This window comes from Agrobacterium sp. CG674, from assembly GCF_053521645.1.
This window is the reverse complement of the sequence record NZ_JBNWDZ010000005.1, coordinates 287,738-345,408: the sequence shown is the minus strand read 5'-3', so window position 1 is coordinate 345,408 and position 57,671 is coordinate 287,738. Positions and strand designations below refer to the sequence as shown.

The 57,671-nt window shown below is 57.3% G+C and carries 47 protein-coding genes and 1 riboswitch (2 of these 48 running past the window's edge); of the genes, 33 read left to right on the top strand and 14 right to left on the bottom strand.

The genetic code is table 11. The annotated features are described in order from the left end of the window. From ACQZ51_RS16410 to ACQZ51_RS16400, 3 genes are all read left to right on the top strand, one after another. A protein-coding gene (locus ACQZ51_RS16410) for an efflux RND transporter periplasmic adaptor subunit (RefSeq protein WP_448778751.1) crosses the window boundary here: on the top strand, nt 1-630 show its 3' portion. 591 nt of this gene lie to the left of the window's left edge; the window shows 630 of its 1,221 coding nt (coding positions 592-1,221); the start codon falls outside the window, past its left edge; it ends in the stop codon at nt 628-630. A gap of 43 nt (nt 631-673) precedes the next feature. Further along, the gene (locus tag ACQZ51_RS16405; RefSeq protein WP_448778749.1) at nt 674-3,763 is read left to right on the top strand and encodes an efflux RND transporter permease subunit; all 3,090 of its coding nucleotides are present in this window, start codon (nt 674-676) and stop codon (nt 3,761-3,763) included. 141 nt (nt 3,764-3,904) lie between these two features. Next, nucleotides 3,905-5,356 carry an efflux transporter outer membrane subunit gene (locus tag ACQZ51_RS16400; RefSeq protein ID WP_448778748.1) on the top strand — a complete coding sequence of 484 codons (1,452 nt, stop codon included), beginning with the start codon at nt 3,905-3,907 and terminating at the stop codon, nt 5,354-5,356. 128 nt (nt 5,357-5,484) lie between these two features. On the opposite strand, the gene efp is transcribed toward ACQZ51_RS16400, so the two are convergent. Next, entirely contained in the window at nt 5,485-6,054 is a 570-nt protein-coding gene (gene efp / locus ACQZ51_RS16395; protein ID WP_042620118.1) for an elongation factor P, read from the bottom strand. 227 nt (nt 6,055-6,281) lie between these two features. Here efp and epmA point away from each other — a divergent pair, with 227 nt between their 5' ends. The 3 genes from epmA to ACQZ51_RS16380 all read left to right on the top strand — a co-directional run bounded on the left by epmA (nt 6,282) and on the right by ACQZ51_RS16380 (nt 8,967). Then, the gene (gene epmA, locus ACQZ51_RS16390) at nt 6,282-7,346 is read left to right on the top strand and encodes an EF-P lysine aminoacylase EpmA (RefSeq protein WP_448778746.1); all 1,065 of its coding nucleotides are present in this window, start codon (nt 6,282-6,284) and stop codon (nt 7,344-7,346) included. Continuing rightward, complete coding sequence (locus ACQZ51_RS16385; RefSeq protein ID WP_448778744.1) at nt 7,343-8,395, top strand: lysine-2,3-aminomutase-like protein; 1,053 nt, start codon at nt 7,343-7,345, stop codon at nt 8,393-8,395. The genes epmA and ACQZ51_RS16385 overlap by 4 nt, the downstream gene beginning before the upstream one ends. A 380-nt stretch (nt 8,396-8,775) precedes the next feature. Continuing rightward, nucleotides 8,776-8,967: a hypothetical protein gene (locus ACQZ51_RS16380; RefSeq protein WP_042620115.1), complete on the top strand. Its 192-nt coding sequence runs from the start codon at nt 8,776-8,778 to the stop codon at nt 8,965-8,967. Nucleotides 8,968-9,045: 78 nt separating this feature from the next. On the opposite strand, the gene ACQZ51_RS16375 is transcribed toward ACQZ51_RS16380, so the two are convergent. Further along, entirely contained in the window at nt 9,046-9,282 is a 237-nt protein-coding gene (locus ACQZ51_RS16375) for an Lrp/AsnC ligand binding domain-containing protein (RefSeq protein WP_448778742.1), read from the bottom strand. A gap of 238 nt (nt 9,283-9,520) precedes the next feature. Here ACQZ51_RS16375 and ACQZ51_RS16370 point away from each other — a divergent pair, with 238 nt between their 5' ends. From ACQZ51_RS16370 to modC, 4 genes are all read left to right on the top strand, one after another. Then, nucleotides 9,521-10,804 carry an NAD(P)/FAD-dependent oxidoreductase gene (locus ACQZ51_RS16370; RefSeq protein WP_448778740.1) on the top strand — a complete coding sequence of 428 codons (1,284 nt, stop codon included), beginning with the start codon at nt 9,521-9,523 and terminating at the stop codon, nt 10,802-10,804. A gap of 128 nt (nt 10,805-10,932) precedes the next feature. Then, nucleotides 10,933-11,721 (top strand): molybdate ABC transporter substrate-binding protein, encoded by a 789-nt coding sequence (gene modA / locus ACQZ51_RS16365; RefSeq protein WP_448778799.1) that lies wholly within the window; start codon nt 10,933-10,935, stop codon nt 11,719-11,721. Nucleotides 11,722-11,775: 54 nt separating this feature from the next. Next, nucleotides 11,776-12,477 (top strand): molybdate ABC transporter permease subunit, encoded by a 702-nt coding sequence (gene modB / locus ACQZ51_RS16360; protein WP_448778738.1) that lies wholly within the window; start codon nt 11,776-11,778, stop codon nt 12,475-12,477. After that, a complete protein-coding gene (gene modC, locus ACQZ51_RS16355; protein ID WP_448778736.1) occupies nt 12,474-13,550 on the top strand; it encodes a molybdenum ABC transporter ATP-binding protein in 1,077 nt (358 codons plus the stop codon). Before modB ends, modC begins: the two co-directional genes overlap by 4 nt. Here modC and ACQZ51_RS16350 read toward each other — a convergent pair. The 6 genes from ACQZ51_RS16350 to thiC are packed head-to-tail and all read right to left on the bottom strand — an operon-like array spanning nt 13,544 to nt 18,733. Continuing rightward, nucleotides 13,544-13,915 (bottom strand): winged helix-turn-helix domain-containing protein, encoded by a 372-nt coding sequence (locus tag ACQZ51_RS16350; RefSeq protein ID WP_448778734.1) that lies wholly within the window; start codon nt 13,913-13,915, stop codon nt 13,544-13,546. The genes modC and ACQZ51_RS16350 overlap by 7 nt on opposite strands. Next, nucleotides 13,912-14,910, bottom strand: a complete 999-nt coding sequence (locus ACQZ51_RS16345) for a P1 family peptidase (RefSeq protein ID WP_448778732.1) — start codon at nt 14,908-14,910, stop codon at nt 13,912-13,914. The genes ACQZ51_RS16350 and ACQZ51_RS16345 overlap by 4 nt, the downstream gene beginning before the upstream one ends. 59 nt (nt 14,911-14,969) lie before the next feature. Continuing rightward, nucleotides 14,970-15,743 carry a thiazole synthase gene (locus ACQZ51_RS16340; protein ID WP_448778730.1) on the bottom strand — a complete coding sequence of 258 codons (774 nt, stop codon included), beginning with the start codon at nt 15,741-15,743 and terminating at the stop codon, nt 14,970-14,972. 3 nt (nt 15,744-15,746) lie between these two features. Further along, on the bottom strand, nt 15,747-15,944 hold the full coding sequence (gene thiS, locus ACQZ51_RS16335) for a sulfur carrier protein ThiS (protein ID WP_311273111.1): 198 nt from the start codon (nt 15,942-15,944) through the stop codon (nt 15,747-15,749). Next, nucleotides 15,913-16,908: a glycine oxidase ThiO gene (thiO, locus tag ACQZ51_RS16330; protein ID WP_448778728.1), complete on the bottom strand. Its 996-nt coding sequence runs from the start codon at nt 16,906-16,908 to the stop codon at nt 15,913-15,915. The genes thiS and thiO overlap by 32 nt, the downstream gene beginning before the upstream one ends. Nucleotide 16,909: 1 nt before the next feature. Further along, nucleotides 16,910-18,733, bottom strand: a complete 1,824-nt coding sequence (gene thiC / locus ACQZ51_RS16325; protein ID WP_448778727.1) for a phosphomethylpyrimidine synthase ThiC — start codon at nt 18,731-18,733, stop codon at nt 16,910-16,912. Nucleotides 18,734-18,837: 104 nt separating this feature from the next. Continuing rightward, a riboswitch (TPP riboswitch) is annotated at nt 18,838-18,949 on the bottom strand. A 167-nt stretch (nt 18,950-19,116) separates the two neighbouring features. On the opposite strand from thiC, the gene ACQZ51_RS16320 reads away from it, so the two are divergent. The 9 genes from ACQZ51_RS16320 to ACQZ51_RS16280 all read left to right on the top strand — a co-directional run bounded on the left by ACQZ51_RS16320 (nt 19,117) and on the right by ACQZ51_RS16280 (nt 31,215). After that, complete coding sequence (locus ACQZ51_RS16320; protein ID WP_448778725.1) at nt 19,117-19,368, top strand: acyl carrier protein; 252 nt, start codon at nt 19,117-19,119, stop codon at nt 19,366-19,368. Then, the gene (locus ACQZ51_RS16315) at nt 19,368-20,549 is read left to right on the top strand and encodes an acyl-CoA dehydrogenase family protein (protein ID WP_448778724.1); all 1,182 of its coding nucleotides are present in this window, start codon (nt 19,368-19,370) and stop codon (nt 20,547-20,549) included. Before ACQZ51_RS16320 ends, ACQZ51_RS16315 begins: the two co-directional genes overlap by 1 nt. A gap of 4 nt (nt 20,550-20,553) precedes the next feature. Continuing rightward, on the top strand, nt 20,554-21,462 hold the full coding sequence (locus tag ACQZ51_RS16310; protein ID WP_243257995.1) for an amino acid--[acyl-carrier-protein] ligase: 909 nt from the start codon (nt 20,554-20,556) through the stop codon (nt 21,460-21,462). A gap of 7 nt (nt 21,463-21,469) precedes the next feature. Beyond that, nucleotides 21,470-22,456: a DUF1839 family protein gene (locus ACQZ51_RS16305; protein ID WP_448778722.1), complete on the top strand. Its 987-nt coding sequence runs from the start codon at nt 21,470-21,472 to the stop codon at nt 22,454-22,456. Between the two features lie 14 nt (nt 22,457-22,470). Then, nucleotides 22,471-24,918 carry a glycoside hydrolase family 2 protein gene (locus tag ACQZ51_RS16300; RefSeq protein ID WP_448778797.1) on the top strand — a complete coding sequence of 816 codons (2,448 nt, stop codon included), beginning with the start codon at nt 22,471-22,473 and terminating at the stop codon, nt 24,916-24,918. A gap of 199 nt (nt 24,919-25,117) precedes the next feature. Next, on the top strand, nt 25,118-27,835 hold the full coding sequence (locus ACQZ51_RS16295) for an ABC transporter transmembrane domain-containing protein (protein ID WP_448778720.1): 2,718 nt from the start codon (nt 25,118-25,120) through the stop codon (nt 27,833-27,835). Between the two features lie 42 nt (nt 27,836-27,877). Continuing rightward, nucleotides 27,878-28,333: a cyclic nucleotide-binding domain-containing protein gene (locus ACQZ51_RS16290; RefSeq protein ID WP_448778718.1), complete on the top strand. Its 456-nt coding sequence runs from the start codon at nt 27,878-27,880 to the stop codon at nt 28,331-28,333. A gap of 189 nt (nt 28,334-28,522) precedes the next feature. Beyond that, a complete protein-coding gene (locus ACQZ51_RS16285; protein ID WP_448778716.1) occupies nt 28,523-29,383 on the top strand; it encodes an MBL fold metallo-hydrolase in 861 nt (286 codons plus the stop codon). 173 nt (nt 29,384-29,556) lie between these two features. Then, nucleotides 29,557-31,215, top strand: coding sequence for an adenylate/guanylate cyclase domain-containing protein (locus tag ACQZ51_RS16280; RefSeq protein WP_448778714.1), 1,659 nt, complete (start codon nt 29,557-29,559; stop codon nt 31,213-31,215). Nucleotides 31,216-31,218: 3 nt separating this feature from the next. Here the strand turns inward: ACQZ51_RS16280 and ACQZ51_RS16275 are convergent, their stop codons facing one another. Then, the gene (locus ACQZ51_RS16275) at nt 31,219-31,698 is read right to left on the bottom strand and encodes a class I SAM-dependent methyltransferase (RefSeq protein WP_448778712.1); all 480 of its coding nucleotides are present in this window, start codon (nt 31,696-31,698) and stop codon (nt 31,219-31,221) included. Between the two features lie 13 nt (nt 31,699-31,711). Continuing rightward, nucleotides 31,712-33,073: a nucleotide sugar dehydrogenase gene (locus ACQZ51_RS16270; RefSeq protein ID WP_448778710.1), complete on the bottom strand. Its 1,362-nt coding sequence runs from the start codon at nt 33,071-33,073 to the stop codon at nt 31,712-31,714. 106 nt (nt 33,074-33,179) lie between these two features. Between ACQZ51_RS16270 and ACQZ51_RS16265 the strand changes: the two genes are divergently transcribed. Together ACQZ51_RS16265 and ACQZ51_RS16260 are read left to right on the top strand one after the other, a co-directional pair. Then, a complete protein-coding gene (locus ACQZ51_RS16265) occupies nt 33,180-34,274 on the top strand; it encodes a glycosyltransferase family 4 protein (RefSeq protein ID WP_448778708.1) in 1,095 nt (364 codons plus the stop codon). After that, nucleotides 34,271-35,011, top strand: coding sequence for a polysaccharide deacetylase family protein (locus ACQZ51_RS16260; protein ID WP_448778706.1), 741 nt, complete (start codon nt 34,271-34,273; stop codon nt 35,009-35,011). The genes ACQZ51_RS16265 and ACQZ51_RS16260 overlap by 4 nt, the downstream gene beginning before the upstream one ends. Here the strand turns inward: ACQZ51_RS16260 and ACQZ51_RS16255 are convergent. Beyond that, nucleotides 35,003-35,965, bottom strand: a complete 963-nt coding sequence (locus ACQZ51_RS16255) for a glycosyltransferase family 32 protein (RefSeq protein WP_448778704.1) — start codon at nt 35,963-35,965, stop codon at nt 35,003-35,005. The genes ACQZ51_RS16260 and ACQZ51_RS16255 overlap by 9 nt on opposite strands. Nucleotides 35,966-36,152: 187 nt before the next feature. Between ACQZ51_RS16255 and ACQZ51_RS16250 the strand changes: the two genes are divergently transcribed. The 7 genes from ACQZ51_RS16250 to ACQZ51_RS16220 all read left to right on the top strand — a co-directional run bounded on the left by ACQZ51_RS16250 (nt 36,153) and on the right by ACQZ51_RS16220 (nt 45,840). Further along, the gene (locus tag ACQZ51_RS16250) at nt 36,153-38,045 is read left to right on the top strand and encodes an ABC transporter ATP-binding protein (RefSeq protein ID WP_448778702.1); all 1,893 of its coding nucleotides are present in this window, start codon (nt 36,153-36,155) and stop codon (nt 38,043-38,045) included. Further along, nucleotides 38,042-39,943 carry an ABC transporter substrate-binding protein gene (locus ACQZ51_RS16245; protein WP_448778700.1) on the top strand — a complete coding sequence of 634 codons (1,902 nt, stop codon included), beginning with the start codon at nt 38,042-38,044 and terminating at the stop codon, nt 39,941-39,943. Before ACQZ51_RS16250 ends, ACQZ51_RS16245 begins: the two co-directional genes overlap by 4 nt. A 1-nt stretch (nt 39,944) precedes the next feature. Next, a complete protein-coding gene (locus ACQZ51_RS16240; protein ID WP_448778698.1) occupies nt 39,945-40,943 on the top strand; it encodes an ABC transporter permease in 999 nt (332 codons plus the stop codon). After that, nucleotides 40,940-42,115: an ABC transporter permease gene (locus tag ACQZ51_RS16235; RefSeq protein WP_448778696.1), complete on the top strand. Its 1,176-nt coding sequence runs from the start codon at nt 40,940-40,942 to the stop codon at nt 42,113-42,115. Before ACQZ51_RS16240 ends, ACQZ51_RS16235 begins: the two co-directional genes overlap by 4 nt. Before the next feature lie 70 nt (nt 42,116-42,185). After that, nucleotides 42,186-43,388, top strand: a complete 1,203-nt coding sequence (locus tag ACQZ51_RS16230) for a glycosyltransferase family protein (protein WP_448778694.1) — start codon at nt 42,186-42,188, stop codon at nt 43,386-43,388. A 56-nt stretch (nt 43,389-43,444) separates the two neighbouring features. Continuing rightward, entirely contained in the window at nt 43,445-44,671 is a 1,227-nt protein-coding gene (locus tag ACQZ51_RS16225; RefSeq protein ID WP_448778795.1) for a glycosyltransferase, read from the top strand. Next, complete coding sequence (locus ACQZ51_RS16220; protein WP_448778692.1) at nt 44,653-45,840, top strand: glycosyltransferase family protein; 1,188 nt, start codon at nt 44,653-44,655, stop codon at nt 45,838-45,840. The genes ACQZ51_RS16225 and ACQZ51_RS16220 overlap by 19 nt, the downstream gene beginning before the upstream one ends. Here ACQZ51_RS16220 and ACQZ51_RS16215 read toward each other — a convergent pair. Both ACQZ51_RS16215 and ACQZ51_RS16210 read right to left on the bottom strand, forming a co-directional pair. Then, nucleotides 45,830-47,062, bottom strand: a complete 1,233-nt coding sequence (locus tag ACQZ51_RS16215; RefSeq protein WP_448778690.1) for an FAD-dependent oxidoreductase — start codon at nt 47,060-47,062, stop codon at nt 45,830-45,832. The genes ACQZ51_RS16220 and ACQZ51_RS16215 overlap by 11 nt on opposite strands. Before the next feature lie 18 nt (nt 47,063-47,080). Next, nucleotides 47,081-47,773 carry a phosphatase PAP2 family protein gene (locus tag ACQZ51_RS16210; protein WP_448778689.1) on the bottom strand — a complete coding sequence of 231 codons (693 nt, stop codon included), beginning with the start codon at nt 47,771-47,773 and terminating at the stop codon, nt 47,081-47,083. Nucleotides 47,774-47,907: 134 nt separating this feature from the next. Between ACQZ51_RS16210 and dxr the strand changes: the two genes are divergently transcribed. Further along, nucleotides 47,908-49,107, top strand: a complete 1,200-nt coding sequence (gene dxr / locus ACQZ51_RS16205; protein ID WP_448778687.1) for a 1-deoxy-D-xylulose-5-phosphate reductoisomerase — start codon at nt 47,908-47,910, stop codon at nt 49,105-49,107. Nucleotides 49,108-49,189: 82 nt separating this feature from the next. On the opposite strand, the gene hemA is transcribed toward dxr, so the two are convergent. Next, nucleotides 49,190-50,407 (bottom strand): 5-aminolevulinate synthase, encoded by a 1,218-nt coding sequence (gene hemA / locus ACQZ51_RS16200; RefSeq protein WP_448778685.1) that lies wholly within the window; start codon nt 50,405-50,407, stop codon nt 49,190-49,192. 375 nt (nt 50,408-50,782) lie between these two features. Here hemA and ACQZ51_RS16195 point away from each other — a divergent pair, with 375 nt between their 5' ends. The 4 genes from ACQZ51_RS16195 to ACQZ51_RS16180 form a co-directional block, all read left to right on the top strand. After that, nucleotides 50,783-51,034 (top strand): YMGG-like glycine zipper-containing protein, encoded by a 252-nt coding sequence (locus ACQZ51_RS16195; RefSeq protein WP_042620082.1) that lies wholly within the window; start codon nt 50,783-50,785, stop codon nt 51,032-51,034. A 172-nt stretch (nt 51,035-51,206) separates the two neighbouring features. Continuing rightward, the gene (locus ACQZ51_RS16190; protein ID WP_448778684.1) at nt 51,207-53,132 is read left to right on the top strand and encodes an autotransporter assembly complex protein TamA; all 1,926 of its coding nucleotides are present in this window, start codon (nt 51,207-51,209) and stop codon (nt 53,130-53,132) included. Between the two features lie 39 nt (nt 53,133-53,171). Then, nucleotides 53,172-57,332 (top strand): translocation/assembly module TamB domain-containing protein, encoded by a 4,161-nt coding sequence (locus ACQZ51_RS16185; RefSeq protein WP_448778682.1) that lies wholly within the window; start codon nt 53,172-53,174, stop codon nt 57,330-57,332. Nucleotides 57,333-57,551: 219 nt separating this feature from the next. Beyond that, nucleotides 57,552-57,671, top strand: partial view of a chemotaxis protein CheW gene (locus tag ACQZ51_RS16180; RefSeq protein ID WP_042620080.1) — the 5' end (the start) only. 357 nt of this gene lie beyond the right edge of the window; the window shows 120 of its 477 coding nt (coding positions 1-120); its start codon is at nt 57,552-57,554; the stop codon falls past the right edge of the window.

The following is a 57,671-nucleotide window of genomic DNA, read 5'->3' as shown; positions in this document are numbered from 1 at the left end:
GCCAGTCAGGCCGATTCGCTCGTCACCCTGCGCCAGATCAACCCTGTTTACATCCAGTTGAACGAATCCAGCGTGAACCTTCTGCGTCTGCAGTCTGCGATCAAGGCTGGCAAACTGGAGCGCAGCGACAATAGCGGAACGACGGATATTCGCCTAACACTGGAAGACGGATCCGACTATCCGGGCGTGGGTAAACTCGACATGTCGGAAATGGCCGTCAGCACAACGACAGGCACTGTTTCCATCCGCACTCTGTTCGACAATCCTGACAACGTCATTCTTCCGGGCATGTATGTGCGTGCCACAATTACGGTCGGGAAGGAAATCGGCTACCTTATTCCCCAGCGCGCGGCCGGTCGCAACGCCAATGGCGAGCTGACAGCAAAGTTCGTTACCGGTGATAACAAGGTTGAGACCCGGACATTCACCACAAGCCAACTCTCTGGAAACAACTGGCTTGTGACAGACAACGTTGCGGACGGCGACAAGCTGATCGCAGACGGTTTTCAATGGATAACGGACAACGCCGTGGTCAATCCCATACCGGTCGAGATCGATGAAAAGGGCTCCATCATAGAAAAGCAGGCGGCACAGCCTGCCCCGGCTCCAGCTCCGGCGCCGAAATCATGATGTCTGAAGACATGCTCGGCAACATCGTGATCAGGAACTAGATATGTCAAAATTTTTCATTCGGCGGCCGATCTTCGCTTGGGTCATCTCCATTGTCATCATGCTGGGTGGCGCGCTGGCCATCAGCACCTTGTCGATCTCGCAATATCCGGAGATTGCGCCGCCAACGATCCGGATCAGCGCAACCTACACCGGCGCCAGCGCCGATACGGTCCGCAAGACCGTCACGCAGATCATCGAAGACGGGATGACCGGTCTTGACGGTCTGACCTATATGAACTCGTCATCCACCACAGGATCGGCGAGCATCACCCTGACATTCGACAACAGCGTCAATGGTGACATTGCCCAGGTTCAGGTCCAGAACAAGCTCCAGCTTGTGACCTCACAGCTGCCGGCAGTGGTACAAAATCTGGGTATTCAGGTCACCAAGTCGACCTCAAGTATCCTGCTCGTTGGTGCTCTTGTGTCTACGGATGGCAAGCGCTCGTCGGCTGATCTTGGCGACATTTTTTCAACGCAGATATCAGATCAGGTGAAGCGCCTGGAAGGCGTCGGCAATATCAACGCCTTCGGCTCCGCTTATGCGATGCGCATCTGGCTCGACCCTTTCAAGCTGAAGAAATTCCAGCTCACACCAGCTGATGTCACCTCGGCCATTCAATCGCAAAACACGCAGGTCTCCGTTGGCTCGGTTGGCGGACTGCCTTCCGTGGAAGATCAGCAGATCAACGTGACGATGACGGCCCAAAGCCAGTTAACGACCGTTTCCGATTTCGAGCGAATCATTCTCAAGGTCGATAACACCGCTGCCAATGTTCGCCTGAGTGATGTTGCCCGCGTTGAAATCGGCCAGGAAAGCTACTCGTCAACCTCGCGCTCGAACCGCCAGCCTGCGTCCGGCTTCGCGGTCAACCTGGCCACCGGCGCAAATGCGCTGGATACCGCCGCTCTTGTCAAAGCCAGGCTGGAGCAAATCGGGTCAGCCCTGCCGGAAAACGTCAAGATCATCTACCCTTACGACACCACACCTTTCGTTTCGCTCTCCATCGAGAAAGTCGTTCACACGCTGATCGAAGCCATCGTGCTGGTCTTCGTTGTGCTTCTGGTCTTCCTTCAGAATCTGCGCGCCACATTCATTCCAATGATTGCGGTCCCTGTGGTGCTTCTCGGAACCTTTGGCATTCTTGCGCTCACCGGGTACTCGATCAATACGCTGACGATGTTTGCCATGGTTCTTGCAATCGGCCTGCTTGTCGATGATGCGATCGTGGTTGTCGAAAACGTCGAGCGCATCATGACCGAGGAGGGCTTGAGCCCGCTGGAAGCCACGGAGAAATCCATGGGCGAAATCACCGGCGCCATTGTCGGTATCGCGCTCGTGTTGACGGCTGTGTTTATTCCCATGGCGTTCTTCGGCGGCTCGACAGGCATCATCTACCGTCAGTTCTCCGTCACCATCGTGTCTGCCATGCTGCTCTCTGCCGTCGTTGCCATCGTGCTGACACCAGCGCTCTGCGCCACGATGTTGAAGCCGGTTGATCATCACAAGAAGACCCGTGGTCCCGGCGCGTGGTTCAACCGTAACTTCGACCGTACAACTACTGGATATGTGAATTCCGTGGGCTATCTGCTGAAGCGGCCATTGCGCGTGCTTCTGATGTTCGCGATTATTATCGGTGGTTGCGCATGGTTCTTCACACGGCTGCCATCGTCCTTCCTTCCTCAGGAAGACCAAGGCGTTCTGATGACCATCATCCAGCTGCCCAACGGCTCGACGAGCGCGCAGACGGCGAAGGTCATCGAGAAGGTCGAGAACTTTTATCTCGACAAAGAAAAAGACACCATCGACAGCATTTTTGCGGTGAACGGCTTCAGCTTTACCGGTAGCGGACAAAGCTATGCTCTCGTCTTTGCCAAGCTGAAGGACTTCGATCAGCGAACAGAGCCTAGTATGGCGGCCTCGGCCATTGTCCAACGCGCAATGGGCACCTTCATGACAATCCGCGAAGCGCAGGTCTTCCCGATCCTGCCTCCCGCCATTCAGGGTCTGGGCAATTCCAGCGGCTTCTCCATGTATCTGGTTGATAGTGGAAACCGCGGTAGCGAAGCACTGGTCAACGCATCGAAACAATTGATCCAGACTGCAAATGCCAGCGGCAAGGTCACGGCGATGCGCGCCAATGACCGTGATCAGGAAAGCCAGGTGAAGCTTGAGCTGGATCAGGAGAAGCTGGGCTCAATGGGCCTCAACGTCTCCGAAGTTAACACCATGCTGACGACGATCTTTGCGGGCAGCCGGGTCAATGACTTCACACTCAACAACAAGATCAAGAAGGTCTATGTCCAGTCGGACGCGCCATACCGCATGCAGGCCGAAGACCTTAAATACTGGAATGCGCGCAATTCAGGCAATGAGATGGTGCCGTTCACCGCATTCACCACCGCAAAATGGGTCAACGGGCTGCCATCCGTTTCCGCTTACAACGCGGCCAGCGCATTCTCGCTGGAAGGTGCTGCCCCTCCAGGCCTCAGCTCTGGCGATGCCTTGAACGAGGTGGAGCGAATCGTGTCTGAAATGGACGGCGGCTATTCGGTGGCCTGGACGGGTCTTTCCTATCAGGAACGGCTGTCGGGATCGCAAGCGCCGCTGCTTTATGCCCTTTCTGTTCTGATCGTCTTCCTGTGCCTTTCAGCACTTTATGAAAGCTGGTCGATCCCCTTCTCGGTTATCATGGCCGTGCCCGTCGGCGTACTCGGCGCCTTGCTGGCGGCACATTTCTTCGGTCAATCGAACGATGTCTACTTCAAGGTGGGCCTGTTGACGACCATCGGTCTTGCCGCGAAAAACGCGATCCTGATCGTGGAGTTCGCCAAGGAGCGCCAGGAGCACGGACTATCCCTGCTCGATGCAACACTAGAGGCCGCAAAGCTCAGATTGCGTCCCATCATCATGACCTCGCTTGCCTTCATTCTGGGTGTCGTGCCGCTTGCGATCGCGAGTGGTGCGGGCTCCGCAGCGCAGAATGCGATCGGTATCGGCGTGCTGGGTGGTATGCTTTCTGCAACAGTGCTGGGAATTTTCTTCATTCCGTCGTTCTTCGTCATCATCAGGCGAATATCTAATCGTTAACAAACCAAAAATAGGCTAGCAAAGCAGGAATAGGCTGTTAGGAATATTGCTTATTATAAGCCGCATTTTCAATGCCGATAACTGCGCTACGCTCGTTTCGACTAAGGTGCTGTGTGCGCCGAAATAAATTGGGATCACTCCATGCTGTCCATTCGCGCTACCCTTCCTCTGACCTTGCTCCTTCTGTCCGGCTGTGTCGTCGGGCCAGACCACAAGGCACCAGAGGTTCAGCTTCCTGCCAAGTTCGCCGAGGGCGGAAAAGCCAGCAATGGCGATGTCGCAACCGTGGCATGGTGGAATGCATTCAACGACAGCCGTCTCAATGGATATGTCGAAACAGGCATGGCGCAGAACCTAACCGTTCTCCAGGCCATCGAACGAATCAATCAGGCACAGTCCCAGATTACCGTCGCCGGTGCTGGCGCGCTTCCAAGCCTGACAGGCTCCGCCAACCACATCACGTCGCAGACCAAGGGTAGCTTGCCTTCGACCAGTTCGAATGTACGCAACAGCACGGCTGGTGGGCTTGACGCATCCTGGCTGCTGGATCTTTTCGGCCAGTACCGTCGTTCCAAGGAAAGCGCGAGTGCTTCTCTGGACGCAGCCTATTCAACGGCTGACGTTCAGCGCCTGACGCTGATCTCCTCGGTTGTCGCAGCCTATATCGATGTTCGCTATTATCAGGAACGTCTGGCCATTGCCCGCGCCAACTTGAAATCCCGCCGCGAAACGCTTGACCTGACGAAGCTTCAGCTTGAAGCCGGTGCTGCGTCGCGCCTCGACGTCGTGCAGTCAGAAGGCCTGGTCAACTCGACAATCGCAGACATGCCGGGTCTGGAAACCAGCTTCCGACAGGCGGCACACCGCATTGCCACCCTGCTCGGCATGCCAGCATCCTCGCTGGTTGTCGAACTGCAGCGTGGCGCTCGTCAGCCTGTCGCTCGCAAGGCACCACTCACCGGCATTCCGGCTGACCTGATCCGCAACCGTCCAGACATCCGTGTGGCGGAGCGCAATCTAGCCGCTGCTGTCGCGGAAATCGGCGTTGCCGAATCGCGTCTCTATCCAAGCATCACGCTGAGCGGCTCCATTTCTCCGAGTTTCGTGAATATTGCCAACAATCGCGGAAGCGGAACATCGAACTCGTGGTCCTTCGGACCAAGCCTCAACCTGCCGATCTTCGATGGCGGCAGCCTGCGCGCAAATGTCGATATCGCCAATTCGTCTGCCCGCGAGCAGTATCTCGTATGGAAGGCGACTGTGCTGAACGGTATCGAGGAAGTTGAAAACGCCCTTGCTGCCGTAACCCGCGACAAGCAGACGGAAGATGCGCTGCGCAAGACCGTCAACTCCTATCAGGAAGCTCTGTCGCTCGCGACGGCCAGCTACCGCGATGGCGCCTCGTCTCTGCTCGACGTTCTCGATGCGCAGCGTCAGGTTTCGACAGCTCAGGCAAACCTTGCAACAGCCGTTCAGAAAACCGCTCAGGACTATGTATCGCTCAGCGTTGCATTGGGCGGTGGTTATGCGGTCGGCGCGCCAACCACATCGTCAAACGCACGCATTGCAGCCAACACTCCCAAGGGAATGTAAAGGCCGCAAACTGCGTCTGGTCACCATCAATCCCGCAACGAAAGTTGCGGGATTTTTGTGCGCCATACAACAACAAAAAGCCCCGGATTGCTCCGGGGCTTTTTAGAAAAAAACGACTGCTGCGAAGATCAGTTCTTCGCGCGCTCGACGTAGGAATTGTCTTCAGTCGCGATGACAACGCGAATGCCAGCGTCGATATGCGGCGGCACCATGGTGCGGATACCGTTAGACAGCATCGCAGGCTTGTAGGACGACGAAGCCGTCTGGCCCTTGACGACCGGCTCGGTTTCCATGATTTCAAGCGTCACGTGGCGTGGCAAGATGACGGCCAGCGGAATGCCTTCATGAATGGACAGAACGCAGGTCATGCCTTCCTGAAGATAGGCCTTCTGCTCGCCCATTGTCTCGGTATCCACGACGACCTGGTCGTAGTTTTCAGGATTCATGAAGTGGAAGCCTTCGCCATCTTCATAAAGGAACTGGAAGTTCAGGTCTTCGACGAAAGCGCGCTCGACCTGCTCGGTGGTGCGCCAGCGTTCGGCAACCTTCACACCGTCGGAGATGCGGCGCATATCGACCTGCGTCACCGGTGTGCCCTTGCCAGGGTGGAAGTTATTGGCGTTGAGAACGACGTAAAGCTTGCCATCAACGTCGATGACATTGCCCTTGCGCACGGATGAGGCGATAACCTTGACCATAGGATTTCCTTGTAACTCAATGAAATGCGTCGTAAAGGACCGCGCGGCTGCATCGACCCGATGGACGTTTTGTGTGTTTTATGGGGCGCAACTACCCTAAATTCGGGACAAAGGCCAGCCTTCTAGAGCATTCAAGCAAAACTGCGTTGCGGTTTTCCGATGATTGAAGAGAACCGAGCGCATTTTCCTCTGCTCCGCGAAAGAAACAACCGTGAAGAAGACCGCGAATGGGTAACAGCCTCGACACGACCTCTCCCTGGTGGACACCTGACGTCCATAGGGATCGCCGGCCGTTCCTGCTTGGCCGCAACGCCATTCAGGCTGCATTTCGCGGTTTCTTCGCTGCCCATGATTTTATCGAGGTCGATACGGCCACGTTGCAGATTTCGCCCGGAAACGAGGCGCACCTTCATGCTTTCGCCACAACCGGGATCACGACCAGCGCCGAACACGTCCCTCTTTATCTCCATACATCGCCTGAATTTGCCTGCAAGAAACTGCTGGCAGCGGGCGAACAGCGCATCGCCTGCTTTGCCCATGTTTACCGCAACCGGGAACGTGGTCCCCTCCACCACCCGGAATTCACCATGCTGGAATGGTATCGTGTGGGCGAAACCTACGAAACATTGATGCGGGATAGCGCTCAGCTTCTGGGCCTTGCCGCCGAGACCGCAAAAACGAAAACATTCCGCTACCGCAATGGCGAGGTCGATCCTTTCCTCGAGCCCGAACGCATCAGTGTTGCCGAGGCGTTTTCGCGCTATGCGCAGATCGATCTCCTGGCGACGGTCGCGGCAACGGGCGAAACCGACCGTGATCATCTCGCGGCACTTGCGGTATCCTCCGGCATCCGGATTTCCCATGATGATAGCTGGGCGGACATCTTCAGCCGGGTGATTGTTGAGCGGGTCGAGCCGCAGCTTGGCTTTGGCCGAGCGACAATTCTTGACGAATACCCAACCAGCGAAGCAGCCCTGGCGCGTCGCTCTCCCGGCGATAGCCGCGTTGCAGAGCGATTCGAGCTCTACGCCTGCGGCGTGGAACTGGCGAATGCCTTTGGTGAATTGACCGACGCTGCCGAACAAAGGCTGCGCTTTGAAGCAGAGATGCGCGAAAAACAACGCATCTATGGTGAAACATACCCGATAGACGAAGACTTTCTGGCCGCCCTGGCCGTGATGCCGCAGGCAAGCGGCATCGCGCTTGGTTTCGACCGGCTGGTCATGCTGGCCACGGGCGCGCCACGCATCGATCTCGTCATGTGGGCACCCGTTGCGGCCTACGGCTCATGACGGTGCGCAGCCTCAAATCGTCAGCGGACCTACTGGCCGCCGGTCTGGTGGACGAGGTGGAGCTTGAACGCATTCGCCCGGTCGCGGAACGTTACGCCATAGCGGTCACGCCCGACATGGCTGCGCTGATTGACAAGACGGACAAGCTTGATCCGATCGGACTGCAATTCCTTCCAAGCGAAAAAGAGCTTCTCAGCACCCCGGAAGAGCGCGCCGACCCGATTGGTGATGAAGCCCACAGCCCCGTCCACGGCATTGTGCATCGTTACCCGGACCGCGTGCTGTTGAAGGCCGTCCATATCTGCCCGGTCTATTGCCGCTTCTGCTTCCGCCGCGAAATGGTGGGGCCGCAGGGCAATGGCACCATGACGAGCGATGAGCTGGACGCGGCGCTGTCCTACATTGCAGCGCATGAGGAAATCTGGGAGGTGATTCTCACAGGTGGCGACCCGCTGGTGCTCTCACCCCGCAGGCTTGCCACCATCATGGAGGGTCTCAAAGCGATCAGCCATGTCAAAATCGTGCGTTTTCACACACGTGTTCCCGTGGTCGATCCTAACCGTGTAGATGCGGAACTGGTCGAAGCGCTGAAATCCAGTGGCAAGACGACATATGTCGCGCTTCACGCCAACCATGCCCGTGAATTCACCGCAGATGCACGGGCGGCATGCGCACGGCTGGTGGATGCTGGCATTGCCATGATCAGCCAAACCGTTCTGCTCAAAGGCATCAATGACGACCCTGCTGTTCTGGCAGATCTCATGCGCGCCTTCGTAGAAACGCGCGTCAAACCCTATTATCTCCACCATCCCGATCTTGCACCGGGCACTAGCCACTTCCGGCTGGATATGGAAGAGGGGCAGAGAATCGTAGCTGCGCTGCGCGGACGCATATCAGGCCTGTGCCAGCCAACCTATGTACTGGATATTCCCGGCGGCCACGGAAAAACCGTCATCAGTCAGACCGCGGTCGCGAAACATGCTGATGGTTGCTACACGGTTTCCGATTTCAACGGAAACGATCATGCCTATCCGCCGCACGACGCGTGATGACATCCGAAAATCGCGGTTTTCCGGGGCCTTGACCAAATGGGCCAAAAGAAACAAAAATTTCACAATTCCGCCCCTGTCCTGTCATCATAAAGAAAAATATTCTACCTATATTGATCTTCATTGATTACGCCACTGATCTGGAGTATCAGTTCTTTCTGTTGGAGAGTGATTCTCCACCATGTCCAGATCAGCATCAGAGCAGGGAGAGTGTCATGTCTAACTTGAAACGCATCGCCGCAATCCTTGGCCTAGGGTTTGCCTGGTCCGGCCGCACAGTGATGTGTTCCCGCTGCTGTCGAATGTGACCTAACAGTCATCCACTCTTAAAAATTCGATTCGACGAAATGCTGTGACGAGCCACGGCGGGAGTATGTATTATGCAAAGACAAGTTATTGAATTCGCAGGCGAGCCGGTTGGCATTGTTGTGCCGGACGAAAACCGCTTGAAGTTTATCGCTGTAAAATTCCACGTGCACGACCTTGACGACCAGCGCTTCGACAGCGCCGATGACGTTCGTGTTGCCATCCGCAACCTCGTGCGCAACCGCACAGTCGCGGCAATGGTCTGAAACAGCCACCTCGGTCGATGTGAAAAGATGGCGTTGATCCCCAGGGGAACAACGCCTTTTTTCGTCTTCAGAACCGCATCAGAACGCGGTGAATGTCAGCGTCGTAAGCGAGCGCACAATGCCGGGAATGCTGACGATGTTTTCATTGATGAACTTGCCGGGATCCTGTTCCGGCGACAGATAAATCTTCAACAGAAGGTCATACTCCCCACTGGTGGAGTACAGCTCGGAAACCAGTTCCGTCTTGTAGATGGCATCGGCAACGTCGTAAGTCTTGCCGGGTGTGCACTGAAGCTGAACGAAAATGGGCTTCATGATTTCTTTCCCGTCGTCAGTTGATGTGAGCGCTTAAGCGCATTCCTTCACGTAGGTGCACTATTGGCCGAGCCGGACGCAGGTTTCAAGCCTGACCGTCATTCCCATTGCAATCTCGCCTTCATATTCGTGCCCGGCATGACATGATGACGAGATGTCGGTTTTCACACTGTCACAGCGCCTGTAAGCTGGCTGTTGCGACATGCGCTTAAACCATCTGCTTCCGTGGGGCACTTCAATGTACAACGATCCTCGCTCTCATGGCCTTTGGGAAAAGACAGCGCCTGAGCCACCGATGACTAGCCCGCTTGAGACGCGCGAGACAGCCGATGTCGTCGTGGTGGGCGCAGGCTTTACCGGCCTCTCCGCTGCCCTGCATCTGGCAGAACGCGGCATCCGCGTCATCGTTGTCGAAGCCAAGTCCATCGGCTTTGGCGGTGCGGGCCGCAATGTCGGCCTGATCAATGGCGGAATGTGGGTCATGCCCAAGGAGCTGCCGGATGTGCTGGGCCCCGTTTATGGCGAGCGGTTGCTCGACCTTCTGGGCAACGCGCCCTTTGTTGTCCGAGACGTCATCGGCAGACACGACATTGCCTGCGAACTGGAGACAAATGGAACGCTGCACTGCGCCGTTGGCGAAAAGGGGCTGGCGGAGGTCCGCGAACGTTGCGCCCAGTGGGCGGCAAGAGGTGCTCCCGTAAGAGTTCTGGATGCGCAGGAAACAGCGGCCCGTGTTGGCTCAAACGCCTATAGCGGCGCGCTGCTGGATGAGCGCGCCGGAACGTTGCAACCGCTTGCCTATGTGCGCGGACTGGCACGGGCTGCGCAGAACGCCGGGGTAACGATTTACACGGAAAGCCCTGTTATCGATTGTGAAGCAGATGGCGACGGTTGGGTGGTCAAGACGACGCAAGGCAGCGTGCGGGCGGATTGGGTCATCGTGGCGACCGAGGCTTACAGCACGGGACCGTGGAACATCATCCGCGAGGAACAAGTCTATCTGCCCTATTTCAATTTCGCCACACGGCCCCTTGGCGATAACGTGCGAAAGACCATTCTGCCAGGCCGTGAAGGCTGCTGGGATACCAAAGAGATCCTGTCATCCTTCCGCATGGATCAGGCAGGACGCCTTGTCTTTGGCAGCGTTGGATCCCTTCGCAACACCGGCACCACCGTGCACCGCGCCTGGGCCAAACGGTCTCTCGCAAGACTTTTTCCGCAACTGGGCGATATTGATTTCGAATGCGAATGGTATGGCCAGATCGGCATGACCGACAATGCCGTGCCACGCTTCCACAAATTCGCAAAAAACATCGTCGGCTTCTGTGGCTACAATGGGCGCGGAATTGCTCCCGGCACTGTTTTCGGCAAGACGCTGGCGGCTCATGTCGCGGGTGACATCCGCGAAGATGATCTTCCGCTGCCAATCACCGCACCGAAAGCGCAGAGCCTGCGGACGTTGAAAGAAGCCTATTACGAAGCCGGCGCTCAGATTGCCCATTTTACCGGAGAGCGGTTCTAGAGACTGCTTTACAGCACAAAGTGATCCTATTCTTTCCCGATGATCGATATATCCTTGAAAACATAACGGATGACGCTTAAGTGGGCTTATTCCAGCGTTTCTCGAAAACAGGGTGTATGGCCATGGGAATGTCCCGGCGTGTTCTCGCCAGAAAAACACTTGCGACCCTTTTTAGCGCGTGGCTCATCGCTGCTGGGCTTTCAGGCACGGCGATGGCTCAGGAAAAGCTCACTGTCTTTGCCGCCGCCAGCATGAAGAATGCGCTGGATGCCGCCAATGCGGAATGGTCGAGCAAAACCGGCATCGCGGTAACGGCCTCCTATGCCGCAAGCTCAGCGCTGGCAAAGCAGATTGAAGCGGGCGCCCCTGCCGATCTTTTCATATCCGCTGATCTGGCGTGGATGGATTATGTGGAAGGCAAAAAGCTTATCCGTGCGGACAGCCGGACCAATCTTTTCGGCAACCAGCTGGTGCTGATCGCACCATCCGATCAGGCGACACAGGTGAAGATCGAACCGGGTTTCGATCTTGGCCAGCGTCTGGGTGAAAACAAGCTGGCCATGGGGGCGGTTGAAACCGTTCCCGCCGGAAAATATGGCAAAGCTGCGCTTGAAAAGCTCGGCATATGGCCTTCCGTCGAGAACAAAGTCGCAGGCGCCGAAAGCGTCCGCGCCGCCCTCCTCCTCGTTTCACGCGGCGAAGCACCTTATGGCATTGTCTATCAGACCGATGCCGCCGCCGATCCCGGCGTTGCAATCGTCGGCACGTTCCCAAACGATAGCCACGATCCTATCATTTATCCCGCAGCCATTCTGGCAGACTCGAAAAAACCCGCCACACAGGGCTACCTCGATTTTCTGAAATCCTCAGCAGCCGCTCCCTTCTTTGAAAAGCAGGGCTTTACGATTGTGAAGTAAGGTCTGATATCAGGGTCGTTTGAGCGGGACCGTGGAACCAGCAGGAATGGCAGAGTGGACTTGATATCGCTGACTCCGGAAGAATGGACGGCCATTCGTTTGAGCCTCTGGGTCTCAACCATTGCCATGCTGGCCAGCCTTCCATTCGGGATTGCGACAGCCTATGCGCTGGCGCGCGGACGGTTCTGGGGAAAATCCATTCTGAACGGCATTGTCCACCTACCGCTTATCCTGCCGCCTGTCGTCACAGGCTTTGTGCTTCTCATTCTGTTCGGGCGCAGGGGCGTTATCGGCCAGTTTCTCGACCAACATTTTGGCATCGTGTTTTCCTTTCGCTGGACCGGTGCGGCATTGGCCTGCTCCGTCATGGCGTTTCCGCTGATGGTCCGCTCGATCCGCCTCTCGATTGAAGCCGTGGACCGCAAGCTGGAGGAAGCTGCGGGCACGCTCGGAGCGAGCCCGCTCTGGGTGTTTCTGACGGTGACTTTGCCGCTGACGCTGCCCGGCATCATTGCGGGAATGATCCTGGCCTTTGCCAAGGCGATGGGAGAATTCGGCGCGACCATTACCTTCGTGTCCAACATCCCCGGTGAAACACAGACATTGTCTGCTGCCATCTACACTTTCACGCAGGTACCCGGCGGTGATGCAGGCGCGCTTCGGCTGACATTCGTTGCCATAGCTATATCCATGCTTGCTTTGCTAGCCTCTGAATTTCTGGCCCGATGGATTGGCAAAAAGGTCAGTGCGGAATGAGCCTCCATCTCGACATAGAACACAGGCTTGGCACCTTTACCTTGGCAGCAAAGCTGAACGCTGGACCCGGCGTCACCGCCCTGTTTGGCCGGTCCGGGTCTGGCAAGACCTCTCTTGTCAGGATCATAGCGGGTTTGACCAAGCCGCAACGGGGCGTGCTGGAGCTGGATGGCGAAGTGCTGGCCGATAGCGCGCGACACATATGCATTCCCTGCCATAAACGCCGCTTCGGCTATGTCTTTCAGGAAGCGCGTCTTTTTCCGCATCTGACCGTCGAGCAAAACCTGCATTATGGCCGCTGGTTTTCACATGCGTCGACAAAGCCTGCTGAAAGTGCAGACATCATAGAGATGCTGGGCATCGGCAGCCTGTTGAAACGGAGGCCGGAAAATCTCTCAGGTGGCGAAAAGCAGCGGGTCTCCATTGGCCGCGCACTTCTCTCCTCCCCGCGCCTGCTGTTGATGGACGAACCACTGGCCGCGCTCGATGAGGCCCGCAAGGCGGAGATCATTCCCTATCTGGAGCGATTGCGTGACGAGACGAAAATCCCGATCATCTATGTCAGCCATTCGATCACCGAAGTTTCGCGTCTGGCAGACCGGATTATCGTGCTGAAGAACGGGCGCGTGGAGATCGATGGTCCCGCCGCAACCATTCTCTCCCGCCCGGCCTTCAGCACCCACCTTGAGCGCCGCGAAGCGGGCAGCATTCTCTCAGGCACCATCGAGGCTTTCGACAGGGAACACGGTCTTGCCACCCTTCGTCTCACCAGCAAGGCCTTGCAGGTGCCGACCCAATGGGCTGAGGTTGACCGGGCCGTTCGTGTTCACATTCCAGCGCGGGACGTGATGCTGGCAACCGTCAGGCCGGAGGGCCTGAGCGCACTCAACATATTGGAAGGCTCCATCGCAGAGATCATGCCCGCATCCGACGGCATGGTCATGGTCCAGACGGATTGCGGCGGCGATATCATCCAGTCGCGCATCACGCAGCTTTCGGTGGAACGGCTGCGGCTTAAAGCGGGAATGCCGATCTTTGTCATCGTCAAGTCGGCAGCATTCGATCCTTATTGAGGTGTCTCACGGCGATTGGCTTCCAGCCATTCCATATCACCTTTCAATGCCTCGACGACACGCTGCTCCATATCCCGGCAGCGGGCCAAGAGCTCTTCGCCAAAAGGGGTCAAGCCTGCGCCACCGCCCTGCTTGCCGCCCCGTTGAGATTCGATGACCGGCTGATGGAACATGTGGTTCAGCGCATCCACCAGCAGCCACGCACGGCGATAGGACATGTCCATGGCACGGCCAGCGGCGGAAATCGAACCCGTTGATACAATCAGCTCCATCAGTTGGACCTTGCCGCGTCCAAGCCGGTCATCAGGCGGGAAATCGATGCGCAGGACAGGTTTGAGTGGAGCCCTCACGGCGCTGTTGCTCATCTCGGATCCGCTCCGAAGCGATCTCGCCAGGACCGCTGCGCACCCTCATGCGGCAGTGCCATGGCCTCAAACACACCACGTGCGATGGCGCGTGCCATAACGAGGGTTGCCAGATGGCAAAGTTCGAGAAAATCTGCTGGACCGGTCAGGGCCTTGCGGCCGGTAGCCGCCGCAAACATGGTGTCGCCATCGCTGGACAGATGCGATGGCAGAACGGCGCGCGCCAGACCGGTATGGGCCATGATGGAGAGGCGATGCACTTGCGCCTTGGAGAGGACGGCATCGGTCACCACAGCGCCGATCGTGGTGGCGGTGAGTGTCACGCCCTTGATCTGCATGGCCACATCGGCATCCGTAAAGGCTGGCGGCATGCCAAGCCCGCCGAACTCATCGCCTCTCTCAAAAGGTGCCGCCCAGAAATGATGGCCGCTTCCAACAGTGGCAGAGCCGAGCGCATTGACGGCGACGATGGCCGCAATTCTATGACCGGATGAGCTGACCGCGCTGGCAGAGCCCAATCCACCCTTGACAGTCGCGGTGGTCGCGCCGGTTCCTGCGCCAATGGTGCCGAGCGCAAAGGGATCTTTTGATGCGGCCTTGAAGGCCGAATAGCCCATGTCGCGGTAAGGAGAATGCAGGCCCCAATCCTTGTTTCCGCCATTCAGAAGATCCATCAGAATGGCTTGCGGCACAATGGGAACGCGGGTGGGGCCGACCGCAAAACCCCGGCCAAGCTCCCGCAAGCCGGATTGAACGCCGCCTGCGGCATCCAACCCGAAAGCCGACCCGCCTGATAGAACGAAAGCATCCACGGTCTCAACCGTCATGCAAGGATCAAGCAGAGCGGTGTCCCGACCGCCGGGCGCGCCTCCCAGAATGGAGCCGGATGCGATGGCCGGTTCATCGAACAGGATAGCGGTGACGCCGGATCCCAGAACGAGATCAGTTGCATGACCAACGGACACGCCATCAATATCAGTCAGAAGATTGTGCAAGAGCGGGGCCCTCCATGGTTTTCCCGGTATCCCGCTCTTAGCCCCTCATTGTCAACGCATCACGAAAACACAGCCGTTCCAATGACGGGCGTCGATGGAACAGCCATGTCGCGCGGCTCAAGCAGACCTGAAAGAAAGCCTTCCCGACCGGCAGCAACTGCTTTCGCAAATGCGCCTGCCATGATGACCGGGTTTCCGGCACCCGCCACCGCCGTGTTCAAAAGCACGGCATCATAACCCAGCTCCATGACGGCAGTTGCATGAGAGGGGCGACCGAGCCCGGCATCCACGATCATCGGCACATCTGGAAAATGTGCACGCATGGCGCGCAATGCCGTGATATTCAGCGGACCCATCGCACTGCCAATCGGCGCACACCAGGGCATCAGCACCTTGCATCCCGCGTCAACAAGCTTTTCGGCCACGACAAGATCATCGGTCGTGTAGGGGAAGACATCAAAACCTTCATCCACCAGAATGCGCGCCGCCTCCACCAATGCGAAGACATCCGGTTGCAGCGTGTCGTGATGGCCGATCACTTCAAGCTTGATCCAGTTCGTCTTGAAGACCTCGCGGGCCATTTTCGCCGTCAGCACCGCTTCCTTAGCCGTGTGGCATCCCGCCGTATTGGGCAGAACGAGGCGATCCAGCTCGCGGATCATCTCAAAAAACTGCCCGCCGGTCTTTCCACCCGCCGTTTCCCGGCGCAGCGAAATGGTCAGAATATCCGTTCGGCTGGCGCGGACGGCATCCGCCAGAACCGAAGGTGACGGATAACGGGCTGTGCCCAGAAGCAGTCTCGAGCTGACCTCACGTCCATAAAGCGTCAACATGTTTTATCCTCCCTGCATGGGTGAGAGAATTTCGATCCGGTCGAAATCCTTGAGATGAAACCCGTGCCGATCTTCGGCATGAACCAGATCGCCATTGACGGCTGTTGCCAGCCAATCACCCTCATAGTCGAGGCTTGCCAGAAGCTGAGACAGGGTGTCGGCGCTGAGATCATGCTCTTGCCCATTGACGAGAATTTTCATGGGAAACCTCCTTATCTCCAAGAATATCTGCGGCCTTGATGGCCATGGCGGGTGAAAGCAGAAAGCCGTGACGGTGCGCACCATTGATGAACAGCGTATTTCCGCTCCGGGTGACGGACGGGAGATTGTCCGGAAAGGCGGGGCGGATGCCGGTGCCGGTCTCGACAATCTTGGCTTCCGCAAAGGACGGATGAAGCGCATAGGCGGCGTTGAGAAACTCCATCATCGACCGCGCCGAGATCGGACCCGCATCCTCGGTTTCGATCATGGTCGCACCCACCATGAAACGCCCCGGCTCACGCGGCACGACATAGAGAGGGATGCGGGGATGCAGCAGACGCACGGGGCGCGAGAGCGCGATATCAGGCGTGGCAAGATAGAGCATCTCACCCCTGACACCGCGAAGCTTTGCCAGCGAACCGAGCTGAGCATGGCCCGTGCAATCGACAATCCTGTCGAATCCCGTTTCAGCGATGGCGTCTCTACCCAGATGAAAAGCCACGCCCATCGACATCAGCCGCTGCTGCAACGCGGCGATGGCCAGTCTTGGATCAAGATGACCTTCGCGCTCGAAGAAAAGCCCATGGCGGAAGCGCCCACCAAGATCGGGCTCCAATGCGGCAATCTCCTCCTCGCCGACGCTGCGATGCTGGCTCGTGCGCGCGGCAAACCGGGCAAGTTCCGATTTGTCGCGTGCCGGGGCAACGACCAGCGTGCCGTTGCGCACGACCAGACCCGGCGTTGCCTCATCCCACCAGTCCAGCGCGGAACACCCAAGCCGGATAACGGCCTCATCGGCGCTTTCCCGCTCGCACCAGGGCGCCAGCATGCCACCGGCATACCAGGACGCACCGTGCCCCGCCTTCGCTGCGGTGTCATGCATCTCCACCGACAAACCGCGCCTGGCCATTTCCAGAGCGGCCGTCAGGCCCATGACGCCCGCTCCTTTGATGAGAATACGCATCTCACTCACCAGCGACGGGCGTATCGAGCGGCATATAGAGGCTGCCGCCCTGCTTGAATTTCTCCGCCATGGCTTCCAGCCCTTCCTTCTGCGCCTCGGCGCGGATGTCATGGGAGATGCGCATCGAACAGAATTTGGGACCGCACATGGAGCAGAAATGCGCAACCTTATGCGCTTCCTTCGGCAAGGTCTCATCATGGAAGGACCGGGCCGTTTCCGGGTCCAGCGACAGGTTGAACTGATCCTCCCAGCGAAATTCAAAACGCGCGCGGGACAGCGCGTTGTCGCGGATCTGCGCGGCGGGATGGCCCTTGGCCAGATCGGCTGCATGGGCGGCAATCTTGTAGGTAATCACACCCACCTTCACGTCGTTGCGATCCGGCAGGCCCAGATGCTCCTTCGGGGTGACATAGCAAAGCATGGCGGTACCGAACCAGCCAATCATCGCGGCTCCGATGCCTGACGTGATGTGGTCATAACCCGGCGCGATATCGGTCGTCAGCGGCCCAAGCGTGTAGAAGGGCGCTTCTCCGCAGACCTTCAGCTGCTTGTCCATGTTTTCCTTGATCTTGTGCATGGGCACATGACCCGGACCTTCGATCATCACCTGACAATCTTTCGCCCAGGCAATCTGCGTCAGTTCCCCCAGCGTTTCCAGCTCGGCAAATTGCGCGGCGTCATTGGCATCGGCAATCGAGCCCGGACGAAGACCATCACCCAGCGAGAAGGACACATCATAGGCGCGGCAAATGTCGCAGATCTCTTCGAAATGCTCGTAGAGGAATGATTCCTTATGGTGGTGCAGACACCACTTGGCCATGATCGAGCCGCCTCGCGACACGATGCCGGTCACGCGGTTGACGGTCAGCGGAATGTAGTGCAACCGCACCCCGGCATGGATAGTGAAGTAATCGACGCCCTGCTCGGCCTGCTCGATCAGCGTATCGCGGAAAACCTCCCAGGTCAGGTCTTCGGCAATGCCACCCACCTTTTCCAGCGCCTGATAGAGCGGAACTGTTCCAATCGGCACCGGTGCGTTGCGGATGATCCATTCGCGGATGTTGTGAATGTTGCGACCGGTCGAAAGGTCCATCACCGCATCGCCACCCCAGCGGATAGCCCAGACCATCTTGTCGACCTCATCCGCCATCGATGATGTGACAGCGGAGTTGCCGATATTGGCATTGATCTTGACGAGGAAATTGCGGCCGATGATCATCGGCTCGGCTTCCGGGTGGTTGATATTGGCGGGAATGATCGCCCGGCCTGCCGCCACTTCCTGCCGCACGAATTCCGGCGTGACGTAATCGGGAATGTGAGCGCCGAAACTTTCGCCATCTCGAACCAGCTTTTCCTTTGCGGCTTCGCGGCCAAGATTTTCGCGGATCGCGACGAACTCCATCTCGGGCGTGATGATCCCTGCCCGCGCATAGCCCAATTGCGTAACGGCCTTGCCGTCTTTCGCCCGCAGCGGCTGGTTTCGCACGGGAAACTCAGGCGTCAGCCTTTCGCCTGTCGCAAAGCCGTTATCCTCAGGTTTGACGTGTCTGCCCTCATAGGCCTCCACATCCCCCCGAGCCACGGCCCAGGCGTGGCGAAGGCGCGGCAAACCACCTTCGATGTCGAGGACATGTTTGGGATCGGTGTAGGGACCGGAAGCGTCATAAACCGTGACAGCCGGCTCACCCGCTGTGGGGTGAAGGGCAATTTCGCGCATGGGAACGCGGATATCAGGGTAAAGCACGCCCGGCCTGTGAACCTTGGTCGAGGCGGGAAGCGGACCTGTGGTGACTGTGGGGGTGATGGTCTTGGCAACAATGTTCATCGTGAGGCTCCAAAGCAAAAGAGTTGGAGACCCAGTTCGAGCATGAAAGACGAAAAACCACGGGCAAACGGATGTAAGACGTGATCCGTAGCAGCCAGGCTGCTTTTTGCGCGTGTGCACCGTCCCTACGCCAGTATGAACTGGATCAGGTTCAACGGGTCACTGCGCATCGTAGCAGTATCTCAGCCCCTTGACGGGACACCCCTGGTGAATGCGCCAATGAGAAACCCGTGGGCACGATTTGTCAAGGCGTTACCAAATTTGCGCCGAAATCAAACGTCGTCACAAGAAATTAACCTAGCCGTTTATTCCAATTTTATTTTTTACAACGTAATTCCGATATTGAGCTATGATCGCGCCTACTCGACTGGAGACTACTTGAAATGAATTCAATTATTCGTGAAATACTTTCGAAATTCGGTCAACTTCCTGTTCCCGTTGATACAATCGCAGATGAAGCAGATCTTTACGCTGCGGGACTTTCTTCCTTTGCCTCGGTGCAGCTGATGCTCGGACTGGAAGATGCTTTTGATATCGAGTTTCCAGACAGCATGTTGAACCGAAAATCTTTCGCCAGCATTTCCGCAATCGAAACCACCGTAAAAGCCATTCTTGATGGAAAAGAGGCTGCCTGATGGACCTGTCCGTGGCCACAAGTGACGCAACGCTGTCTGTTCGAGCAAAGCGTGTGGCCGCAATCGCTGCACGATACGCAGACGATGTCGATCAAGCGGGGCGCTTTCCAAAAGAAGGGATCGCTGCCCTTCGACAAGAGCGCCTGCTTGGCATTCAGGTTCCCGTCCATCTGGGCGGCGAAGGCGCAAGCCCAAGCGAAATCACCGATGTCTGCTGCACGCTGGGGCAGGCCTGCTCCGCGACAGCAATGATCTTTGCCATGCATCAGATCAAGGCATCGAGCCTTGTCGAGCATGGGGAAGAAAGCGAATGGCACAGCGCCTTCATGCGCCGCATGGCCGATGAGCAATTGTTGCTGGGTTCGGCAACCACGGAAGGCGGCATTGGCGGAAATCTGCGCAACTCCATCTGCGCGATTGACGTAGATGGCGACCATTGCCGTCTTGAGAAAGACGCGACAGTCATTTCCTACGGCAGCGAAGCCGATGCAATCCTGATCACCTCCCGCGCTCATGCCGATGCTGCGCCAACAGACCAAGTGATGACGGTGTTCCTGAAACACCAGTACAGCCTTGAAAGAACCCATGTCTGGAACACGCTCGGCATGCGTGGCACCTGCTCCGATGGCTTTCTGTTCAAGGGAGAAGCACCGTCGCAGCAGATTTTCCAGAAACCCTTTGCCGAAATCGCCGCGCAGTCCATGCTTGCCACATCGCATCTTTTCTGGAGCGGCGTCTGGTACGGCATTGCGGCTGATTCTGTTGCCCGTGCGCAGGCTTTCGTTCGCGCTGCGGCCCGTAAATCGCCCGGTGTAGCGCCTCCTGGTGCAATTCGTCTGGCAGAGGTTTCCAACAAGCTGCAAATCGTCAAATCGAACATCATCGCCGGTCTCAGGGCCTACGACCAGACCAAGGACTACCCTGAGACACTCATGTCCATGGCTTTTGCCATCGCCATGAACAATGTGAAGATCTGCTCGTCCGAAACCATTCTGGAAATCATCAACCATGCCATGCTGATCTGCGGCATCATGGGCTACAAAAACGGGACGCCTTACAGTCTCGGCAGACATTTACGCGATGCGCATTCAGCGCAGCTCATGATTTCAAACGACCGCATATTGGGCAATTCTGCCAATCTCCTGCTCGTTCAGAAGCAGGACATCAGCCTTTTGGGATAAGACCATGGACATGCAGACTTCCTTTCTCGATCGCCTGTTCGACAAGGGACTTTTGATCGATACCGGCGTGGACGGCCTTTATGGTCGCAGCGGCCAGTTCGAAGACGTCATCGTTGCTTTCGAGCGGTTGATCGACAGGGTCGGTGGCCCTGATAAGGCCGAAGCCATTCGCTTCCCGCCCGGCATCAACCGTGCCTATTTCGAAAAAAGCGGCTACATGAAGAGCTTTCCGCAGCTGGCGGGAACCGTGCATTCCTTTTGCGGCTGCGAGCTTGATCATGTCAGCCTGCTGAAAAGCATGGATGACGGCACCGATTGGACCAAGGACCAGAAGGCGACCGACATCGTTCTGACACCGGCGGCCTGCTATCCGCTCTATCCAACGATTGCCAAGCGCGGAGCCCTACCGGCAGCCGGTGGCCTTTACGACATCCAGTCCTACTGCTTCCGCCACGAGCCGTCCAAGGACCCTGCCCGCCAGCAGCTTTTCCGCATGCGGGAATATGTTCGCATGGGCACGGAAAGCGACGTCACGGAATTCCGCCAGCTCTGGATGGATCGCGGCGTAGAGATGATGGAGAAGGTAGGCCTCGACGTGAAAATCGACATTGCCAACGACCCGTTCTTCGGACGCGCAGGCAAGATGCTGGCCAACAACCAGCGCGACCAGAACCTGAAATTCGAGCTGTTGATTCCGGTCACGTCTACCGAGAACCTGACAGCCTGCATGAGCTTCAACTACCATCAGGATGCTTTCGGCGCGAAATGGGGCCTCAACCTCAGCGATGGCGCGGTGGCACACACGGCCTGCGTAGGCTTTGGCCTTGAACGCATTGCGCTGGCGCTGTTTGCAAAACATGGTCTGGATGTGGACGCATGGCCGCAGCCGGTGCGCGACACGCTTTGGGGCTAAGGCTGGCATGACAAGTATTTTTCCGGCTTTGGACGCTGCACATTATGGTCCCCATCCGCTTCACTCACTGGAGCGGATGTGGCCGGAAACGAACTGCTATGTCGACCTGTGGATCGAGCTTCTGGCCTCCAGCGGATATGCGCCGGAAGCTATGCTCGGCTTCACCCTGACCCAGGATTTTGAAGGAGACCAGTTCACCTTCTTCAAGGTGCCGCTGGAAGATCTCGACGCGCTCTACGGCATCCGCGTAAGCGAACTTGCGATATTCGACAGGCTCGAAAACCACATCGCCGCGCAGTTGCAGCGCGGCCGGATCTGCCTCATCGAGATGGACAGCTTCTACATGCCCGATACAAAGGGTGTGGGATATCGCCAGGACCATGGCAAGACGACGGTTGCCATCAACCGGATGGATCTTGAGAACCGCAGGCTCGAATATTTTCACAATGGCGGTTATTTCGCGCTTCAGGATGACGATTTTTCAGGCATCTTCCAACACCATCTTGGAGATACCGACCTGCCTTTCCTGCCCTACACCGAATTCGCGAAATTTCCCGACGTTGCTGTCTCGGAGACGGAAACACGTAAAGCGGCTGAGCGTCTGCTGGCGCACCACTTCGCACGGCGACCTAAGCACAACCCCATCAAAGCCTTTGCGGCTGTTTTCCCCGCTCAGGTGGAACAGGTCGCTGACCGGCCATTCGGGTTTTTCCACAAATACGCCTTCAACACGCTGCGCCAGTTTGGTGCCAATTTTGAACTGGCGGCCAGCCATCTGGAGTGGATGGGCGGAGAAGCACGGTTTGGCGAAGCGGGCGCGCACGCATTACGTATATCCGAAGTGGCAAAGTCAGTGCAGTTCCAGCTTGCTAGAGCCATTGCGCGCCGCAAGTTCGAACCACTTGCCACCGCGCTCGACCCCGCTATTGCCGCTTGGGACGAGCTGATGGGCGCACTGGAGGCAACTCTGGCTACGACAAGCGAGGCGGCGTGACAGCGCCATCCGCCATGGTCCAACCAGCTGAGGAGCTGCTGAGCGAGGGCTGGACCCTGACGCTGAGCGACAGTGGTGCCTTCGAAACGCCGGCAGATATTCCACCTGATATCGATACCCTATCCGCGCCCGTCCCCGGCACCGTAGCGCAGGCGCTGGAAACCATCGGGCAATTCGACCGGCAAAATCCAAGGCCGCTTGACCGCCACGACGCATGGTACCGGCTGACCTTGATCTGCGATCAAGCCGGCCCCGCCATTCTGCGCTTCCATGGTCTTGCGACAATTGCGGAGATTTTCATCAACGGCGAACGCCTCGCGCAGTCCACCAGCATGTTCGAAGCGCTGGATGTTCCCTTCGCACTGACCGGCGCGGATGAAATCGCGGTCTGTTTCCGGGCTCTTGCGCCCCGTCTGGATAAAACCGGGCCGCGTGCCCGTTGGCGCCCGCAAATGATGAGCTCGCAAGGCCTGCGGCTGATTAGAACAACGGCGCTGGGTTACATGCCCGGCTGGTGCCCTGAGATCCACACTGTCGGCCCCTGGCGCGCCATCAGCCTGATAAGAGAGCCTGCTTTCGAACTGCTATCACTGAATACAGAGCTGACCGCCAACGGCACCGGCCTTCTGCGGGCGGCACTGCGCATCAACACTCCAGCGTCAGCCGCCACCGTGACATGCAACGGCGTTACCACGACGCTCATCTCTCGTGGCGATAACGTGGTCGAGGGCACCCTCAGCCTTCCCAATATTACGCCATGGTGGCCCGCCACCCATGGCAACCCCACGCTTTTCGATGTCCATCTGAACATTGACGGGCAAACATATTCACTCGGCAAAACAGGCTTTCGCCGGGTCGAGATCGACAAGGGTGAAGAAGGCAAAAGCTTTGGCCTGCACATCAATGGGCAGCCGTTTTTTTGCCGCGGTGCCGTCTGGACAAATGCCGATATTGTTCGACTGCCGGGCAGCCGAAAAGATTATGAGCCCTGGCTTCGGCTCGCCGCGGAAGCGGGCATGAACATGATCCGCATTGGCGGCACCATGGCCTATGAGACCCCCGAATTCTTTCAACTTTGTGATGAACTCGGCGTAATGGTCTGGCAGGACATGATGCTGGCGAATTTCGATTACCCGGCAAAGGATGAGGCTTTCCTTGCCCATATCGAGGCCGAAGTCAGCCAGCTTCTGCGTGCGACCAGCCTGTCACCGTCTCTTGTCGTCCTGTGCGGTGGCAGTGAAATGTACCAGCAGGCGGCCATGCTCGGTCTTTCCGAACAATTCTGGAAAGGGCCGCTCACCGAAGAGATACTGCCGGGCCATGTCGCGCGTCTTCGCCCCGATATCGTCTATGTTCCCAATTCGCCATTCGGTGGAGCTCTGCCGTTTTTCCCGAATGCGGAAGTCGGCCATTATTATGGTGTGGGCGCCTATTGCAGGCCGCTGGAAGACGCGCGCCGTGCGGATGTGCGGTTTGCGGCAGAGTGTCTGGCTTTTTCCAACGTCCCACAGCAGCGCACGCTGGAAAAACACCTGCCAGCAAAACCTGTTCACGATCCCCTGTGGAAATCTCGTGTTCCCAGAGACCGGGGCGCATCCTGGGATTTCGAGGACGTGCGCGACCATTATCTCAAGCTTCTCTACGACGTCGATCCGGCAACGATCCGCCGCGAAAACGTCGATCTCTATCTTGATCTGTCGCGGGCAGTAACCGCCGAGGTCATGGAAGCCACATTTGCGGAATGGCGGCGTGTGGGTTCGCGGTGCCAGGGCGCGCTGGTCTGGACGTTGCAGGACCTGATGCCCGGTGCCGGATGGGGTGTGATCGACCAGACGGGGGAGCCGAAATCAGCCTGGTACGGGCTCAAACGCGCATTCCGGCCCGTGCAGATCAGTCTTCTCGATGAAGGCACCAACGGGCTTGATATCCACCTCATCAATGAACGCCATGAGAGCATCGATGTCGACGTGGAAATCACCTGTCTGCGCGATGGAATTCAGCCAGTCGTGACCGGCAAACGCAGCCTCTCGCTTGCGTCCCGCGACAGCACAGTCATCCCCGCGACCGACCTGTTCGGTGCGTTCTTCGACACGACCTATGCCTACCGTTTTGGCCCTCCATCCCACGACGTGACGGTCGCCAGATTGTTTGATCGCCTGTCGGGCGCGTTGATTGCGGATGCATTTCACTTTCCGTTGGGCAGGCGGCGCGCCCAGCATCAGGCAGCACTTCAGGCGACGGTGATGGCAGACGGCGATCGTCTTGTCCTTCACATCACCACTGACCGGTTCGCGCAGTCGGTGCACATTAAAGTGGATGGATTTCGTCCCGCAGATGACGGGTTTCACTTGAGCCCCGGACCCGGGCGCCACATCGAACTGATGCGATTGGATCCTGCACGGGAAGACATGGCCCACGGTGAAATTCGCTCTCTCGGCAGCAGCCACGTATTCCGTTTCTAGGGAATTGCGCTATAACGCGCTTATTCGAAAATACTTCTGCCTCACCAGGCCACGCCTGCCGAGGCGACATGCGTCGTCTTTTCTCTGCAAATACGCACATCCCATATTTGACCTGATACTATACCCAACCCAACAGCTGCTTTGACGCAACCCAAAACATTCAGTACCGTCCAGTTTCGGCAAGGCGCAGAAGTCCTACATGGAAAAAAATCTAACCCGCTACATCTGGAATCATACGCGGCGGCAACAGCTTTACATTTTGCTGATCGTCGCTCTGTCGATGATCCCCTATTTCCTCGCCTTTGATCTGCCAAAGCAGATCGTCAATGGACCGATCCAGGGCGATGGTTTCGAGGGCGTCAACTCCACCCAGCTTTTCATGCACCTAACGCTGGATCTTCCCTATATGGGAACGGTCACGCTTTTTCCCGGTATCGAGCTTTCGAGACTTGGCATGTTGATGGGGCTGAGCCTGACATTTCTGGCGCTCGTCATCATCAATGGCCTGTTTAAATTCTACATCAATACCTACAAGGGCCGCCTTGGCGAGCGCCTGCTGCGCCGCATCCGCTTTCAGCTGATTGAACGCGTTCTGCTGTTTCCGCCTTCCCATTTCAAACGTGTGAAGGGCTCGGAAATATCGAGCATGATTAAGGATGAGGTGGAGCCCCTCGGCGGCTTTACCGGCGATGCCTTCGTTCAGCCGGCGCTGCTTGGCGGCCAGGCATTGGCAGCGCTTTTCTTCATTCTCGTACAGAATTTCTGGCTTGGCCTGATTGCCGCCTTCATGGCCGCGATCCAGGTCGGCATCATTCCGAAAATGCGCCGTCGCCTGATCGACCTCGGCAGACAGCGCCAGCTCAGCGCCCGTCAACTGGCAGGGCGTATTGGCGAAATGGTGGATGGCATCAGCACAATCCACGCCTTTGATACGTCCAACTACGAGCGGGCGGACGCCGCCCACCGACTGGGTGAAATCTTCAAGATTCGCTATGATCTCTACCAGTGGAAGTTCATCGTCAAGTTCATCAATAACTTCCTGGCGCAGCTCACGCCGTTCTTCTTTTACGCGCTGGGCGGCTATCTAACCCTCAGAGGCAGTCTTGATGTGGGCCAGCTGGTTGCGGTCATCAATGCCTATAAGGAGTTGCCTGGCCCCCTGAAGGAGCTGATAGACTGGGATCAGGCACGTCAGGACGTTCAGGTTAAATATGAGCAGGTGTTCGAGCAGTTCGATTCACCATCCATGATCGATGGAAAGATTCAGGCCCTGTCGCCGGAAGCGGCTGCGGCCATCACCGGACCTCTGGTCGTATCAGCGCTTTCACTGGATGACGACAGCGGAACACGCCTGCTGGAGCAGGCCACATTAACCATCAATCCTGGTGAAACCGTTGCGATTGTGGGCGGCGCGGGTGCAGAAGCGTTGGCTGATGCGTTGGGCCGAACATTATGGCCGACCTCAGGCAAAATCACTTTCGGGGACAAGGATCTCCACGAACTGCCGGAATCAATCACCGGACGGCGTATTTCCTATGTCTCCGCCGACACGTATTTCTTCCATGCAAGCCTGAAGGACAATCTTGTCTATGGCCTCAAACACGCCCCCTTGAAGCCGAAAGAATACGCCGGCGCGGAGCTGGAGCATAGAAAGTGGGAAATACGCGAAGCCAAGCTGGCTCAAAATCCCGATATCGACATCAACAGCGACTGGATCGATTACAAGTCGAGCCCCGCAGGCAGCGACGAGGAAGAGCAATTCCTGCAATCCATGCTGTCGGTTCTCGATACGGTTCAGCTATCGCCGGATATTCTGGAATTTGCACTACGCTCTTCGATTGACCCGTTGACGGATCTGCATCTTGCGGCCCGCATCGTTGAACTGAGGCAAGCGCTGCGTGCCGAACTGGACGCAGAAAACCTGAGCGGCCTTATCGTGCCATTCGAACCGAGCAGCTACAATGCTGAGGCAACGGTTGGCGAAAACATCATGTTCGGCACGTTGCGCGATGCCGATGCCTCCAGCCGTAAGATCATCAATAGCGATTACTTCCGCTCGCTTATGCGCGGCAGCGGCCTTTCCAACACACTCTTCGACATGGGCTATACGATCGCCGAAAACGTCGTTGAAATCTTCAGCGATCTTCCGCCGGATCATCCGTTCTTCCAGCAACTGACCTTCATGACCTCGGACGATATTCCCGGTTACCAGCAGATGCTGCAGCGTCTTCAGGGCAAGGGCTACGCCGATGCGACGGAAGCCGAGCAGCGTGCGATGATAAGGCTGGCTTTCTTCTATATCGAACCACGGCAGCGCTTCGGCCTATTGACGCAGGAGGTGATGGACAAGATCATCGAGGTCCGGCACATGTTCCACGAGAAACTGCCAAATGATCTGCGCAGCTGGATCGAGCCCTATGATCCAGAGCGATACGCGACATCGACGAGCCTTCTCGATAATATTCTCTTTGGCAAGATCAGCCACAGATACCCGGATGCCTCACGGCGCATCACCCGAATTGTTGCTGACGCCATGAAGAAGCAGGGGCTTTACGAGAAAGTGCTGGCAGTCGGTCTCGAATTCAATCTGGGCGCAGGCGGCAAGCGGCTGGGACCCTTGCAGCGGCAGAAGCTCAATCTGGCCAGAGCCCTGATGCGCAAGTCCGATTATTACGTTCTGAACCGTCCGCTTCCCGGCCTCGATCACCGGCTCCAGCAGGAAATCGTCGATAACGTCATCACCTTCCTCAAAAAGGATGGCGCGGACCCGGCCGTATTGTGGGTTCTATCCAACCCTTCCCTGTCGAAAATGTTTGATCGTGTCATCGTCATCAACCAGTCGTCGGTTGTCGCAGATGGAACATACGAGACTCTTGTGGAAGAAAACGGTACATTCAAGGAAATGATTGCAGCATAGTTTGCAAGAATGCTCAAACAGGAACACGAACAGGACAAGGCAATGCTTTTCAAAGACGAAATTCAGATGCTGAAACGCGTTCCCTTCTTCAGCGGAATGGAGCCCTCCAAGCTGAAGTTGCTGGCTTTTGCATCAGACCGCGTTTCCTACCATGCCGGAGATGAGCTTTTCCGGCAGGGTGATCTGGGCGATGCTGCTTATGTATTGTTGACCGGCAAGGTTGATGTCCTGATCGATTCCCCTTCCGGAGAGATAAAGCTGACCGAGATGAGCGGAAACGCCATCGTCGGTGAAATTGCCATTCTGTGCGATAGCGTCAGAACGGCAACGGTCCGCGCATCGACATCGGTGGAGGCCCTGCGCATTGGCAAGGAACAGTTTTTCAAGTTGATGTCGGATTTTCCGGATATCACCATCAAGGTCATGCGCGTGCTGGCCGAACGCTTAACGCAAACAACGAGCGAGCTGAGCAAGGCCAGATCGGGTTCTGGTGCCTAGAAGCCACATCATCCTCAAGCGCCCCCGAAGAAAAGAAAAATAAAAGTAGTACTCTTGTTATAAAACTGAAATGCTGAACGTACTAAAGCCAGAGCTCGTTATGTCTTCCGAGATCAACAGCTAAGCAAGAAGGATAACACGGCACCTATCGGAGGATAGCAAAGGTGTTCGTGGTGAATGGAGTGTACCATGGCGTTGCATTCCGGCGATCTTCGTCGGGACGATAAACAAGATTTTCGGGTCAAGATTTGGGGAGCACGGGGAACACTACCCGTCTCGGGGGACAAATTCCGGAAGTATGGCGGCAACACGATCTGCATCGAGGTACGATGCGGCAAGCATGTGCTTTTGTTTGACGCTGGATCAGGGCTTATGCCAGCTGGCCAGGCTTTGAAGGCCGAAGGCGTGAGTGACGTCAACATGTTCTTTTCGCATTGTCACTATGACCATATTGTTGGCTTCCCCTATTTCAAACCGTTCTTCAATCGCGAAAACGACGTGTGTATATGGTCTGGCCATCTGGCTGGTCAAAAAACCACGCGGGAAATGCTCGCCGAATTCATGAGCCCGCCATGGTTCCCCGCACCGCTGGACATTTGCTGTGCGCAAATCATCACGAAAGACTTCAAGGCAGGTGACGTGCTGGCCGTGCGCCCTGAATTGAACATCACCACCGGCATGCTGAGGCATCCCGGAAACGCCATCGGTTATCGCATCGACTGGCAAGGCCGCAGCTTTGCCATCATCACTGACACCGAGCACGAAGATGGCAAACTGGATAAGACCGTGTTGAAGCTCATCGACGGTGTGGACCTCTTTCTCTACGATGCGAGCTTTACAGACGCTGAGATGGACACATATCGCGGCTATGGCCATTCATCATGGCAACATGCGATCCTTCTGGCCAAGGAAGCAAAGGCCAAAAGCGTTGGCCTTATTCACCACGCCCCTTTCCGGACCGATGATGATCTGGATATCATCGAAACCGATGCAAAGAGAGAATTTTCAGGTGCATTTGCCGCGCGTGATGGTCAGACCTTGGATCTTTGAGCTGGTGTTGCCGCAGGTGTGAACGGCGTTGCGCCAAAAAACATGCCAACTAGATGATCCCTGGACTGTTCATCTTGGATCCTGAAGTTTAGCAGTGAGTAGCAATCGGCAGGGCAGTCTCCGCTCACCATTTGCTTGCAGCGAATACGGCGTGCCAACAGGAGACAGGAAGCATGATCAATATCGTGTCGGAAACGTCGCTCAGACGTGCGCGATTGCTGTCCGGCCTTATCATGCTCCTGTTCGTCTTCAGCCATCTGTCAAACCACGCATTGGCGCTGATCTCAATACAAACGGCAGAACAGGGTCGCTGGTGGTTCACTCTCATCTGGCTCAACCCCGTCAGCAGCGTGCTCCTCTACGGCTCGGTTCTCATTCACATCGGGCTTGTTCTGCGCGCAATCTATATCAGGCGCGCGCTGAAAATGCCTGCACGCGAAGCCCTGCAAATCATCATCGGGCTTGTCATCCCCTATATGATCATCGATCACGCCAGCGGTATTCGCCTGTCGCGCATGCTCTATGATATCGACACTGGTTACGAGATCGTCATTCGAAATTACTGGGTGCGTAATCCCAGCCTGGGTCTTTGGCACAGTATCGCGCTCGTCCTGATATGGGCGCATGGATGCCTCGGCGTATTTTTCTGGTTGCGTTACCGGGAATGGTACAAGCGCATCTCACCTTACCTGCTCACAATTGCCGTGCTGGTGCCTATTCTGGCGCTTCTGGGTTTTGCTGATGCGGGCAGGATCATGGAATATACACCGCCACCGCCGCGAATCATTCATCCCCATCAAGCGGACCTCGAAACGATCATCGACAGATTCAGAGTTTCCGCCAAGGTGCTATTTGGCGGGGCCGTGGTGCTGGTTTTCGCTCTTCGTGGCGTGCGCAGTTGGCGTCAACGATTGAATTCGTTTGAAATTCGCTATGACCACGGAGCTGTGGTGAAAGCCCCGGCCGGGCTCAGCATCTTGGAGGCAAGCAGAACGGGCGATGTCCCGCATTTTTCGGCCTGTGGCGGCAAGGGGCGGTGCTCGACGTGCCGCGTGCGTATCGTGAGCACCGATGGTACCTTGCCGGAGCCATCCAGCATGGAAAAAGCGACGTTGCAGCGTATCCATGCCGATACCGATGTGCGGCTCGGGTGCCAGCTTCGTCCAAAGCACAATCTGCGTGTGGCCCTGCTTCTGACATCAAGGCAACAGGACGATATTCCAGCCGATGGCGAGCCCATCCGCCCCGGCCGCGAAGAGGACATCGCGGTGATGTTTTGCGATCTGCGCAACTTCACATCGCTTTCGGAAGCGCGCTTGCCCTATGACATGGTGTTCCTGCTCAACCGCTACTTCACCGTTGTCGGCCAGGCGGTGGAACAGGCGGGCGGCAGACTGGACAAGTTCATCGGCGATGGCGCGATGGCGCTTTTCGGTCTGGACGGCAATGCGGAGACCGCAAGCCGAAACGCGCTCAAAGCCGCAGCGCTCATCTTGCAGAATATAGAAACACTGAACGAGGAGTTGGAAAAGCAATTTGCCGTCAAACTGCGCATCGTGGTCGGCATTCACGCAGGCCCGTCCATCGTCGGCGTCATGGGCTACGGGTCCGCGAAAACCCTGACCGCCATCGGCGATACGGTCAATGTGGCAAGCCGACTTGAAACGGCCGCCAAGGAATTCGACACCGCAATCGTGATTTCCGAGCCGGTTCTTCAGCAGTCGGGGCACGCGCCGGAAGACCTCCAGAGCCGCACCATTCCCATCAGGGGCAAAAGCACGCAGATGAAGGTTTTCCTGATCTCCGACAGCGAAAGCCGACGCTTTTTGTAAGGCTTAGATTTTACGGTAGAGGAAGTAACGGTCTGTCGGCACGGACGCCGGTACGGGAAGAGGATTGAGCGTCTTTTCCTCAAGGGGCAGCCCGCTGATTGACACGCCACCTTCGGCCAGCATTCCGGCAACAAGCTGCGGCAGCCATGTCAGTGTGACCGCATCCTTCTCAGGATAGCCCGTTCCAATATCGGCATGGACCAGCGCAGCCTCAATCCCGAGATAGGCCTGCGCCGTCTGAGCAATCTCACCGATCACCATATCTTTCTCATCCGGCACGGACGATGCATGCGCGCCCATGGCCCGATCAAAGGCGACGATCCGGCGATCTGGAAACAGCTCGCGCAGATGATTGAAGGTCCGCCCATTGCCAAGCCCGATTTCCATGATGGGGCCAGCTGGCAAATCCATATCGGTATGGACGTGGTTGAGAATATCCCGCTGTGCGCTCAGGCGGCGAATGAAGCTGTCTAGTCTGCTCATATCTTCTCCTGCCTCAGGCTTTGATGATGTGGCTGGCCACGATGCCGCGCTTGGCAAAGGCATTCCGCGTATCAATGATCAGCGGCGCCCATTCGCTGAGGCTCTGATAATCGACATTGTCGTGATCCGTGGCGATGAGAACCGCATCGAACCCGCTGATCGTCTGTTTGTCCCACGTCACCGATTTCATGCCGAGAAGATCGCCATATTCACGGGTTTTCGGTATCTCCGCGACATAGGGGTCGAAATAGGACGGCTGACCATGGCGCTCGGCAATCAGCTCGATGAGCTTGAGGGACGGGCTTTCGCGAATGTCGGGCACGTTCTTCTTGTAGGACAGGCCAACAATCAAAACGCGGGAACGGCTGAGCGCCTTTCCACTACGGACATCCAGCGCCTCGGCAAGTCGACTGACGATGTGGCGCGGCATGCCCGTATTGATCTGCCCGGCAAGCTCGATGAAGCGCGTCGGCAGGTCATATTCTCGTGATTTCCATGTCAGATAGAAGGGATCGATGGGAATACAGTGGCCGCCGAGACCCGGGCCGGGGTAAAAAGGCATGTAGCCAAACGGCTTCGTCTTAGCCGCATCGATAACTTCCCAGATATCGATACCCATTGCCTCGTAAACGACCTTCAACTCATTGACGAGCGCGATATTGACGGCGCGAAACACGTTTTCGGTAATCTTGACCGCCTCAGCCGTGGCATTGGTGGAGACAGGAACAACGGTTTTGACCACCGAGCCATAAAAGGCGATCATCAGTTCCGCAGCCTCGGCACCTTCGCCAGAAACCACCTTTGGAATTGTGGAGGTCTGGAATTCACGATTGCCGGGATCTTCGCGCTCAGGCGAGAAGCCAAGGAAGAAATCCACGCCCGATTTCAGGCCCGTCTTTTCCAGAATAGTCTTCACGATCCCGTCCGTCGTGCCGGGATAGGTCGTGGATTCCAAGACGACAAGCTGTCCGGGGCGAAGCGTTTTAGCGATTTCGAGACAGGTCTTCTCGACATAGGAAAGGTCGGGATCACGATATTTCGTGAGCGGCGTCGGCACGCAAATGGCAATGACATCGCAATCGGCCAGCTGCGCAAAATCGCAGGTCGCGACAAAGCCGCCATTGGCACGCGCTGCGTTCAAAACATCGTGTGGCACCGCCTCGATGTAGCTTTCACCGGCATCGATGGCCACGATCTTGGAAGGATCAATATCGAAACCCACCACTTTGAAGCCGGAATTGGCGATTGTCATGGCCAGTGGCAGGCCGACATAACCAAGGCCTATGACCCCGGCTTTCGCCTTTTTAGACCGGATGAGCTCAAGAAGCTGCTGTGCGTTTGAAGAGGAAGTCAAAGCTGATTGCGCTCCGCGCATGAAGAAAACATGCCCATCAGTTGGGTGAGAACAGACGCAGTGTCAAGGTTTGCCCTTCTCAAATCCCCCATTGACGAAGCCCCTGATCGCAAAGCAGAACTAGGTCATGAAAATCGCCTTCTACGCTCCCCTGAAATCTCCCGACCACCCCGTCCCCTCTGGAGACCGGCTGATGGCGCGTCTTTTGATGCAGGCCATGCGTATCAGTGGGCATGAGGTCGAGGTGGTATCGGAGCTTCGCAGTTTTCAGCGCGAACCTGAGGGCGGCAGAGATACGTTGAATGCAGCAGCCGACGCGGAAAAACACCGAATTGCCTCCGAATGGATGGGCGATGGAAAGCCGGATATCTGGTTCTGCTATCATCCCTATTACAAGGCGAGAGACCTTCTCGGACCCGAACTGTGTCAGCGTTTTGGCCTTACCTATGTGACGGCTGAAGCCTCCTATTCCCCCAAACGAAACAGCATGGGCTGGGCGCAGACGCAGGATGCACTTCTCGCTGATCTCAGTTTCGCCGCCACCAATATCTGCTTCACGTCAAGAGATTTCGACGGGCTTTCAAAGGCAGATCATGGCCTGCGCCTTGCGATGCTGCCACCCTTTATCGATGCCGCAACCTTTGCGAAACAAGTGCCCTCTCCCACTCGCTACCGTCTGGCCACCGTTGCGATGATGCGCCCCGGCGACAAGATGAGCAGTTACGCAACGCTGGCCGAGGCGCTCAAGCTGCTGCCAACAGAGCTGCCCTGGACGCTCGACATCATTGGCGATGGCCCGGAGCGGGAAAAGGCGCAAGACCTGTTTGGCGCGATCGATGCTGGCCGCATCGTCTGGCACGGGGAGCAGAGGCCGGAAGCCATCGCTCATATTCTCTCAAACGCCTCCATCTATGTCTGGCCGGGACATGGCGAAGCCTATGGGCTGGCCTATCTGGAGGCCCAGGCGGCGGGATTGCCTGTCATTGCCGAGAGGATCGCAGGCGTGCCAGAAGTCGTGAAAGACGGCGAGACCGGCATTCTGACGCAACCCGGCAATGTCAACGCCTATGCCGATGCGATCATCAAACTGATGACCGAAAACGAACTGCGACACGAAATGGCCCTCAAAGCACGCCACTTTGCCTGTGTCGAACGCTCTATTGAACAGGTCGCCATCATCTTGAATTCCATCCTCGAAAACCTGCCGAGCCAGCCATCATGACGGTCAAACTGCTCATCGAAACTCTGGATGATTTCGCCAGCAAGAATATCGTCGCAGATCTCTGGCTGCGCGATGACGATGCCACTGAGCCAAGCCCCGCCTTGGATCGATTGCTGGCGCTTTCAGAGCGCCATTCCGCACCGATGACACTGGCCGTCATACCGCACCCCACGGGTGAGGCGCTCGCAGATCGGCTTGAAAAGACACGCGAGATCGATGTGGCGGTCCATGGCTGGGCGCACCAGAACCATGCGGGATCAGACGAGAAGAAGCGGGAACTCGGCCTGCACAGACCGCTTGAAACCGTTACTGGTGAACTGGAAGCCGGGCTGCAGAAACTGCGGTCTCTGCATGAACAGCGTTTCGTGCCGATGCTGGTGCCGCCGTGGAACCGGATCGATCAGGCCGTCATCGAACAATTGCCGCAGGCGGGGTACAAAGCACTTTCGGTCTATGGACCTGAAACGCCCGACAGTCTTCCCCTGCTCAACACCCATGTTGATGTCATCGACTGGCGCGGAACACGAGGCGGCAAGGACCATGATGTGCTCTTCGCAGAAACTGCCGCACGCATCCGCCAGGCCCATGCGACCGGCGGCATGACGGGAATTCTGACCCACCATCTGGATCATGACGAAAGCGTCTGGGCTTTCCTGCAATCCCTGTTGAGTGTCACGACCAGCCACCCCAGTTGCCGCTGGCGGTCATCACGACAATGGCTTGCTGAATTACCATGATTTCCAGGCGATCAGCAGGCCATCACCATCCCCCCCGGCGCGCAATCTCACCGACTCGACAGCACTGAATGGCGCCCGATCCGGCAGCGTATCCACAACGAAATCCGCAGCCGCCAGCGTCACAGAGCCAGCCCTCGCCACGACGGTAAAGATCAACGGGCCGGTTGCCCACCACGCCGGTGCTTTCGGCAGCCTCTTCAATATGTCGGGGAAGGCATCCAGCATCCGGCTAAAGACCGGATGGCCGGGCGGTGCGGCGATGAAGGAATTGGCCAGAAGCAGGCTGCCCTGCCCGGTCTTGCGCGGCACCTCTTCACCAAATGCCGTCAGGCCGATCATCGGCAATGTGTCGAAGAAACTCACATCGTCCCGGGCGGGATAGAAATCGCAGTCGAGATAGGTTCCGCCGAACTTTAACAGAATGAGATAACGTGCCACGTCCACGGCACCGGGATAGTCGCCTTCCTCAAGCATTCTGGAAAATTGCGAGTTGGAGGTAATGCCCTCTCGCTCGAGATCGGCTTCACGCCACAGTCGATAGTCCAGCCCGTTGCGTTTGGCGTGCAAAGCCCAGGCCTGCGTCGATGCGGGAACCGGCTTGCTGCCGATCCATATCTGGTGAAGGATTTTCGGCACAGGCTCACGGTTCGCAGCCGCGATCATACGGCGATCTTCAACTGAGAAGCGGCCATAGGGTGCAAGAACTTCCGGCGGCGGCACCAGAAGATATTGATAGCCGGCGCGGCTCACCTCATCGCCCATCGCCTTGGCCAGCCGCAGATATGCCGAGTGAAGTCTGCGTGGCAGGCCGAATGCGGTTTCTTCCCCCATCAGGTGACGCTCTTTTTCTCCTGCAAGCAGGTCGAGAACCGAGCGGGCCTGCGCAAAATCACCCGCCGCCATCAGATCGCGCGCCTCAGCCAGCTTTTTATCGAAATATCGCTTATCAGCCATAGCGGCTTCCTTGGTTTAATAACTCGGACACATCTTCGATCTACATGTTTTTGTGCGACAGGCGACACAGAGAGCAAGCTTATATTTTCGCTGTTTCAAGAGCATAGACAGAACTATTGGCCTAAGATAACGTTAGTTTGACTGTAACTGCCACAGGCAAAATAAGAACGGTGAGGAAACCCTTGGCATGAGTTCAGGCGCCGATTTGCTTCGAATCGAGAATCTCGAGGTTTCCTTTTCGATGATGGGCGGCAAGATTGATGCCGTGAGAAATTCCAGCCTGCGTATTTTGCCGGGCAAGGTGACGGCGCTTGTGGGCGAATCCGGCTCGGGAAAGTCCGTCATCGGCCAGACCATCATGGGAATTCAGCCCCGCACGGCGCAGGTCAAGGGTCGCGTGCTGTTTTCAGATCCAGACCGTTCCGAAAAAGGCGCAATCGATCTGCTGCAGCTGGAGCCCGATGGCAAGCCCATGCGGGCTATCCGGGGAAACCGCATCGGTCTGATCTTTCAGGAGCCGATGACCTCGTTTTCCCCGCTGCACACGGTGGGCAACCAGATCGATGAAGCCATACGCATCCACTCGGTTCTGACGCCTCGCGAGCGGCAGGAAAAGATTGAGGAAACGCTTGACCTCGTCGGCTTTTCCGACCCGAAAAAAATCTGCAACATGTATCCTTTCGAGCTTTCAGGCGGCATGCGCCAGCGCGCCATGATCGCTATGGCGCTGATCTGCCGCCCGGCACTTCTGATCGCCGATGAGCCGACGACGGCCCTTGATGTGACCATACAGGCGCAGATCCTGAAGCTGCTGCGCGATCTGCAAAGCCGTTTGAACATGAGCATGCTGCTGATCACCCATGATCTCGGCGTCGTGGCCAATATAGCCGACGAAGTGGCCGTCATCTATCAGGGCGAAATCATGGAATCCGGCCCGGTCGATGATATCTTCCGCGCGCCCTCCCACCCTTATCTCAAGGGCCTGATGGCCGCCGTTCCGCATTTCAACATGAAGCCAGGCGAAAGGCTGAAAGCGCTTCGTGATGTCGTCATCGACAAGGAAAGCCTGATCGGGAAGAAGACCGAGGCCGTGGACAAGACCAAGGGTGTCCTGCTCAGCGTCAACAATGTCAGCAAGACCTTCTCTACCCGCAAATCAAGCTGGTTCAGCTCGGGCAAATCCACCGCGACCAAGGCAGTCGATGGTGTGAGTTTCGATATTTATCGCGGCGAGTGCCTTGGACTTGTGGGCGAGAGCGGCAGCGGCAAAACGACAGTCAGCAAGATATTGATGCGTGCCGTGCGTCCTGATGAAGGGTCCCTGACATTTCACAGCAAGACAGGCGATATCGACGTTCTCAACGCTCGGGATGATGATCTGCGGGAACTGCGCACCAAGATACAGATGGTGTTTCAGGACCCCATTTCCTCGCTTTCGCCGCGCATGACAATCAGCAACATTCTAAGCGAGCCGCTTGAGATACACGGCCGCGGCGATGCGAAATACCGCGCCGAAAAGGTTCGCAATCTGCTCAAAGCCATCGGCCTTGGTGAAAGCGCGCTCAACCGCTATCCCCACAGCTTTTCCGGTGGGCAACGCCAGCGCATCGGCATTGCCAGAGCCCTGACACTAGGCCCGGAACTGTTGATCTGCGATGAGCCCGTCTCGGCGCTCGATGTTTCGGTTCAGGCGCAAATTCTCAACCTTTTGAAGGATTTGCAGAAGGAGCTCGGCCTGACTTACCTGTTCATCTCCCACAATCTGGCCGTGGTGGATTATATGGCGGACCGCGTTGCCGTGATGTGCGAGGGAAAAATCGTGGAGCTTGCGCCGCGCGAAGCATTGATGCGCAATCCTGTTCACCCCTACACGAAGTCACTGCTGGCCGCCGTTCCCTTCCCGGATCTCGACCGCCCGCTTGATTTCAGCACCATCGCCAAGATCAGCGCCACTGGCAAATTCGATTGGGGCAAACAGTTTCGCCAGAGCGATGACAGCGATCTGATCACGGCCGATCTCGGCGGCGGTCACCTTGTGCTGGCAAACGGAAATGTTGATGTTGCGGAGTTACGCTCGTGATCACGCGTCGAACGACCCTCGCCCTCCTCGCATCCGTTTTCGCCCCGTTCAAGGCATTTGCCGCCTATACGGATTCGGCGTTTCTGAAGGAAAAAATCGACAAGGGTGAGTTGCCGCCGCTGGAACAGCGGCTGCCGACAAACCCCCGCGTGATGAACCTGAAAAGCCTCGGTCGCGAGCCGGGCAAACACGGCGGTTCGGTGCGCATGCTGATCGGTGGTCAGCGCGACATCCGCCTGATGCCAATCAATAGCTACGCACGGCTGGTCGGGTATGATGAGAGCTTCAACTTCCAGCCGGATATTCTGGAAGGCTATACGGTCGATCAGGAGCGCATCTTCACGCTGAAGCTGCGCGATGGCCACAAATGGTCTGACGGCAGCGACTTCACGACAGAAGATTTCCGCTATTTCTGGGAAGAGGTAGCGATGAACCGCGAGATTCATAAGGGCGGCCCGCCCATTGAACTGCTGGTCTATGAGAAGCCACCGCTGGTGGAAGTCATTGATCGCCTGACGGTGCGCTATACGTGGGAAGGTCCGAACCCGGACTTTCTGGCCAAGCTTGCAGGCGCCTCACCTGCGCGCCTGTGCCTGCCGGCTGCCTATATGAAGCAGTTCCACGCGAAATATCAGACAGCGGAAAATCTTGCCAAGCTGGCCAAGAAGAACAAGGTGGATGACTGGAGCAGCCTGCATATCAAGATGTCCCGGCAGGTGCGGCCTGAAAACCCGGATCTTCCGACGCTGGACGCATGGCGCAACATCACCTATCCGCCCTCGGAACAGTTCATTTTCGAGCGCAACCCCTACTATCATCGCGTCGATGAGAACGGCCTGCAACTGCCCTATCTCGACCGCTTCCTGCTGAATGTGACCTCATCGGAAATCATTGCCGCCAAGACCGCATCCGGCGATAGCGACCTGCAATTCATGGGGCTCGATTTCAACGACTATACCTATCTGAAAGATGCGGAAGATCGCTTCCCGCTGAAGGTCAATCTCTGGACGCGCAGCCAGGGTTCGCGTGTCTGCCTGTTGCCGAACCTGAACTGCGGCGATGAGGTCTGGCGCACATTGTTCCGTGATGTGCGCATGCGCCGTGCCCTGTCGGTTGGTATCGACCGGCATGAGATCAACATGGTCTGCTTCTATGGGCTTGCCAAGGAAAGCGCCGACACCGTCCTGCCGGAAAGCTCGCTGTTTCGCCCGGAATTTGCCAAGGCATGGGCTGACTTCAATCCCGCTATGGCGAACGCACTTCTGGACGAGCTGGGTCTGACCAACCGCAATGACAAGGGCGTGCGCCTGCTGCCCGATGGGCGGCCTGCCCATATCATCGTTGAAACGGCTGGCGAAAGCACGCTGGAAACAGATGTGATGGAACTGGTAACGGACCATTGGCGCAAGCTCGGCATCTCGCTTTCCAGCCGCCCCACGCAGCGCGATGTGTTTCGCAAGCGCGCCATGGGCGGCGAGGTGATGATGTCGGTGTGGTTCGGCATGGACAATGCGGTACCCACGCCGGACATGCTGCCTGCGGGCCTGGCACCCACAGGTGACGATCAGTTGCAATGGCCGGTCTGGGGTGTCCATTATCTCTCCGGCGGGCGCGAAGGTACGGCACCGGACCTTGCTGCGGCGTCCAATCTTCTGGCTCTGTTGAAGAAATGGCGCGTCAGCATCACCGAGGAAGAGCGGCGGGCCATCTGGCTGGAAATGCTGGAGATTTACTCGCAGCAGGTCTTTTCCATCGGCATCGTCAACAGCGCGCTGCAGCCCATCGTGCACGCGGCCAGAATGCGCAACGTGCCGGAGAAAGCGCTCTACGGTTTCGAGCCGACCTCCTATCTCGGTGTCTACATGCCAGATGCGTTCTGGTACGACGGAGACGCATGACATGCTCAGATATATTCTAGGGCGCCTTCTGGTAATGATCCCCACCCTCATCCTGATTTCGATGCTGGTCTTCACCATCATCGAACTGCCACCGGGTGACTATTTCGAGAGCTATGTCTCGGAAATGCGGGCCATGGGTGAAACCGCCAATATGGCCGAGATCGAGGAGCTGCGGGTCCGTTACGGCTTCGATCAGCCAGCTCCGATCCGGTATTTTCGCTGGGCAACCGGCATGCTGGTCGGCGACTTCGGATATTCCTTCGAATACCAGCTTCCAGTCAATGAAGTCGTCGGCGACCGCCTTTGGCTGACCATGCTGGTGTCTTTCGTCACCATCATTGTCACCTGGATCATCGCCTTTCCCATCGGCATCTATTCCGCCACACACAAATATAGCTGGGGTGACTACGGCCTGACATTCATCGGGCTTTTGGGCATCGCCATTCCCAATTTCATGCTGGCGCTGATCCTCATGTACTTCGCCAATATCTGGTTCGGCACCTCAATCGGCCACCTTATGGACCGTGAATATTTGAACCAGGATATGAGCTGGGCGAAGTTCAAGTCCATTCTGGAGCATCTGTGGATACCCGTCCTCATCATCGGCACGGCGGGCACGGCTGGAATGATCCGCCGGTTGCGCGCCAATCTGCTGGATGAGCTGCAAAAACAATATGTGGTCACGGCCCGTGCAAAGGGCCTGCACCCCTTCAAGGTCCTGACGAAATATCCGCTGCGCATGGCGCTGAACTTCTTCATCTCAGATATCGGCTCGATTTTGCCTGCCATTATCTCAGGCGCTGAAATCACAGCCATTGTTCTCTCGCTGGAAACGACCGGCCCGATGCTGATCCGCGCCCTGCAAAGTCAGGACATGTATCTGGCTGGTTCCTTCCTGATGTTCCTCGCATTCCTGACGGTGATTGGCGTGCTCGTTTCCGATATTGCACTGGCCATTCTCGATCCGCGCATCCGCTTTGGAGGGGGTAACCTGAAATGACCACCTCCCTTCCAAAGCCAGGCGAGCCATTGCCGCATTTCGTCTCCACGGCACCGTTTGATCCCAGTCTCGTAGAGCCCACGACATCAGGCATGGCCTCCTTCAATAAAGCCTCGCAATTCAGGCTGATGTGGTGGCAGTTTCGACAGCACAAGCTGGCCCTCTATTCCGGCGCCTTTCTGCTGTTCGTCTATCTGTCGATCATGATCTGCGAATTTCTGGCGCCCTATAATCTGCACACGCGCAATGTGGAGAATATTTACGCGCCCCCGCAAGCCGTCCATCTTTTCCATGATGGTGAATTCATCGGCCCCTTCGTCTACGGACGAACCATGAGCCTCGACATGGAAAACCTGCGGCGCGTCTACAGCGACGTGCCGACGGATGTGCAGAAGCTGCGCTTCTTCTGCCGGGGTGACGACTACAGGTTCTGGGGTCTGTTCGATAGCAACGTGCATCTGGTCTGCCCTGCGCAAGATGGCCAGATGTATCTGCTCGGCACCGACCGTCTTGGCCGCGATGTGCTGTCGCGCATCATCTATGGCGCCCGCATTTCGCTGACAATCGGCTTGCTGGGTGTCGCCATGAGCTTCGTGCTCGGCATTGTGATTGGTGGTCTCGCAGGCTATCGCGGCGGTGTGTTCGATTTGATCGTCCAGCGCATCATCGAAGTGCTGCAATCCATTCCCAGCATTCCGCTGTGGCTGGCGCTGGCTGCCATCATGCCGGTCACGTGGAGCCCCATCCTCGTCTATCTGGGCATCACACTTATTCTGGGGCTTCTGGACTGGACTGGGCTTGCCCGTGCCGTGCGCTCCAAGCTTCTGGCGCTGCGCGAGGAAGACTATGTTTTGGCTGCGCAACTAATGGGTGCCAGCACCCCGCGCATCATCGGCAGACACCTCATTCCCGGCTTCATGTCCCACCTGATCGCATCCGCGACGCTCACAATACCGGGCATGATTCTGGGTGAAACCGCACTCAGCTTCCTAGGGTTAGGCCTTCGCCCACCGATCACAAGTTGGGGAATTCTGCTCACAGAAGCGAGAAGTGTGAGCGTGATAGCCCTTTATCCATGGCTTCTTCTGCCGACAGTACCGGTAGTCCTCGTCATCTTGGCCTTTAATTTCTTCGGCGATGGACTACGTGATGCGGCTGACCCTTTTAAATAACCACGGACTGTCCAGTGCCCCATCCAACCAACAAGACCCGTCATGCGAACCGCAACAAGAGGTGCTGTCCATGAGCACTCGCCTGAAAGACGTGCGCATCTTGATGTATAGCCATGACTCGTTCGGTCTCGGCCATTTGCGCCGTTGCCGAACCATCGCCCATGCGCTGGTCGAGGATTATCGTGGTCTGAACGTTTTGATCATTTCAGGCGCGACAATCGCCGGTGCCTTCGATTATCGCGCCCGGGTGGATTTCGTCAAAATCCCCAGCGTCATCAAATTGCGAAACGGCGAATACACCTCGCTCGACCGGCATATCGATCTTCAGGAAACCCTGAAGATGCGCCGCTCGATTATCTATCACACCGCCGAAAGCTTCCAGCCGGATATCTTCATCGTCGACAAGGAACCCATGGGTCTGCGCGGAGAGGTGGAGGAGACGCTCGCCTATCTCAAGGAAAAAGGCACCAAGCTCGTCATTGGCCTGCGCGACGTGATGGACGCGCCGCAACTGCTGGAAGCCGAGTGGAAGCGCAATGACATCCTCCCCAAGATCGAGCGCTACTACGATCACGTCTGGGTCTATGGTCCACCTGATTTCCACGATCCGCTCTTGGGGCTGGATGTGCCGCCGAAGGTGCGCGACAAGATGGATTTCGTCGGTTTCCTGCAACGCTCGAAGACCCAATCGGAAAGCACATCGCATCGCACCGAAGGCGATTACATTCTGGTGACGACGGGCGGCGGCGGCGATGGCAGCGAGCTGATCGACGACGTGATCAATGCCTACAAGGCCGACCCGGAGTTGACGCACAAAGCCTTGATCGTTCTCGGCCCCTATATGCCGGGCGAGCAGCGCCTGCGCTTCATGCAGAACACATCCGATATTCCCTATATCGAGATCATCGAATTCGATAATCGCATGGAAGATATCGTTGCCGGGGCCAAGGCCGTCGTGTCCATGGGTGGCTACAACACGGTGTGCGAAATCCTCTCCTTCGACAAGCCAGCCCTCATCGTGCCGCGCATTGTGCCGCGTGAAGAGCAGCTGATCCGTGCCAGCCGCGCATCGGAACTGGGCCTGTTTGACATGCTCCTGCCTGAAGATGCAGAGAACCCGTTGCTCATGGCGCAGGCGCTCAAGGACCTGCTTAAGCGCGCGCCTCCCTCAGCCAATGGCCGCAACCTCAAACTTGACGGGCTGGAAAACATTTCCAAACGGATTGCGGAGTGGCTTCAACCTGAAGACATCGCCAAAACCGCCAATGCCTGAGCCTGGGTCTGAACCCAGAAAGAGACGCTGATATCGTGACCGGCAACAAGAAAATCATGGTTCTGCTGAAGGGCTACCCGCGCCTTTCAGAAACTTTCATCGCGCAGGAACTGCTTGGCCTTGAGAAGGCGGGGCTAGAGCTGGAACTTGTTTCCATGCGCCGCCCGACAGACAAGAAGCGCCACCCGGTGCATGATGAAATCCGCGCCAAGGTAACTTACCTGCCGGAATATCTGCATGAGGAGCCGGTGCGTGTCCTGAAAGCCCTGTGGGCTTGCCGCAGCAAGCCCGGTTTCGGACAGGCGCTGCGGCGTTTCTTTGGGGACCTTCGCCATGATCTCTCGCGCAATCGCTTTCGCCGTTTCGGACAGGCTGCGGTGCTGGCGCATGAATGGCCTACCGACGCCGGCTGGCTGCACGTTCATTTCATCCACACGCCCGCATCGGTTGCCGCCTACACACATCTGATCACCGGTATTCCGTGGACGATTTCCGCCCATGCCAAGGATATCTGGACATCGAGCGACCGCGATCTCGCCGCCAAACTGGGCAGCGCCCGCTGGGCCGTGACCTGTACCGCCAGCGGCTTCCGGCACCTGCAAAATCTTTCCGGCGAAAAAGCCAATGTGCATCTGAGCTATCACGGCCTCGATCTCACGCGCTTTCCACACAATGACACCCCGCGACCGCCTCGCAATGGCTCCAATCCGGATGATCCCGTCCGTATCTTGAGCGTTGGCCGGGCCGTGAAGAAAAAGGGCATCGATATTCTCTTGCGCGCGCTGGCGGCGCTGCCACCATCGCTGCACTGGCAATTCACCCATATTGGCGGTGGCGACGAGCTGACCACGCTTAAGGCGCTGGCAGCAGAACTCGGACTTTCGGAGCGGATCACCTGGACAGGGGCGATGGACCAGAAACAGGTGCTGGAGCACTACCGCACAGCGGATCTCTTCGCACTCGCCTGCCGCATCACCAGCGATGGTGACCGCGATGGACTTCCCAATGTGCTGGTGGAAGCAGCAAGCCAGAGCCTTACCTGCATTTCCACCAACATCTCAGGCATACCGGAATTCTTCGTGGATGGTGAAAACGGATTGCTGACAGCGCCCGATGATCCCGCAGCCTTTTCCCAGGCGCTGCAAAGCGCTATCATCGACCCGGACCTTCGCTCCCGGCTGGGAATGGCGGCAGAGAGCCGCGTTCGCACCGCATTTGACCACCGCAACAGCATTACCGAGTTGAAGGCACTGTTCGAGCAGGAATGGGAGAAGCCCCTGTGACCGCAAAGAAACCCGCACCCCGCGTCTTTTTCTATGTGCAACATCTGCTCGGCATCGGCCACATTGCCCGCGCCAGCCGCGTTGCCCGCACCCTTGTCGCAGACGGTTTCGACGTGACCCTGGTGACGGGTGGAACGCCTGTTCCGGGCTTTCCGGGCGAAGGTATACGCCACATCGAACTGCCCCCCATCGCCGTCAGCGACGGCAGTTTCTCAGGGCTTGTCGATGCCACGGGGCAGCCGGTAGATGACATGTTCAAGGACAGCCGCACCAGCATGCTGCTGGGCGCCTACCACGGCACCAGACCCGATATCGTCATCATCGAAGCTTTTCCCTTCGGGCGACGGCAGGTGCGTTTTGAACTCATGCCGCTTTTGAGCGCCATCGAGCGCAGCATCGAGCGTCCGCTTGTGATGACATCATTGCGTGACATCTTACAGGAACGCGCCAAACCCGGCCGCGACGAAGAAACGATTGCGCTCGTCAAAAAGCACTTCGATACTGTTCTCGTGCATGGTGACCCGAACTTCGTGCGGCTGGAAGAGACCTTTCCGCTGGCCGACCAGATCAGCCAGCGTATCGTCTATACCGGCCTTGTCGCAGCCCCGAGGCAGGAGCCACCGCAGGACAGATTTGATGTCGTCGTTTCCGCAGGCGGCGGCGCTGTCGGGGCGGCCCTCATCCACGCAGCACTGGACGCTGCACCCATGATCGACGAGGTCAAGAGCTGGTGCCTCATCACGGGTCCAAACATGCCGAAAGCGGATTTCGATGCCATTTCAGCGCAGGCTGGTGAGAGCATCTCGGTCTTCCGGTTCCGCAAGGATTTCGCAAGTCTGTTGTCAGGCGCGAAGCTTTCCATTTCGCAGGCCGGTTACAACACCGTCTGCGACATCCTGCAGGCCAAGTGCCGCTCGCTCCTCATTCCCTTCGCCGCCGGTGGCGAAACGGAGCAAGGCGCGCGCGCATCGCGACTGGCAAAACTGGGGCTTGCCCATGTGCTGGAAGAAAGCGCCATATCACCCCAATCCATGGCAGATGCCATCCAGCAGGCGTTGAACCTACCGGAGCCGGGCGAGATCGATCTTGATCTGAATGGGGCGGCGGGCACATCCAAAATATTGCGTCGTCTTTATGATGAGCGGGAATTCGACAAGCTCAATAATTGATCTTTTCCCGCCGGAAACCCAGACCAATCAGCCTGCCTGCCAGATGGGCGAGCAGTGGAAAGCGCATGATGGCCAGCACGAAGGCGGGTGGCCCCTTCGCCTTTTTGGCATCGGCCTGATCCTTCTTGTTCTTGCTGCGCATCATCAACTGCAAACGCTGCGTCGCCTTTGTCGGGAAAGTCCGACGCTTCTCGATGGCGGCCAGATCGGTATCGGCAATCGAGCGCCGGGCCGATAGGATCGGGATGAGCACATTGGCCGCCGCCACCGCATCCTGAATGGCAAGATTGACACCCACGCCGCCGATTGGCGACATCGCATGTGCCGCGTCACCAATGCAGATCACCCCCGGCTTCCACCATTGTTTCAGACGGTCGATGCGCACCGTCAGCAGCCATGCATCGTCCCAGCTTCCAATTTCCGACAGGCGTTCACGTGGAAGAGGGCATACTTCGGCAACGCGCTCTCGAAAAGCCTCCAGACCCTGATCCTTGAATTCGGCGTAGGAGCCTTTGCGCACCACATAACCGCATTGCCAATAATCGCCGCGATCGATCAGCACGAAGCCCTGTCGCGGACCGGCATGTCCCATGGTCTCATCAGGATCCCCATCCTGTTTTGACAGGCGCATCCAGACCACTTCGGTTGGAACACCAAAGCTCTCGATTTCCAGACCGGCCTTTTCCCTGACGATTGAATTGCGCCCGTCAGCTCCGATCACCAGATCGGCTTCGATGTTAAGCACGCCTGCTGGTGTCTCGACAACAAGTCCGCGCACCCTGCCGTCATCCTGGATCAATTCCTTGACCGGCGCGTTCATCAGCAATCGAAAGTTTTCGAACTGTCCCGCCTTGCCGGCGATGAAGTTCAGAAAATCCCATTGTGGCATGAAGGCGATGAAGCGGTTTTTGACCGGCAACCACGAGAAATCGGCAATGGCTATTTTCCTGCCGCCAATTTCAGCATGCAGCTTTTCTGCCCGCGTGTGGGGCAGCGCCAGAAACTCCCTGATGAAGCCGAGCTGCGCGATGATCTCAAGCGTCGAGGGGTGGATGGTATCACCACGAAAATCCCGCAAGAAATCGGCGTGTTTTTCGATGACGGTGACATCGACATTGGCCCGTGCCAGCAAAAGCCCCAGCATCATGCCCGCCGGCCCGCCGCCTGCAATCACCACCGTGGTTTTGATAGAGCGAACGCCTTGCGTTTCAGCGTGATCCATTGACGTCCCTTTTGTCGGTCATCCTGCGGAACTGACCACGTTATTCGGATGCGGCCAGCCATTCGCGTCGAAGCGGAATATCCATTCGGAACGGGCGAAGATAAAAGCAAATGCCATTGCCGTCCATGTTCCCAAAAGGAGACCTGCTGCCACGTCGCTTGGATAATGCGCACCGACGATAACCCTGGACACACCGATAACAAGGGCCAGCCCGATAAACACGAAGCGGAAACGCGGTATCAGCATCATGAAGGCTCCAAAGAAAGAGCCTGCGGCAGTTGAATGTCCGGATGGAAAGCTCTCATAAATATGATCGCCCGTGAAGGGTGTGAGGCTGTAAGCCCCCATTTCCAGCAACAGTTCAGGCCTTGCCCGCCCGATCAGGAACTTCAAGAGATGGACGAGGATGCTTGCCGTGCCAATCGTCAGAAAGAAATACAGGAGTAATGGCCATGCCTTGCCAATGCGTGTGGCATAGGACGACCGCGTCAGCACACGCGAAACGACATAGGCGAGAATGGCCAGAAGACCTGTGCTGTAAAGCATCCAGCGGAACGTTCCGAAATCGGTTATGGCATTGTTGAAGCCGACGACCGGGGCTGGCAATGCTTGCGCCCGCTGCGAAATTACGGGATCAAACGGAATGAGGACCAGCACCAGAACGAGGGTCGCCGCCAAAATCCAGCCACTGGAAACAAAAAAACGTCGCATGCTATTTCTCTTCGTGAGTAGTCATGGACTATGCGTTTGGTGTCCCCCAAAAACAAGAGTGGCTTTCCTTCTTGTTATACCCACCTTTCGCTTGTAGACGCTTGAAAGACAGAGTTGAGAAAATTCGGATAAAGATGACGCATTCCAAGGGCCCGACCTCCCCCGAAAAGCTGACCATACTGGGCTCCACCGGTTCCATCGGTACGAACACGGTTGATGTCGTCAATCAACTTGGCGGACGCGACCGGTTCGATATCATGGCGCTGACCGGCGCTGGCAACATAGCGCTGCTGGCCGAGCAAGCCCGTGCGCTGGGCGCTAAGCTGGCTGTAACGTCAGACGAGGGCAATTATCAGGCTCTGAAAGAGGCGCTTGCTGGCACCGATATCAAGGTTGCGGCTGGCAAAAGCGGCTTGCAGGAAGCAGCCAGCATGGATGCCGACTGGGTCATGGCAGCGATTGCCGGAACGCCCGGCCTTGAGCCGACGCTGACGGCGGCGCAGCGCGGTGCCAATATTGCGCTGGCCAACAAGGAATGCCTCGTTTCGGCGGGAGACGTCTTCATCCGCATCATGAAACAGGGCGGCGGCACGCTCATACCTGTTGATAGCGAGCACAGCGCCATTTTCCAGTGTCTGGAGCCCGCAAACAAAGCCAATGTCGAGCGTATCGTACTGACAGCATCCGGCGGTCCGTTTCGCACCTTCAGCCGCGAACAGATGGCGGGTGTCACGGCAGACATCGCCCGCGCCCACCCCAACTGGTCGATGGGCCTCAAGGTTTCCATCGGCAGCGCCTCCATGTTCAACAAGGCGCTGGAAATGATTGAGGCGAAGTACCTGTTCGATCTTCGCCCCGACCAGATCGAGGTGATCGTCCATCCGCAATCGATCATTCATTCCATGGTTGCCTATACGGATGGATCGGTCATTGCCCAGCTGGGCTGCCCGGATATGCGCACGGCCATTGCTTACGCCCTGACCTATCCCGCACGCGGCGAGATTGACGTGGAACGACTGGATTTCACCAAGCTCGCACGACTGGATTTCGAAGCCCCCGATGAGGTTCGCTTCCCCGCTTTGCGGCTGGCCAGAACCGCACTGGAACGTGGCGGGGCGCAGGGCGCAGTATTGAATGCCGCTGACGAAACCGCGTTCCACGCCTTTGTGGATGGTCAGATCGGCTTTCTCGATATGGCCGATATTGTCGAGATCGTCATGGCTCGTCTTGATAACGGACAATCGGCCCAGACGATGGAAGATGTACTGGCTGCGGATGCTGAGGCGCGCGTTCATGCGCAAGAAGCGATCCTTCAAAAACAACAGTTCGCCTGAAGGCTCCACATCTACCGATAACGAAAAAGGCCGCGACATCTCTCAGCCGCGGCCTTTTCTCAATCTGTCGTTTTAGCAGGTATCAGGCAACGGCTCTTGCCAGAGCGCAACGCGACCAGAGCTGGTGCAATGCACCCACAAGACGCTCCAGATCAGCATCGCTGTGCAATGGCGTCGGCGTAATACGCAGGCGTTCTGTCTTGCGCGGCACCGTCGGATAGTTGATTGGCTGAACGTAAACGCCGTGATCGTCCAGAAGAATATCGGAAATCCATTTGCACTTGGCCGCATCGCCCACCATCACAGGCACAATGTGGCTTGGATTGTGAATGTGTGGAATGCCGCTGGAATCCAGCATCTGCCGCAAGGTGCGCACCCGCTCCTGATGGCGAACCCGCTCAAACGGGCTGGCCTTCAAATGCCGGATCGAGGCGACCGCACCGGCAGCGAGAGACGGCGGCAGTGCGGTTGTAAAGATAAAGCCTGAGGCGAAAGACCGGATGAAATCACACAGCGCATGAGAGGCTGCGATATAGCCGCCCATGACGCCAAAAGCCTTGCCAAGTGTGCCTTCGATAATCGTGAGGCGATCCATCAAACCTTCGCGTTCGGCAATACCGCCGCCACGTGGGCCGTACATGCCAACGGCATGCACTTCATCGAGATAGGTCATCGCGCCATATTGGTCAGCCAGATCGCAGATTTCCTCGATCGGCGAAATATCGCCATCCATGGAGTAGACCGATTCGAAGGCAATCAGCTTCGGCGCTGCCGGGTCGGCAACCTTCAGCTTGGCTTCGAGGTCCTGAAGATCATTGTGCTTCCAGATCACCTTCTCACAACGACCGTACCGGATGCCTTCAATCATGGAGGCATGGTTCAGGGCATCGGAAAAAATGATCAGGCCAGGAATCTTCTGGCCAAGCGTGCCGAGCGTCGCCCAGTTGGAAATGTAGCCGGAAGTAAAGACGAGCGCCGACTCTTTTCCATGCAGGTCCGCGAGCTCGCGCTCAAGCTGAACATGATGGTGGTTGGTGCCCGAGATATTCCGGGTGCCTCCCGCACCCGCGCCACAGTGATCGATGGCGGCTTTCATCGCCTCCACGACTTTGGGGTTCTGGCCCATGCCGAGATAGTCGTTTGAGCACCAGACAGTTACGTCCTGCTTGTCGCCATTGGCGGTGTAGCGCGTTGCCCGAGGGAAATTTCCCTGCTGCCGCTCAAGGTCGGCAAACACGCGGTATCGACCCTCCGAATGCAAACCATCCAGTTCGGTCTTGAAATATGCCTCGAAGTCCATTCCACGCTCCAGAATTCTTAACAGACGTTGTCGGCTCACCTCCTTGAACCGTCAACCCCATCAACGCGGTTTGTCGAAAACTGCGTCAATTCGCCCCTACATTTGAACCATTCTAAGCATAACTATAAGATAATTGGTAAACCGCAAAATTGATTCATATCAAACCAGCGGCAAAATGGAACTTTTTCCGCTGCACCCCGTTCAGCAGTCACAATCGATTGGGGATGGGGAGCGTTGCCTGCCAAGGGGGCTTCCATAAGAACATTCGACTTGTTAGATATCTGTTGCGGTCGGAGGTAGCAGTCGCCGCAGATAACCCATGGGACGCCTACCAAAAGAGCTAGAAAAGCTCGAATGTAACGTTGGAGAGAGTTCATGAAAAAGGCTATTATTTTTGCCGTCATCGGTTTGACGCTTGCAGGCTGCACGCAGACTGAAAAGGGCGCATCGATTGGTGCAGTTTCCGGCGCGGTCATCGGCGGCGCAGTCACCGGCAACGTACGCGGCGCAGCCGTCGGCGCAGCAATCGGTGGCGTTGGTGGTGCGTTGATCGGCAATGCTTCCGAGCCAGGCTACTGCTACTACCGCGACCAGTACGGTCAGCGTTACACGGCTCGTTGCCGCTAATTACGCCTTTATTGGCACAGAAAGAAGCCCCGGTTCGCCGGGGCTTTTGCGTTTGCAGGGCCCAAAGTGTGCTTTTTCAGGTGCCATATCATTAAGTTTATGATTAAACTTGAATATTAACGGACGGGAAACCACTGGCTTCGATAGTACATGTTCAACCATAAAGAAGCGTATGCCAAAACGACGGACTGACCCAAAGATGAGTATTGCGTTCTGGAAGGCTGGCACCGCGATGGCGGTTGCGGCATCAATCGTAATGTATCCAGGCTTCGCTCGTAACGCCTACGCTTTCAAGATATTTGGCATCACGCTTTTCGGCTCCGATGAGGAAGAGCAACAGGTTCTCGATCCGGTCACCTTTGCGGTTACCCTCAATGCACCGGGGGCCGACACGAAGCTTGAGCAGAGCCTTAACAACAGTTCCCTTCTGGCAGCCGAGCCGGAAAAACCGGCATCGGGCGATCTTGGTCTTCTGATTCGCGCGCGTGATGACCGTGAGAGATTGGTCGCGGCACTTTATGAAAACGCCCGCTATGGCGGAACCGTCAAGATTACCGTGGCCGGACAGGATATTGATTCGATACCACCCAACCCGACATTCAATCGCTCCGCGCCTGTGCCTGTCGTCATCGACGTGACACCCGGCCCGGTGTTTACGCTGGGCAATGTCAGGCTGGAGGGGGACGTTGCAGGACGGGATCTGGAGCAATACGGCCTTGTCACCGGCGGTGATGCCGGATCGCTGGCCATAATCAAAGCAGGCAACAAACTGGTCGAAGACCTGAAGGCTGAAGGTCGCCCGCTTGCGGAGCTGACCACGCGCCAGGCCGTCGCCAACCATGCCAACAATTCGGTCGATCTGACCATGGCCGCGGAAGGTGGACCTGTCGCACCGCTTGGCGATGTCTCCATCAAAGGCCCACGCACTGTGGATGCAGACTTCATCCGGCGGTATTCGCGGCTCAATGGTGGCGAGGCCTATTCCCCGGAGAAATTGCGCAAGGCAGCAGACCGTCTGCGCAAACTCAGCGTCTTTTCCAGCGTCAGCATTAAGGAAGCCTCCGCACTGGCTCCGAACGGATCAATACCGCTGACGATTGAAGTGTCGGAGGGAAAGCACCGCTATCTGGGCGTCGGCGCTCAATACTCGACCACCGAAGGCATTGGCCTGCAAGGCTATTGGGGCCATCGCAATCTGTTCGGACGGGCCGAATCACTGCGCATCGAAGGTGCGGTATCGCGCCTGGGCGAGGCCTCCAACGCAAAGGATATGGATTATTCGGCAGGGATAATCTTTACCAAGCCCGGCGTCATCACGCCGGAAACGACGTTTACGGCAAGCCTCAAGGCCAAGACCGAGCATCCCTATAGCTATGATGCCCGATCCGTCACCGGTTATGCGGGCTTTTCCTATGAGTTCAACGATTACGACACCGCCTCCGCCGGATTTGAAGTGGAATGGACCGATACTGACGATGCGTTCGGCAACAACCAGTATCTGACGACATCCGTTCCGCTGGAGTTTGTGCGCGACATGCGCGACGACAAGCTGAACCCGACCGAGGGCTTCAGGGCAGCGGTGTCAGCCAAGCCCAGTTTTGAAGCCTTGAACGGCACGATCTTCTCGACCTTCGAAGGCTCCACGACTGGATATAAGGGGCTAGGATCAGACGATCAGGTGGTGCTCGCGGGCAAAATCGCAGGCGGCGTGCTGATCGGGGCAAGCTCGCTGGAAGATGTACCCGCCACTCGGCGCTTTTATGCCGGCGGCGGCGGCTCGGTTCGCGGCTACAGCTATCAGGAAATTTCGCCCTATAATGATGCGGGCGAGGCAACCGGCGGACGCTCTTACGTCGTCAGCTCGGTGGAAGCGCGCATAAAGGTCACGGAAACGATCGGACTGGTTCCTTTCGTCGATGCCGGTGTCGTCTCGTCGGACTTCGCACCTGATTTTTCCGACTTCCGCGCCGGTGCGGGTCTCGGACTTCGATACGCAACGCCATTCGGACCCTTGCGTCTTGATGTCGCCATGCCGCTCAAGAAATATGAGGGTGGAAGCAGCTTTGGCATTTATGCCGGCATTGGCCAGTCCTTCTAGGACAGCAGCCTTTCGCAACCAGCAGAGTGATAACACTTGATGACCGCATTGATCCGATTGTTGACCTCAATCATCTACGTCGCGCTTGGCGTCGTGGGTCTGCTGTTGGTGGCAGTCCTCCTCGTCGGCCTGACACCGACAGGCGCGCAATTTGCGGCATCACGGGTGTCATCGCTCATTTCCTCACCGGATCAAACAATAACCCTTTCCGCGCCATCAGGCCTGCTGACGGGCAATCTTCGTCTGGCGCAGGTCACTGTTGCAGACCGTGAAGGCACCTATGCGCAATTGAACGGCGTGGAGGTGGACTGGGCGCCTCTGGACTTGTTGCGCGGCACGTTTCACGCACACCGTATCAGCGCTGCGAATATCAGCCTCGACAGAGCGCCGGTTCCACCCAGCGAACCGCAGCCGGAAAGTTCAGGCGGTTTTTCTCTCCCCGTCGAGGTCGCCATCGATGATCTGGCATTGCCGGATATTAGGCTCGGCGAAAAACTCGCTGGCCGCGCATTCGAGCTAGCCGCCAAAGGTCAGGGCACGGCAACAAGCAGCAAGATCACACTTCTTCTGACCGCCAATCGCAAGGATGAGCCGAACGCACTGGTCAAGGCCGATATTGTTTTTGCGCCTGAAGACAATGTGCTGAAGCTTGATGCCTCTGTGAGTGAACCGCAAGGCGGCTTGCTGGCAACCCTTCTGCGCTTGCCGGACGCGCCAGCCGTTGCGCTGGACCTGAAGGGCCAGGGCGCACTTTCCGACTGGACAGGAACGCTGACTGGCAATGTCGCAGGCAACCCGGTGCTTGACGTGACGGGTCGCCATCAACTCCTGAGCGACAGCACGCGGCGGCTCGAACTCCATGGCGGTGGACAGCCTGACATGCTGCTGCCACCACTTCTGCGCCAGCTGTTTGAAGGCCAGACGAAGCTTGACCTTGCAGCCAGCATCGCACCTGGCGGACGCATCAGCGTTGAAAGCGGAAATCTTGAAACAGGCAAGCTTTTGCTGACAGCATCCGGCGCCATCGATCAGCAGGGCCAGAATGATCTCTCGGCCAATCTGATCGGCACGAATGGGCCTGTCGACATCCGTCTGCCGCTCGAGGGCGGCGAGATTGCAGCGCTCGTCAACGGCATTGACCTTTCCCTGCGCGGCAATGCCACAGCGGCAAAGCTTGGCCTGTCCGCATCTCTGCGCTCGCTGGCTGCTCCCCAGGGCCGTGTGGAAGACGTGAAGCTAACCGCAAGCAGTGACGATCTCAATCTGGCCAGCCAGACGGGGACGGTCAAGACATCGCTCAGCATTGCGCAATCCGCCATGACCGCACCAGACCTGGAAAGAGCGATCAAGGCCCCATTGACGCTGAATGCGCCGTTGCGCATTTCCCCGCAGACCATCGCATTCGAAGGTGCGACACTGGAAAGTGCGAGCATCGGCGGCACCGGCAGCGGCACCTATGACCTCACGGCCAGAACCATCGCGACAAATCTTCGCCTATTCGTGCTTCCCGCTGTTCTGCCGCCAGCCCTTGCTGAGAAATTCGACACGACCATAGCCATCGATGCCTATGTGAACAGCACGATCGGGGGCCGCACCAGCGTTGAGAATCTCGTCGTCAAATCCGGCACGCTGGAGGCCAATGGCGATGTTGCGCTTGAAAACGGCAATGTCGCAGCGAAGCTCGGCGGGCGATTGCCAGCGCTCGAAAAGCTGACACCTCAGGCATCCGGTGCCCTTGGATTTTCGCTCGAAGCTCAGGGACCACTCACCGCGGCCGATTTCCAGCTGAGCCTCAATTCGGCCAAAGCGACGCTGGCAGGCCGCGCGCTGGAGGCGCTGAACGTTTCTGCGAGCGGAAAAGCCGACTTCAACGCTCCCCAGGCAAAGCTGCAGGCAAGCGGTTCGCTGGATGGTCAGGTCATCGATGCAACGGGCGAACTCATTCAGGGCGAAAACGGAACCGCCATTCCGCAGCTCAACGTTACGGTCGGGCGCAATGTGCTGACCGGCCAGCTTCAGTTCACACCCGACTTCCTCCCAAGCGGCAAACTCGCCTTGGACTTCCCGGACCTTTCGCTTCTGGCGGCGCTTGCAGCGCAGCAGGCCAACGGAGATATCAAAGGCAATGTTGAGCTATCCAATGCGGGCGGAAAAATAGCGGCCATCATCAGCGCGTCCGGTGACGCCGTTGGACAGGGTACGGCAGCCGTTTCAAAATTCGTGGCCAACCTCAAGGTGGACGATCTGCAAGCACTCGCCGTCAACGGCACGGTGCAGGCACAAGCTATCAATGCCGGTGCTGTCGCCATTTCGGGCTTGAACCTTGATATCAACCACTCAGGCACGGCCACGGCCTTCGACCTCAATGCCCGATATGACAACGCACCGCTGATCCTGAAGGGCAGCGCCGATACGGGCGGTGGCGCCATCGCGGTCAAGATCGATGCCTTGTCGGCCACGCCGCTCGGCATTCCGGTCAAGCTCGCCCAGCCGACAGCCATCGCAGTCGAGGCAGGGTCTGCGCGCCTGTCAGGTATTGTCATTCAGACCGGCAACGGACGCGTTGAGGTCAGCGGCACGGCCGGATCGACCCTTAATCTGAATACCAATATTCGCGCTCTCCCCGCCAATCTGGCGAATGCGTTTTCTCCCGGCCTTGATGCAGCCGGAACAATTTCCGGCACAGTCGTCGCCAAGGGACCGGCATCCGATCCTGCTGTCGATTATGATCTGACATGGTCCGACGCGGCAGTCAGCCAGACGCGTGCTGCTGGGCTCGGGGCTCTCGGCATCAAGGCCAATGGCCGCTTTGCTGGCGGTACGCTGCGCCTCGACACCAATGTGACCGGACAAGGCGGTCTCGCCCTTTCCGGTGGTGGCACGCTGGGTGTTGGCGGCAACCGGCCCATTGCCATGGCCTTCCGGGGCAACCTGCCCTTCGGGGCAGTCGCCGCGCAAACCGCCGCACAAGGCTTTGATGTTGAAGGCAAGGCGTCGCTCGATGTCAAAATCGACGGCACTCTCGCCGCCCCGCTCATCAGCGGTAGCGTGACGACCGACGGCACGCGCGTGACGGATGTGCGCAGAAACCTCACGGTCAACAATCTGGGCGCTACGATCAATTTCCAGCGCGATCAGGCAACGATCTCCCGCCTGACAGGCAAATTGGCTGGCGGCGGCACCGTTTCAGGTACGGGTTCGGTTGGCATCATGCCCGGTTCCGGCTTTCCGGCTGACCTGACGATCACGCTCAATCGCGCCGCCTATAATGACGGTACGTTGTTCACAACCGTTGCCAGCGGCACATTGACGCTCAAGGGTCCTGTTTTGAACGGACCTGTTCTGGGGGGCACGATCACACTTGAAAAAAGTGCGATCACAATTCCGGAACGCCTGCCGGCTTCCCTTTCCCAGATCAACATCAAACACAAGAATGCGCCGCCAGCCGTTCGGGCACAGGACCGGGAAATCAATTCCGACAAGGGTGGCTCTGGCAGCTCCTCTCCCATAGCGCTCGATCTTCAGATCAACGCGCCCAGCGGCATATTCGTACGTGGACGCGGTATCGATGCCGAGTTGACGGGCAGCCTGACGGTACGCGGCACAGCGGCTGCTCCCGCCGTTTCCGGCGGCTTTGAAATGAAGCGTGGCCGACTGGAAATCCTGACCCGCCGCCTCGATTTCACCACCGGCGATATAACCTTTGGCGGCGGCCTCGTGCCGGTTCTCAACATGGCGGCGGAATCGACCGCAGGTTCGACCACAGTCACCGTATCGGTGACAGGGAACGCCAATGATCCGGCATTCGGCTTTACCTCGTCCCCTGCCCTTCCGCAGGACGAGGTCATGGCGCAGCTAATTTTCGGCCAATCCATGTCGAAGCTCTCCGCCTTGCAGATTGCCCGGCTGGCAGATGCTGCAGGGCAACTGGCGGGTGGGCGGTCCACATCGCTGTTTGATAGCCTGCGCAGCAATCTTGGTATCGACGATCTCGATATCTCCACCGACTCCGAGGGTCAGGCAAGGGTCTCGGCGGGCAAGTATCTCAATGACAAGACCTATCTGGAACTGGAACAAAGCGGCAGTTCCGGTGCAAAGGCCATCATCAATCTGGATGTCGGGCGCGGCGTGAAGCTCCGCGGCGAGGCAGGCGGCGATGGCGAAGGTGCGGCGGGCATATTCTACGAAAAAGAATATTGATAGGCAGAAACGCGCCAGCGGAAGACTTCCGCATGGCGCATATATTCTGAGAACTTGTTAACGCAGTTTAGATTTGAGAAACATATTTCTGTTAACACTGAACGGATGAAGCCGGGACCATCATTCCGGTTGTTCGTACACCAGGCAGGAAGCCAAAGTCCGGATACGCTAGCGTCGGTGCGCTTGCACAGCCCAGAACAAAGATTGGGAAGAATTCTGATGGTTACGATTACTTCAACAAACTTCGGCGGCGATACCCTCGAGATTATCGCATTTCGTCTGCACGATCAGGAGTTCTGCGTCAAAACGACCACGATCCGTGAGATCCGCGGCTGGGCT

Excerpts from the sequence above, each read along its gene's own strand:
- ACQZ51_RS16210 (WP_448778689.1), bottom strand. The coding sequence starts at position 47,773 with ATGCGACGTTTTTTTGTTTCCAGTGGCTGGATTTTGGCGGCGACCCTC.
- dxr (WP_448778687.1), top strand. The coding sequence starts at position 47,908 with ATGACGCATTCCAAGGGCCCGACCTCCCCCGAAAAGCTGACCATACTG.
- ACQZ51_RS16275 (WP_448778712.1), bottom strand. The coding sequence starts at position 31,698 with ATGAGCAGACTAGACAGCTTCATTCGCCGCCTGAGCGCACAGCGGGAT.
- ACQZ51_RS16255 (WP_448778704.1), bottom strand. The coding sequence starts at position 35,965 with ATGGCTGATAAGCGATATTTCGATAAAAAGCTGGCTGAGGCGCGCGAT.
- ACQZ51_RS16285 (WP_448778716.1), top strand. The coding sequence starts at position 28,523 with ATGGCGTTGCATTCCGGCGATCTTCGTCGGGACGATAAACAAGATTTT.
- ACQZ51_RS16400 (WP_448778748.1), top strand. The coding sequence starts at position 3,905 with ATGCTGTCCATTCGCGCTACCCTTCCTCTGACCTTGCTCCTTCTGTCC.
- ACQZ51_RS16370 (WP_448778740.1), top strand. The coding sequence starts at position 9,521 with ATGTACAACGATCCTCGCTCTCATGGCCTTTGGGAAAAGACAGCGCCT.
- efp (WP_042620118.1), bottom strand. The coding sequence starts at position 6,054 with ATGGTCAAGGTTATCGCCTCATCCGTGCGCAAGGGCAATGTCATCGAC.
- epmA (WP_448778746.1), top strand. The coding sequence starts at position 6,282 with ATGGGTAACAGCCTCGACACGACCTCTCCCTGGTGGACACCTGACGTC.
- thiO (WP_448778728.1), bottom strand. The coding sequence starts at position 16,908 with ATGCGTATTCTCATCAAAGGAGCGGGCGTCATGGGCCTGACGGCCGCT.
- thiS (WP_311273111.1), bottom strand. The coding sequence starts at position 15,944 with ATGAAAATTCTCGTCAATGGGCAAGAGCATGATCTCAGCGCCGACACC.
- hemA (WP_448778685.1), bottom strand. The coding sequence starts at position 50,407 with ATGGACTTCGAGGCATATTTCAAGACCGAACTGGATGGTTTGCATTCG.
- ACQZ51_RS16405 (WP_448778749.1), top strand. The coding sequence starts at position 674 with ATGTCAAAATTTTTCATTCGGCGGCCGATCTTCGCTTGGGTCATCTCC.
- ACQZ51_RS16240 (WP_448778698.1), top strand. The coding sequence starts at position 39,945 with ATGCTCAGATATATTCTAGGGCGCCTTCTGGTAATGATCCCCACCCTC.
- ACQZ51_RS16185 (WP_448778682.1), top strand. The coding sequence starts at position 53,172 with ATGACCGCATTGATCCGATTGTTGACCTCAATCATCTACGTCGCGCTT.
- ACQZ51_RS16215 (WP_448778690.1), bottom strand. The coding sequence starts at position 47,062 with ATGGATCACGCTGAAACGCAAGGCGTTCGCTCTATCAAAACCACGGTG.
- ACQZ51_RS16300 (WP_448778797.1), top strand. The coding sequence starts at position 22,471 with ATGGTCCAACCAGCTGAGGAGCTGCTGAGCGAGGGCTGGACCCTGACG.
- ACQZ51_RS16230 (WP_448778694.1), top strand. The coding sequence starts at position 42,186 with ATGAGCACTCGCCTGAAAGACGTGCGCATCTTGATGTATAGCCATGAC.
- ACQZ51_RS16315 (WP_448778724.1), top strand. The coding sequence starts at position 19,368 with ATGGACCTGTCCGTGGCCACAAGTGACGCAACGCTGTCTGTTCGAGCA.
- ACQZ51_RS16350 (WP_448778734.1), bottom strand. The coding sequence starts at position 13,915 with ATGAGCAACAGCGCCGTGAGGGCTCCACTCAAACCTGTCCTGCGCATC.
- ACQZ51_RS16190 (WP_448778684.1), top strand. The coding sequence starts at position 51,207 with ATGCCAAAACGACGGACTGACCCAAAGATGAGTATTGCGTTCTGGAAG.
- thiC (WP_448778727.1), bottom strand. The coding sequence starts at position 18,733 with ATGAACATTGTTGCCAAGACCATCACCCCCACAGTCACCACAGGTCCG.
- ACQZ51_RS16265 (WP_448778708.1), top strand. The coding sequence starts at position 33,180 with ATGAAAATCGCCTTCTACGCTCCCCTGAAATCTCCCGACCACCCCGTC.
- ACQZ51_RS16385 (WP_448778744.1), top strand. The coding sequence starts at position 7,343 with ATGACGGTGCGCAGCCTCAAATCGTCAGCGGACCTACTGGCCGCCGGT.
- ACQZ51_RS16320 (WP_448778725.1), top strand. The coding sequence starts at position 19,117 with ATGAATTCAATTATTCGTGAAATACTTTCGAAATTCGGTCAACTTCCT.
- modA (WP_448778799.1), top strand. The coding sequence starts at position 10,933 with ATGTCCCGGCGTGTTCTCGCCAGAAAAACACTTGCGACCCTTTTTAGC.
- ACQZ51_RS16305 (WP_448778722.1), top strand. The coding sequence starts at position 21,470 with ATGACAAGTATTTTTCCGGCTTTGGACGCTGCACATTATGGTCCCCAT.
- ACQZ51_RS16295 (WP_448778720.1), top strand. The coding sequence starts at position 25,118 with ATGGAAAAAAATCTAACCCGCTACATCTGGAATCATACGCGGCGGCAA.
- ACQZ51_RS16270 (WP_448778710.1), bottom strand. The coding sequence starts at position 33,073 with ATGCGCGGAGCGCAATCAGCTTTGACTTCCTCTTCAAACGCACAGCAG.
- ACQZ51_RS16195 (WP_042620082.1), top strand. The coding sequence starts at position 50,783 with ATGAAAAAGGCTATTATTTTTGCCGTCATCGGTTTGACGCTTGCAGGC.
- ACQZ51_RS16310 (WP_243257995.1), top strand. The coding sequence starts at position 20,554 with ATGGACATGCAGACTTCCTTTCTCGATCGCCTGTTCGACAAGGGACTT.
- ACQZ51_RS16375 (WP_448778742.1), bottom strand. The coding sequence starts at position 9,282 with ATGAAGCCCATTTTCGTTCAGCTTCAGTGCACACCCGGCAAGACTTAC.
- ACQZ51_RS16340 (WP_448778730.1), bottom strand. The coding sequence starts at position 15,743 with ATGTTGACGCTTTATGGACGTGAGGTCAGCTCGAGACTGCTTCTGGGC.
- ACQZ51_RS16225 (WP_448778795.1), top strand. The coding sequence starts at position 43,445 with ATGGTTCTGCTGAAGGGCTACCCGCGCCTTTCAGAAACTTTCATCGCG.
- ACQZ51_RS16250 (WP_448778702.1), top strand. The coding sequence starts at position 36,153 with ATGAGTTCAGGCGCCGATTTGCTTCGAATCGAGAATCTCGAGGTTTCC.
- ACQZ51_RS16290 (WP_448778718.1), top strand. The coding sequence starts at position 27,878 with ATGCTTTTCAAAGACGAAATTCAGATGCTGAAACGCGTTCCCTTCTTC.
- ACQZ51_RS16380 (WP_042620115.1), top strand. The coding sequence starts at position 8,776 with ATGCAAAGACAAGTTATTGAATTCGCAGGCGAGCCGGTTGGCATTGTT.
- ACQZ51_RS16280 (WP_448778714.1), top strand. The coding sequence starts at position 29,557 with ATGATCAATATCGTGTCGGAAACGTCGCTCAGACGTGCGCGATTGCTG.
- modC (WP_448778736.1), top strand. The coding sequence starts at position 12,474 with ATGAGCCTCCATCTCGACATAGAACACAGGCTTGGCACCTTTACCTTG.
- ACQZ51_RS16260 (WP_448778706.1), top strand. The coding sequence starts at position 34,271 with ATGACGGTCAAACTGCTCATCGAAACTCTGGATGATTTCGCCAGCAAG.
- ACQZ51_RS16220 (WP_448778692.1), top strand. The coding sequence starts at position 44,653 with ATGGGAGAAGCCCCTGTGACCGCAAAGAAACCCGCACCCCGCGTCTTT.
- ACQZ51_RS16235 (WP_448778696.1), top strand. The coding sequence starts at position 40,940 with ATGACCACCTCCCTTCCAAAGCCAGGCGAGCCATTGCCGCATTTCGTC.